Below are 57,671 nucleotides of genomic sequence, written 5' to 3'. Positions count from 1 at the left end.
TGACTTCGTCAAACTGTCCGAGGCATTCGGCTTTACCGGTCTGACCTGTAACAATCCGGCCGATCTTGATGACGCCATCAAGAAGATGCTCGAGATTGATGGTCCGGTGATTCTGGATGTTGCCGTGGATGACAAGGAAAACTGCTATCCGATGATTCCATCGGGCAAGCCGCATAATGAAATGCTGCTTGGGCAGGAAACCGATGGCAACGAAGCCATTGATTCCGACGAAGGGATGGTTCTGGTCTGATCCGCACCAACCAATGTGCGAGACGAACTCATCAAACCATAATTAAAAGGCCGGCGCGGGCGGCACAAAGATGCCTCAATGTGCCTCCTGGCCGAGTACCTACGGAGCGAAACCGTGAAAGAAACCGAAATCTCGAAACACACCATATCCGTTCTGGTGGACAACGAATCTGGCGTTCTGGCCCGTGTGATCGGCCTGTTTTCCGGCCGTGGCTATAACATTGAAAGCCTGACCGTTGCCGAAGTCGACGCCGATGCCCACCAGTCGCGCATCACTGTGGTTACCTCGGGCACGCCCATGGTAATCGAACAGATCAAGGCACAGCTTTCGCGTCTTGTCCCGGTTCACAAGGTCAGTGACCTGACACTTGCCGGGCCGAGTGTCGAACGTGAACTGGCACTGGTCAAAGTGATCGCCACGGGTGAACAGCGTGTTGAATCCCTGCGTATCGCCGACATCTTCAAGGCCCGCGCAGTCGATGCGACCAATAATTCCTTCGTTTATGAAATCATCGGTAGCCCCGAAAAGATTGATGCCTTCATCAAATTGATGGCGCCACTGGGGCTTTCGGAAATTTCGCGTACCGGTGTGGCTGCGATTTCGCGCGGCACACTAACGATGTGAGTTTGCCCTGCCTGGTGATCCGCATCGGGCAAGGCATCGGGATATGTTCCCGAAATCATTATTACCATCCACCACGCACAGACATAAGCGTGGTCCAACGTCCAGAGGTATCGAAAGATGCGTGTTTATTACGACCGCGATGCAGATGTTAATCTGATCAAAACCAAAAAAGTTGCCATCATCGGTTACGGTTCGCAGGGCCATGCCCATGCACTGAACCTGCATGACTCCGGCGTTAAAGAAGTTGTTGTTGGCCTTCGTGAAGGCTCGAGCTCGCGCAAGAAAGCCGAAGCTGCCGGTCTGAAAACCATGACCCCGGCCGAAGCAGCCGCATGGGCAGACGTCGTCATGATCCTGACCCCGGACGAACACCAGGCAGCGATCTATGCAAACGAACTGCGTGACAACCTGAAACAGGGTGCCGCACTTCTGTTCGCACACGGTCTGAACGTTCACTTCGGCCTGATCGAGCCGCGCGCTGACCTTGACGTCATGATGATCGCGCCGAAAGGCCCGGGTCACACCGTGCGTTCCGAATACAAGCGTGGCGGCGGTGTTCCGTGCCTGGTTGCTATCGAACAGAACGCTTCGGGCAACGCGCTTGAAGTTGCACTGTCCTATGCATCGGCAATCGGTGGCGGTCGTTCCGGCGTTATCGAAACCACCTTCCGTGAAGAATGCGAAACCGACCTGTTCGGCGAGCAGGCAGTTCTCTGCGGCGGCCTGACCCAGCTGATCAAATACGGTTTTGAGACCCTGACCGAAGCTGGTTATGCACCGGAAATGGCATATTTCGAGTGCCTGCACGAAGTTAAGCTGATCGTTGACCTGATGTATGAAGGCGGTATGGCCAACATGCGTTACTCGATCTCGAACACCGCAGAATACGGCGACTATGTCACCGGCCCGCGCGTGATCGACGCATCGGTCAAAGAACGCATGAAAGAAGTTCTTGCTGACATTCAGGAAGGCAAATTCGTTCGTGACTTCGTTCAGGAAATGCATTGCGGCCAGCCGATGTTCAAGGCAACCCGCCGTCTGAACGCCGAACATGAAATCGAAGAAGTTGGTACCAAACTGCGCGCGATGATGCCGTGGATTGCTGCAAACCAGCTCGTCGACAAAGAAAAGAACTAAGCATCGCTTAGATCGTTCTTGCGCAAACGGCCGTCCCGATGGGACGGCCGTTTTGCTTTGTGTGCCACAACGTTTTCTGTCCGGGCCCTGTCCGGGTTCAGGCGCCGTGTTTCATCTGTCGCAACGGCAGGCGCAATTCGGTCACGGCCCAGATCACCGCACACAGAACCGAAACAGTTGATCCAAGGGCCACCACAGCAGGCCATCCCCCCATGCCATAAGCCACAGCCGAGCTTGCCGATCCACAGGCACCGCCAAAGAAGTAGCTGGCCATATAGCCTGTTGTCAGGCGGCTGCGGGCCTCGGCACTCAGACGATAAACCTCGCTCTGGTTCGAGATATGCGTGCCCTGAATACCAAGATCGAGCAACACCACCCCGATGGCAAAGGCCACCAGCGACCATTGCCCCCAATAGAGCAACACCCAGCTTGATATGGTGGTCAAAAGGAACCCGCCGGTGCTAATCCGTGCCCAGCCCTTGTCAGCCAAACGACCAGAGATGCGAGCAGCCAGAATACCGATCGCCCCGATCAGGCCATAAAGCCCGATGACGGCTTCGGACATGTCATACTGGCGTACCAGCATGAAGGCCATCGACGTCCAGAAAATCGCAAAGACGGCATATTGCAACCCGCCAATCAGGCTGCGCCGCCGCAGAACCGCCTCATCCCTGAACAGATGCAGGATCGACAGATAAAGTGCGCGATAGCTGGTATGCGAGGTCGGCGGGATATTGGGAATGATGCGATAGCACGCAACCGCATAGAACGCCATCAGGACAGATGCGACAATAAAGACCGATCGCCATCCGGCGAGTTCGGCCATCACGCCGGAAAAAGTACGCGCCAGCAAGATCCCCAGCAAAAGCCCGCTCATCACTGCCCCCACCGCCGATCCACGCTTGTCATCGGCCGCAAGGTGGGCGGCGAGCGGCACCAGAATTTGTGCCGTCACACAGGTAATGCCGACCGAAATGCTGAATGCCACCAACATCAGAAACGATGGCGCCAACCCCATGGCGAGCAATCCGAGTGCCGTAAGAGCCGACGTCACCGTCAAAAGCTTGCGCCGTTCGTGATGATCACCCAGCGGGACAACCGCAATCAAGCCAGTCAGATAGCCAAGCTGCGCAACCGTCACCAGAAGTCCGGCGCTGGTTTCACTTAACCCGTATTCGCGGGCCAGCAATTCAAGAAGCGGCTGCACGTAATAAAGGCTGGCGACAGACAGGCCACTTCCGACTGCCATAAAGGTCAGAAGTCCGCGCGTCAGGGTGGGCTTGGCATGCATTTCAGATGGGCTTTCAAAACGTGGTATTGTTTCAGGATATCCATCAAATCAGTTGCTTACAATCTGATCGCTGGCACAAGTCCGTTGCAACAGGGGCAACGATATACCTGCCCGCGCAAGGCAGCCATTCCCAATGCTTGATCAGATGGCGTGGTTTGGGCTGGATTTATCAGGCCCACCTGTTTAATTCTGGCCTTTAAAACTTTAACTTCAAGACGAGCAGATTGAATGTCTGACTATATCGATATCGCCCCCGAGGTCGCAGAAGCCCTGGCAAGCGGCAAGCCGGTTGTGGCCCTTGAATCTACCATTATCTCGCACGGGATGCCTTATCCGCAGAACCTTGAAACAGCGCAGGCTGTGGAACAGGATGTGCGTGATAACGGTGCGATCCCTGCCACCATCGCCGTGATTGGCGGACGCTGCAAGATCGGCCTGTCGCCCGAAGAACTCGAATATTTTGCCAAGGGCACCGATATTCTGAAGCTGTCGCGTCGCGATATTCCATATTGCATTGCCAAGAAACGCGATGGTGCGACCACGGTTTCAGCAACCATGATCCTGGCAGAAAAAGCCGGCATTCGTGTCTTTGCGACTGGCGGCATCGGTGGTGTTCATCGTGATCTGGCCGGCAATTTCGATGTATCGGCCGATCTGACCGAACTTGGCAAAACCAGTGTTGCGGTTGTCTGTGCTGGGGCCAAGGCGATCCTTGATATCCCCAAAACGCTTGAGCATCTTGAAACGCTTGGCGTTCCGGTTATTGCCTATGGGACCGATGAATTCCCGGCATTCTATTCGGTCGAAAGCGGCCACAAGGCACCGCTTCGTCTTGATAGCCCGGAAGATTTGGCGGCATTCCTGAAATCGAAATGGGAATTCGGTCTTGAAGGCGGTGCTGTGATTGGCAATCCGCCAGAAGCCGACAAGGCACTGGCACGCGAAGCCATCGAAGGCGCGATTGATGATGCATTGGCCGAAGCGCAGGAAAAAGGCATTCACGGACGTGATGTCACCCCGTTCCTGTTGGCACGTGTCACGCAGCTGACCGAAGGCAAAAGCCTTGAAGCCAACATTGCCCTCGTGCGCAACAATGCACGTCTGGGCGCAAAGATCGCGGTTGCCATGGCAGGCTGATCAAACAGATCGCTATCCGAACAGACGAAGGGCTGGCAAATGATTGCCAGCCCTTTTTCATTTAATCACTAAGATGTCCGAAGATATCCCTGCCCCTCGAACCCGGGTTTGATACGGGTATCGTCAATCGGCGTGCCCCAGTGGGTCGTACTGGGCAGGACACCGGCCCATACCGGCCAGTCATAATCTTCGTCATCATCGACCGGATCGCCGGCGCGAACCTTTGCCGAAACCTGTTCAAGATCAAATCCAAGGAACATCGTGGCTTTGAGTTCCTGTTTGTTTGGCTGGCGGATTTTGTCCCAGCGCCCCGGTTCAAGCTTTTCGACAAACAGGCGGGAATGTTCCATCTTGTCGGCGTCATCGGTTACAACCGCGCCCTTGCCATAAATGATGACTGACCGGTAATTGGCGGAATGATGAAACGCAGAACGCGCCATCACCAGACCATCAAGATGGGTGATGCACAGGCAGGCTTCTGCGCCATCGGCAATTGCCGCCAGAATGCGGTTTTTTGACGCACCATGGATGTAAATCCGTTCACCGACACGCCAATGCGCGGTCGGGATCATGGCCGGACGACCATTGACAACCGTGCCGACATGACAAATCAGCGCGTCATCAATAATGCCATGCACAAGTTCACGGTCATAAGATGCGCGTTTGGGTCCGCGGACAACTTTGGTGTGGGGATGGACTTCATATTGTTCGGACAAGGTCGTATCAGCCATGGCGGTCTCGTTCTTTTATTCGGGTGGCAATCAATGGTGCCATCATCCTTAGAATTGGACTTTTAAAAAGGTCCATTATAGTAAAAATGATAGATCCAATTTAACCCGCAGGACCGCCGATGCCACGCAGTGATTACAGCTGGATTTACCCAAGCCAGATCGACGGGGACAAAGAGCCCGGCGCAACCACGGCCTATCGCAGGCTTTATCACGGCATCCGGTCGGCCATTCTGGACGGGCGGCTGCATCCCGGGGAACGGCTTCCGGCAAGTCGTGATCTGGCAAAGTCACTGGGGATATCGCGCAATACGGTCGTGACCAGTTTCGATTTGCTGACATCGGAAGGATATCTTGAAACCCGTATTGGCGCTGGAAGCTTTGTTGCCCGCTCACTCCCCGATCGTGACATGCAGACCGTGTCACAAACCGGAATGGCCCCGCCGCGGGGATCGGACGCGCGCCCATTGCATCTTAGTCAAAGCGCATCACGGATGCTGGCATATCAGCGACGGTTTCCGCGTTTTCGCGTTGCCCGCCCGTTCAACCCGGCAACGCCGGATCTGGACGGTTTCCCGTTTGATATGTGGGCGCGCCTTTTGCGCCGCGCCTGGCGTGCGCCGAATATCGACCTGACCATTCCCGATGATCCGATGGGATTGCCGCAATTGCGGGCGGAAATTGCCAAATGGCTGCGCCAGTCGCGCGGGGTCAATTGCCACGCCGATCAGGTCATGGTGGTTTCCGGTGCCCAGCAGGCACTTGATCTGATTGCCCGTGCCCTGGTTGATCCGGGCGATATCATCGCAACCGAGGACCCCGGTTACGAGGGCATTCGCGGGGTTCTGGCATCTAGTGGCGCCATTGTGCATCCGGTGGCGGTCGACGATGAAGGATTATGTGTTGCACGATTATCCCAGACACCGTCCCCGTCCCGGGTGATTGTAACCACACCGTCGCGCAATTATCCGCTGGGCACGACATTGTCGCTGTCGCGGCGGCTGGCACTTTTGCAATGGGCACAAGCCCATGATGCCTGGATTGTTGAAGACGATTACGACAGCGATTACCGCTATGACGGGCCGCCACTTTCATCGCTTCAGGGGCTCGATACCGATCATCGGGTGATTTATGTCGGGACGTTTTCACGGGTCCTGTTTCCGGGTATACGGCTTGGCTATCTTGTTCTGCCACCGGCATTGGTCCCGGCTTTTCGTGGCATGCGCGGTTTTGCCGACGGTGTTCCGGCACCAACCGCACAGGCGGCCCTTGGTACATTCTTTGCCGAAGGGCATTTTGGCAGTCATGTCCGCAAAATGCGGATGCGATACGGGGAAAGACGCGCCCATCTCAAGGATCTGATTGCAAACAGCGCATCAGGATTGCTTGCGGCAATGCCATCGGATGGCGGATTGCATCTGTGCGCCCGACTGACAGGCGGCCATGACGATATATTCATTCAGGAAAAAATGGTCGAGGCCGGTTTGGATTGCCGGGCTCTTTCATCCTATTACCATGACAAATCACCCGAAAATGCAGAAACCTTGCCCAAGGGGCTGGTTCTTGGATTTGCCGGCTGGGACAAAAACCAACTTTCTGACAGTTTCGGTGAACTGATCGAAATTCTGAAACGTAATGCTTGATGTACCCCGAGCCAGAGAGAGTGGCGTGACATCCCCTCAATACGCTGTCACAGTCACGACACTCTCTCCCCTCCGGCTTTGAAATCCCCGCAGGACAAGAAACTTCAGGATTACCAATGACCCAACGCCCGATCGCCATCATGTGGTTTCGCAACGATCTGCGTCTGGCGGACAATCCTGCCTTGCGTGCGGCTGTAAAGTGGGCGTCCGAGCATAATGGTGTGGTGCTGCCGGTCTTTATTCTTGATCCGGTCATTGACGGTCAGCTTGGCGGGGCAACGCGCTGGTGGCTTGAAAAAAGTCTGTCTGCCCTTGCGCAAGGCATTGATGGCCTGGCGGCAAAGTCATCGACCAAAACCCCATCCTTGCGCCTGTTTCACGGTGACGCGCATGGGGTTCTTGAAACCATTATCGGGTCTTGTGACGTCAAGGCGGTGTTTTGGAACCGTCTGTATGACAAAACATCAACAGAACGCGATACCGACATCAAATCCGCATTGTCTGATCGCGGCCTGACATGTGAAAGCTTCAAGGCCAATCTTCTGTTCGAACCGTGGGAAGTCAAAACCGGTAGCGGCACGGATTTCAAGGTCTATAGCCCGTTCTGGCGGGCCTGCCAGAAGTTTCCGCCGCCCCGTACGCCAATTGCCGCCCCGGACACGATTGCGCTGTTTGATGCTGAACTTGGTGACGAAGTAAGCCTTTCGGCCCTTGATCTTGACCCCAAACCGTTTGACTGGGCCGGTGGCCTTGCCGAACGGTTCACCCCGGGTGAACAAGGGGCAAAAGACCAGCTGTTTGATTTTATCGATGATCGTCTGGTTGATTACGCCGATCTGCGCGACCGGCCCGACCGCCGGGTAACGTCGGAGCTTTCCCCGCATTTGCGTTTTGGCGAAATCAGCCCCTATCAGGTGTGGCATAGTGCAAGCCATTATGCCGATGCCCATCCGGGACAAGGGAAAACCGCGTCAAAATTCATGTCCGAACTGGGATGGCGCGAATTTGCCCATCACATTCTGTTTCATGCCAAAGACCTGCGATCTGTGCCATTGCAGGGGCAGTTTGCGCATTTTCCATGGTCAGAAGATCAGGACGCCCTTGAACGCTGGCAAAAAGGCCAGACCGGTTTTCCCATTGTCGATGCCGGCATGCGCGAACTTTGGCACACCGGCTATATGCATAACCGGGTCCGGATGATTGTCGGTTCGGTTTTGGTCAAGCATCTGCTGATTCATTGGCGCGCGGGGCTGGCATGGTTTGACGATACGCTTGTTGATGCCTGCCCGGCCAATAATGCCTTTTCCTGGCAATGGATTGGTGGATGCGGGGCGGATGCGGCCCCGTATTTCCGCATTTTCAATCCGGTACTTCAGGGTGAAAAGTTTGATCCGGCCGGTGAATATGTCCGCCAATGGGTGCCGGAACTGCGTGACATGCCCGAACAATATATCCACAAACCGTGGGAAGCATCACCCTTGATCCTCAAGGCCGCTGGCGTCCGTTTGGGCACCGACTACCCCGAACCGGTTATCGGCGTCAAAGAAGGCCGCGAACGCGCCCTTAGCGCCTATCAGGACATGAAGCAGGCGGCATCTTAAGCACCCGGCTTCACCCGCCCCGCAGCAACCGGGTTACCTACTTCCAGAACAGCTTTTGTTCTGTGAAGTTCTTGCAGGCTTCTTCAAGGCCAGGAAGTTCATGTTCGACGCGTGCGCCAAACCAGCCCGACACCAGTCCGACCGCAACATGCCCGTCAGTTGACAGGTCGGGCGTCAGGGCCGAAAGCCTTGCCTCTGCAACGGCGGCGTCCTGAAGCTGTCCCAGAATTTGCTGCATCGATGTCAGTCTGGAGCGGAACTTTTTGACCTTTTTGGCAGGATAGACCGACCCGAAGAACTCGGTCCCGTAGCGCATCTGTTTGACATCAAGGCGCAAGGCATGAAGTTGCGGCGTAGTGAGTTCGGCGACATTTTCGCCCCGCTTGGTGACCCGCTTATAGGCCCGATCAAGAAGCGGTGTTGCCAAATCAGTGACCGGGGATGCCATTGCCTTCATCTGTTCGGCACTGGCCCCTGATGCCCAACGCGAATAACTTGCCCAGGCCCCCAGGATCAAAAGAAGCTGACCATATTCCGGCGCATCAAGCATCACCCGGGCCGCGTCCAATGCCTTGGCACGCTGTTTTTGGGCTGCGATGCGCAATTCGGCAACGCCTTGGTGATCGGGGAAACGTTCTTCGATCAGGGGCAGGGTCTCGCCCAGGAAAACATCCCAATCGCGCAAACCATCGAGCCCCTTGCTGCATGATTTAAGCAAACGGCGCAGCAAGACGGCCTCGCCAGCCGGAAGGTTTCTTTTGAAAAGGTTCAGTGCGACCCGCAATCGACGCATTCCGATGCGCATCTGATGGCAGCCTTCAACATCAAGATCCTGACGAACACAGACCTCGTTGCTGAGAATCATCCGAAGCCCCTGCCCCAGCATGGTGCGAAATGCCGTTTCAGCCGACATGTCATCGGTCAGTTCAACCGGGGCCGCGCGGTACGCGCCGGGGCCCCGATCAAGATAAAGGTCACGCCCGCGCGATGCCTTGGAGCGCATGCTTAACAACAACGGAACCGTGCGCTGCAGTTCAAGTGCGAGATCAAAAAGTGCCGCCGGATGGCCTTTTTTAAGTTCAAACTCGACCTCGGAAATCGGAACTTCCTTTTCACCTGATCGCACGACACCCTGATCGATCGCCAGTTCCATGACGGCATCGCGATAGGTCAAATCAACGGCACTTCGTTTCAGGTCGCTTTCGAAAATACGGTCGATCTTCTTTTTTCGGGCAAACTTGTTCAGAAGTTTTTTGACGTCCTTATCGGTAAACAGATCAAGATCAAGCACACCGTCTTCGAGTTCCACCGTCCATTCATGACGCGATGGCAGTGCTTCACGCAGGCCGTTGGATGTCTTGACCGTTTGCTCCCAGCCTTTGGTGCCTTTTTTGCGTACGCGGATCGCAAGCCCCTTGTTGGCAAGGGCAAGCTTGGGCGTGTCATGGTAAATAGAGACAAGATGCGTCGTCATCAGACGCCGACCTTCCTTGACCTCGCGCAGGACCGGCGCGTTCTTAAGGCGCGCAACGTGTTTCGGATCGATCCGAAGTTTCAGTTCGATCTCGATCTGCTTCTCAGTCATGTTTGTCCCCTGGGCATCCAGTTTTCGGTGACGCGGGAGCCACCGGTTGGTTACGCGAACTCCGATAACATTTTGCTGCCGTCTGATTTCAAAGCGTACCGGAATGTAAAATTTCCGCAACAAAAGGCGTAAAGCCGTTCTTAATCAAGCACTAAACGCAGATCTGGCGGCTCGCACAGTTTCGGCTTTTCATTTGAAATCCAGACTTGGGGATTCTGTTCATTTGAGCAGTTTTGTTCCCCTTCTTTGCTGGTTTGCATCAAGGACCATGCGACGTTCCCCCAAAAAATTTGACGTCACACCGGCCCGATTCCCGACATCCGGCATTTTTTCGCATTCTCAAGCATGGAAAACCAGCAACCATCTGAAAGTACAGGACTAAAATCGCATTCCCACCCCTTTGATCAGGTCCCAGAGATATCAAACATCCCTATGCTGTTTGCGGGACATTAAAAATTGAGGGCAAAAATGCAGACCAAAAAACTTATCGGCTTTGCCGTGATTGGCACCACCCTGTTGTTGGCGGGGTGCCAGACAACCCGGAATTATTCTTTTTCGGAATGGCAGGAACAGCCGATCGGCAAATCGCGGTTCAACGTTCCGACCATTTCAAACATTCCTGTCACAAAGCTTGAACAGAACGACCGCAACAACGGTCAGGTCCAGAACGAAAAGTGGGAATTGGGCTGTGGCAACGGGATTGTGACCAGCTCTTATACGTTTGATGTCTGGTTTACCCAGCAAACCGAACAGAAACTCAAAGACGAAGAAGAATTTCGGGCCGAATTTGCCAAGAACAATATCGAAATCCTGAAAACCTATCCGGTTACGTCAAACGATAACGGTCGTGCCGTCGGCTATTACGCGGATGCCAATATCGGCAACATTTCCGAGTGCAAGGTTGCCAAATTCGGCTTTCGTGCGACCCGCGGGCAGAAGATCTATGACAATGATCATGGCGGGATCGATGCCGTGGTCAGCGTCTATTATTGCGGCCAGCCCGATCTGAACATGACCAAGCTTATTCAGGGCATCAGCCTGGTCAAGGATCGCGACGCCTATGGCGCGCAGGTTGCCGCACTTCCGAAACAGCAATGCCCTGCCCGCAAATCAGCCGCATCGCAATCCTCATCCTTTGAAGACAGCGACTGGGCGACCGTGAAAAAAGGCGATTACAAACGCACTTTCGCGATGACCTGGGGCGATGGCTTTTCCGACGGTTATCTTGATACCCAGATCAGCCTCAAGGATTATGGAGGATCAATGGAGTTTGTCGGCCGCAACAACGCCAACTGCAAAATGCAGCTGAGTGTCAGCAAATATGACAGCCCGGCCGAAGGCAGCTGGTTTACCAATTGCGACAAGGGCGATTTTGCGTCGGGCACCTTCACACTGGATCGAAAGCGCAACCTGACGGGCGCAGGAACGGATCAGGACGACAAAGCCGTTGCTTTTACCTTGTGGCTTCCGAATACCGACAGCTGACAGGATGGAGAAACAAAAAACCCGGCCATAAGGCCGGGTTTTTTTGGCTACCGAAAGTGGTGCCCAGGGGCGGACTCGAACCACCGACACGCGGATTTTCAGTCCACTGCTCTACCAACTGAGCTACCTGGGCAAATCCGACTTTCGTCTCCGTCTCCGGAGTGTTCCCTGCGGAACGAGCGGGGTTATACAAACTCCTTTGGGGCTTGTCTAGCCTCAAATCGCATTTTTTTTGCGATTAAAATTCTTCTTCATCTTCAAGGTCTTCCAGATACTCCGGCGGCTCGGTCGCGGGAATTGCATAGCTTTCATTCAACCACTTCCCAAGGTCGCGATCCGCACAGCGTCTGGAACAGAACGGCTTGTATTTGTCGTCTGCCGGCTTGCCGCAAACCACGCACTCGGAGCTGACTGTTTTCGTTGTATTTTCTTGGGTCATCCTAATTCTTTTCCAACCGGTAACTATCGTTTTCAAGGGCCGGATCGGCCAGGATTTGCGGGACCGTTCCAAACGCCCTGATCAGTATCTGGCGCGCATCGTCACTTTCAGCAAGTCTTTGCGCAATGCCACTGGCAACATACAAACACACCGTTCCCGCCAGTCCCGCGCGACTTTCCCCGACCACATTTCGCAAGACATTGTTCAATGCAGAAACAGCATTAAGCTGTGCCTGATTCCGTGTGACCAGAATCCGTGCTGCCAGCGATTCGCCGGCGCGCTGACGGCTGAATTCATAAAGACCTAGCCTGGTAAATCCGCCAATTTGCACGGCACCATCAAGTTCCGGCCCAAACGCGGCCTTGATCGCGGCATCAAATTTGTCACGCCCGGCACGGCTTTTCATCCGCAACGGATCAATCACGACAAGACCGCCAATATTGCGCAGCCTGATCTGTTGGACAATTTCGTCCGCGGCCCGCAGATTGACGTCTATTGCACGGGATTCCGGATCACGTCCGCTATCTGCGCCGGCCCCATTGACATCAATCGCACATAACGCTGTTGCCTGATCAATTGCGATCCACCCGCCCCCTGCAAGGTCGACTTTTGAAATCAGGGCATTGGCAATATCGGCCTCGATGTCCTGATCATCAAACAGTAAACGTGACCCGCCATGGCGCAACAGATGATCTTCGGCTTTGCCGCGTGCCTTTAACATGCCGCGCAATCGAACAAATTCATCGACCCCGTCGACCAGGCATTCCTGCCCCGCCATCAGATGGCGTTCGATCATCTGATCAAGTTCCGACTGCGCCTTGCAGACCAGCAACGGTTTACGCGGGTTTGCCAGGGCGGCCTCGGCCTTTTGCCACTGGGCGCTTAGCAGCCGGTATTCACCGGCAATCGCGTCTTCGTCCCAATCTGTGGCCCCGGAACGCAACATGATGCCATCGTCGTGTGACTGGATGTTTTTCAGGATCGCAAGCAGGTTGGCGCGCTGTTGCGGATCTTTGAGTTTTCTGGGCAACTCAATCAGTCGACCACCAGGACGCAAGATCATCCCGACACCTTCGATCGCGATGCGTCCAGTCAGTTTCACGCCCTTGTCTTCAAAACCAAGGCGGGCGATCTGAACCACAACCCATTGGCCTTCGTGCAACGACCCGTCATGGCGGTCAAACGGTAACAAGCCGTCTTCCAAACCATCGAGGGCAACCATTGCGGCCGCCATTTCAGGAAGAATTTTGGAAACACGTCCAAGATGGATATCAAACCGTGCCGGGCCGCCGCGATCAATCCACAGACGGCTAAGGCGGTCATTCCTGATCAGCGCGACCCTGCGTTCAAGCGCAATCGCATCAATCAGCAGGCGGTCCCGGTTTTGTCCGCCAGCCGACATGATCAGACCTCTTTTGCTTGATAGCCAAGGCCGCGCAGCAGACCATCCACCTCGCACAGTGACAGTCCGACCACATTCGAATAGGACCCGGAAATCGCCTTTACAAAGGTTGCCGCATGTCCCTGGATGGCATAGGCGCCTGCCTTGCCTTTCCATTCATCATGCGACAAATAACGATCCAGATCTTCGTGCCCGAGATTTCTGAATTTGACTTGTGTTTCGATCACACGCGACCGTTCCGTGCCATCCGGTGCAATCAGGCACATGCCACCATAAACACGATGGCGACGCCCCGAAAGCAGTGTCAGGAACTTGCGGGCTTCGGCCTGATCCTCGGCCTTGCCCAAGGCCCGGTTGCCGCATGCGACCACTGTGTCCGCCGCAAGCACAAAAGCCCCGCCATTGCCTTTTGCAACAGCACGGGCTTTTTCCTCGGCAAGGCGAAGCGCCAGCCGGCGCGGACTTTCATCGGCCGTGGGTGTTTCGTCGATATCTGCCGGGACCACCTGATCTGGCACAATTCCGATCTGCGCAAGCAGCTCAAGACGGCGCGGCGATGCAGATGCCAGTATCAGTTTCGACAAGACGTGGCTCCCGGATATCGGATCTTAAACCGTGGGATTGACGTGCTCAAAGATGCACATCCCCGTAAACAGCAACAAGTTGCCTTGGGCGCAAAGGGTAAACTGCGCGCCAGACAAGGTCAATTTGCGCTGGAACTGGTTCCAGATTACTTGAAACGGAAGGTGATACGACCTTTGGTCAGGTCATAAGGGGTCATTTCGACGCTGACACGGTCCCCTGCGAGAACACGAATACGGTTCTTGCGCATTTTACCCGAGGTGTGGGCAAGGATTTCGTGGTCATTGTCCAGCTTCACGCGAAACATCGCATTGGGCAGAAGTTCAACGACGGTGCCCTGAAACTCGATAACGTCTTCTTTAGCCATGTGACTCCTAGCTTTCGTATTGCAATATCAAAATACCGGTGGGGCGCAAACTGCTCTGAACCGGGCAAAAGGTCAAGTTCTTTCGCATGTCATGGCGGGCGTCTCAGCACTGCATCTTTGGCATGGCAGCAATATTTGATCGGACCGGTGCGGGGTTGCGCCCCTTATCCGGAGTGCTAACATGCCCACATAAATGGTGATTGATCCTTTGCCCCGGCCTTGTGCCCGCGTATTGTTCCAACAACCAATCGCCCCGTTTCAAAGGAAAATACGGATGCCCCGCCACCCGGAAATTCGTTTGGCCCAAAAGCCCGACGCCCCCGCCATCCATGCCATGCTGCTTGAAATCGCCAAAACTACCGGCTGTGAGGACAAATTCAGAAGTACGCCCGATGATTTGGTCCGTGACGGCTTTGGCGACAGCCCGGCATTCGAAGCATTGATCGCAACCGATCACCAGACACCGGTCGCGGTTTGTGTGTTTTTTCCGAGCTATTCAACCTTTCGCGGCAAAGCCGGGCTTTATATCCAGGACCTTTATGTCGCGCCGTCTCATCGCGGGGGCGGTTTCGCCCGGCATCTTGTTGCCAATGTTGCCCGCCGGGCACGTGCATCCGGCAAAAGTTATATCCGGCTGTCGGTTGATGCCGAAAATATGGTGGGCCAACGATTTTACGAAAAGCTTGGGATGCGTCACGCAAGTGATGAACGGATTTTCGTTCTTGATGGACCGGCATTCGACCATCTGGCAACAGAGGCCAGCTGATATTTCTAGATTTTCGGTGCCGGGCCGACCGGGAAACGGTCAAGGATGCGCTTTTTGATCTGATCGCGGACCTGACGATAGGCATCAAGTCTGGTTTCGCGCGATCCTTCGATCATGGTGGCGTCAAAGGTATTCCAGAATTCGACATCACAGGCCATCGTGCGGGTCATCTCCACCGCACGGTGCTGGGCCTCGGGCGACATGGTGATAATCAGGTCAAAGAACCCGTCTTCGAGCTGATCAAATGTCTTGGATTTATAGGATGAAATATCGAGCCCGATTTCATCCATCACGGCGATGGCAAAACCGTCAACATCGCCCGCACGTACGCCGCAACTTTCAACATAAACGCGTGTTCCGTGATAATGACGCAACAGTGCTGCCGCCATCACGGAACGAACGGCATTGTAACTGCAGGCAAAAAGAACCGAGCCGGGAAGTTCTTCTGCCACGTCGCCTTAACCCCGGATGTGAAGAACACAAATCAGCGTAAACAGGCGACGGGCCGTATTTTCATCAATCGTCACCTTGTCGGTCAGAAGCTCGCGCAATTGCTCCGACCCTTCGTTATGCAGGCCGCGCCGCGCCATATCGATCGTCTCGATCTGGGCTGCACTCGCCTTCTTGATTGCGTCATAATAGCTTTCGCAAATCATGAAGTAATCTTTGACGATCCGGCGGAACGGCGACAAGGGCACTGGAATGGTGGTCAGGTTTTCACTGTCATCATCGCCACGCACATCCATATAGATGCGATTGTCTTCGATGCGCATATGAACCGAATACGGGCCTTCGAACCCGCCAGCAGGCTCGAAGTGATTTTCTTCCAGCAGGTCGTAAATTGCCACAGCCTGCTCGTGCTCGACCTCGGGACGGCGACGCACCTTGTATTTTTCATCAAGATAAATACCGGCGATACACTGATTTGAAGCCATGGCTTTCTCCCTGCGGTCCCCTTACGCGCTGCACTGCAACAGCTTACATCTGGTTTGACCGGATCGCTACTGAAAGTCCGTGTGCCTGCAAACCTTCACTTTCTGCCAGTGCAATTGCGGCCGGCCCGATTTTGGCAAGGCTTTCGGGTGTGCACTTGATCAGCGAAGAACGCTTGATGAAGTCCAGAACCCCAAGACCGGAAGAAAACCGTGCCGAACGGGCGGTTGGCAGAACGTGGTTCGGCCCGGCGACATAGTCACCAATGGCTTCCGGCGTGTAACGACCCAGGAAAATCGCGCCGGCATGATGAATGTCTTCTGCCAGGGCGTCCGGGTCATCGACCGCCAGTTCAAGATGTTCCGGTGCGATCCGATCCACAAGGGCCGGAGCCTGCGACAGATTTTCGACCAAGACAATTGCACCAAAGTCGCGCCAGCTTGCGCCCGCGATTTCTGCACGTGGCAACGTTTCAAGATGCGTATCAATGGCTTGTTGCACGCGATCGGCAAATCCGGCGTCATCGGTAATCAGAATCGACTGCGCAACCGGATCATGTTCAGCCTGCGACAACAGATCGGCTGCGACCCAGCTTGGATCGTTGCTGCCATCCGCAACCACAAGGATTTCCGACGGACCGGCAATCATATCAATGCCGACCTGACCGAAAACGCGACGCTTGGCCGCGGCAACAAAGGCATTGCCCGGACCAACGATCTTGTCGACCGGTTTGATGGTTTCAGTGCCATAGGCAAGGGCTGCGACCGCCTGTGCGCCGCCGATACGGTAAATTTCGTCGACACCGGCAATGCGGGCTGCGGCCAGAACCAGCGGGTTCATTTTGTTATCCGGGGTCGGCACAACCATGACAAGGCGTTCAACACCGGCCACCTTGGCCGGGATCGCATTCATCAGAACAGATGACGGATAGGATGCCAAACCGCCGGGCACATAAAGACCGGCTGCTGAAACGGCGCGCCAGCGCCAGCCAAGTTCAACCCCGGCTTCGTCGGTGTAACGTTCATCTGCCGGCATTTGCTTGGCGTGATAGGCACCAATACGTTCGGCGGCCAGTTCCAGCGATTTAAGCAAGTCCGCATCAATATCGGCAATCGCGGCATCAACTTCGGCAGCACTGACCGCCATGCCCTTGGCATCGATATTCAGACGGTCAAAGCGATTGGTATATTCACAAACGGCGTCGTCACCACGTGCGCGAACGTCGGCAATGATATTAGCCACAGCGGCATCAACATCGGCATCCGATTCGCGCTTCATGCCCAGAAGCTTGACAAAGTCTTCCTCGAAATTGGCGTCCGTAATGGAAAGCTTAAGCGGCATTGACTACCTCGGAGAAACGGTCGATCCAGGGCTGAATATCAGTCGGGCGTGTCTTAAGAGCAGCCCGGTTCACAATCAGACGCGATGTCACATCGGCGATATGTTCAATCTCGCGCAAGCCATTGGCCTTAAGCGTATTGCCGGTCGATACCAGATCAACAATACGACGACACAAACCAAGTGTCGGGGCCAGTTCCATCGCACCATTAAGCTTGATACATTCGGCCTGCACACCGCGGGCTGCAAAATGGGTCCGGGTTACGTGCGGATATTTGGTGGCGACACGAACATGCGACCAGCGTGACGGATCATCGCCATCAATCATGTCTTCGGGTTCGGCAACAGCCAGACGGCAATGCCCGATATTCAGATCCAGCGGCGCGTAAATATCGGGATAGTCAAATTCCATCAGGACATCATTGCCGCATACACCGATATGGGCAGCACCAAACGCAACAAAGGTTGCAACATCAAAACTGCGAACACGAATGATATCGATATGCGGATGATTGGTGGCAAACCGAAGTGCCCGGGATTTCGGATCATCAAATGCCGCTTCCGGTTCGATCCCGGCGGATCGGACCAGTGGCATCACCTCGTCAAGAATGCGCCCCTTAGGCAGGGCAAGCACCAACTTTTCGTCACTCATAAATCAGTCGCCTTACGCGTTTGTCTGTTGTCCCGATCGCTGTGCGATCACCACCGGCAAATCAGGCCGGAACGCGGACACGTTCGATTTGCGCCCCACAGGCCGCAAGTTTTTCTTCAAGCCGCTCATAGCCGCGATCAAGATGATAGACACGGTTAATAACCGTCTCGCCCTCGGCTGCCAAGCCCGCAAGCACCATGGATACCGATGCACGCAGATCGGTTGCCATCACTTCGGCACCTGAAAGCTTTGCACTACCGCGTACGATTGCGGATCGGCCATGCACATTCACATCCGCCCCCATGCGTCCCAGTTCGGGCACATGCATGAAGCGGTTTTCAAAAATGGTCTCGGTAATCATCGAAGCGCCATTGGCAACCGACATCAGCGCCATGAACTGGGCCTGCATATCGGTCGGGAACCCCGGATAGGGTTCGGTCATGACATCAACACCGCGAAGGGTCGCACGGTTACCCCGTACTTTCATGCCGTCAGCAGTTTCTTCGATCTCGACGCCGGCCTTGCGCATCGCATCAACCAGGCTTTCGATCAGATCCATACGGGTTCCGGTCAACTCGATCTCACCGCCGGTGATGGCCGCTGCAATCGCATAGGTCCCGGTTTCAATACGGTCCGGCACAACCGAATATTCCGCACCATGCAGGCGCGGTTTGCCGGTAACTTTCAGGGTGTCAGTGCCGATACCCTCAATCTCCGCCCCCATTGCAACAAGGCAATGGGCAAGATCCGCGACTTCGGGTTCGCGGGCAGCATTGGCAATCGTGACAACTCCATCGGCAAGCGATGCCGCCATCAGCGCATTTTCAGTCGCCCCGACGGAAACCTGCGGGAACAGGACATGTCCGCCTTTCAGGCCTTCGGGTGCGCGAGCTTCGATATAGCCCTCTGTAAGGTGGATTTCAGCCCCCATGGCTTCGAGTGCCTTGAGATGCAGGTCAACCGGACGGTTACCGATCGCACAGCCGCCCGGCAGCGACACACGGGCAATCCCGCAACGTGCAACGATCGGACCCAATACCAGAACCGATGCACGCATCTTGCGAACAAGGTCATAGGGTGCTGTTGTCGACGTGATTTCCTTGGCGGTCATTTCCAGAACGCGGCCAGTGTGCCCGCCATTGGGCGCATGCCCGTTCAGATGCAACGCTACACCATGCTGGGCGAGAAGATTCGCCATCGAGGTGATGTCCGCCAGATGCGGCAGGTTGGAAAGGGTCAGCGTTTCATCTGTCAGCAGGGCGGCTGCCATCAGGGGAAGTGCCGCGTTTTTGGCGCCGCCAATTGCAATTTTGCCCTGCAACCGGCGACCACCGGAAATCTTGATCTTGTCCATTCAATCCTCTTTGTGCTGCGCTTGCTCGCGCAGCGAACGCGCGTCTTGGCATCTTGATGCCAGATTGGTTGCCATGCCTTTATCACAGACGCGGCAATGTGACACCTTTTTGGCCCATATATTTCCCTGCGCGATCCGCATAGGAGGTATCGCATTCGCTTTCGGCTTTCAGGAAAATGAACTGACAGGCACCTTCATTGGCATAAATACGTGCCGGAAGTGGTGTCGTGTTTGAAAATTCCAGCGTCACATGCCCTTCCCATTCGGGTTCAAGCGGGGTGACATTGACGATAATGCCGCAACGGGCATAGGTCGATTTGCCAAGACAGATCACAAGTGTGTCGCGCGGGATGCGGAAATATTCCACGGTGCGCGCCAGTGCGAAACTGTTGGGCGGGATCACGCAGACATCGGTCTGGCGATTGACGAACCCGTCATCGGAAAATTCCTTGGGATCGACAATGGCCGAGTCGACATTGGTGAAAATCTTGAACTCGTCGGCAACACGGGCGTCATAGCCGTAAGAACTGACACCATAGGAGATCACACCATCGCGCTTGAAGCCGTCAACGAACGGCTCGATCATGCCTTTTTCCTGCGCCATCTGGCGTATCCAGTGATCCGGTCTTACCGACATAGTGCCACCCCTTTGTTGCGAAACAGTCCCTGTGCTTTTCTGCACCTTCGGTTTTACCCGTGCCTGACCTTCAAGATCAACCAAACGATACGCCGTTAAGCGCTTTATGGCTGCCTGGTGCGATCGCACCGCTTTGAGGCCGGCGACAACGGGTGGCAGCTTCGCAACCTAGTTACCGTGCTACTCGTTCGAACTGCCTTTGGTATCAGAGTCGCCAGCGCTCTCCTTGCGCGATCGCTGCTGTTGTTTGCGCTTGGCCAGATTGGCACGAAGAGCTTCGGCCTCACGCTTGAGGCGTTCTTCATTTACCGCCGGGCGGATATCGGATTTCTTTGCAGTCATGGTTCGATTTGGGTTCCGGTGTGCGTACGGGTTCAATCCTTGGACCTGTTATAAAACAGCAGGCGAAAAATTACAGCCGATCTTGACGAAAACAGGGCGAAAAGCAGCCTTGGACAATCATTCGGAAAACTTCGCATATTTCGGGCTTGACCAATTGCTGATCCGTGGCCTATAACCCGCCCGCACCGCATGGGGCATACGCTGCTGTAGCTCAGGGGTAGAGCACTCCCTTGGTAAGGGAGAGGCCGGGAGTTCAAATCTCCCCAGCAGCACCATCCCCCATCGTTTTGCCTGATGATATCGGGCTGCTGTAGCTCAGGGGTAGAGCACTCCCTTGGTAAGGGAGAGGCCGGGAGTTCAAATCTCCCCAGCAGCACCATTTCCCCCAAATAGATTGCCAATGATGGCAAATGCCTGATGCGCTGCAGTTCGCAGAAATCGCATCCTCCCTTCTTGCGCGCTCGACAACGCCAGCAGACTTTGCACTATGGCGAGAGCGTGCTGGCAGGTTACCTAGCGACCAAATAGCGCAATGACAGTACCGTCGGATCCACCCCAAGCGTCTTACGACACAGGATTGCAAGGATTAGTGGATAACCGGCAACAGACACGGCGGCAATGACAACGCCACCCAACATGCCGACCTGAAGCATGGCAACAGCCAAACCAATTACGGTCAATCCTGCCCATACAGAAACAATTTTTGTCATTGCCCTGTGGATGCCCGTCATATTGAGCAGCGCAACACTTGGTCCGCACGCGGCCTGAACCGCATAGGCAATCAGCATCATCCGTAAATAAGGGACAGCACCGGTATAATCGTTACCAAACAGCGACAGCAATTCCGGCGCGAAGATAAAGAAAGCACCGCAAACAGGCACTGCCACCAGCAAGGAAAAGCCCGTCGCGCGTGAAACCAGGGACTGCAATTCCCAGGTATCATCTTTGGCCATGGCCCTTGAAAGAAACGGTGCCACGACCGAATTCACGGCCGTCAAGGCAAAGGCAACAAGCATCGCCAAACGAATGACCGCGCCAATTTCGCCGGCATCAAATGCGGATAATAGCACACCTGCAAGCACGACAGGCGACTGGTTCAGCAGTGCGATGGAAAGTTGGGAAAACAGAACATTCAGACCAAGCTGAAGCCAAAGTCGGATGTCTGCCATCCTTGGATGAAAGGCGCTGCGCCATTTGATGTGCCCACCCCTGATTACAAGGTAAAGCGCCGATACCATCGCAACATTTAGTGCAATGGCATAAGAACTGACGACACTAAGCAGGGTCAGTTCCCCATGCAGCCAAAAATAGAGCGAAAGAAGACAAACGGCAAAGATCAGGGGCCTTACGACGGCCTCCCCCACTACCGCGCGTGAAACATTGGCATCAGCACGAATTGCACCCTGCAGTACCGAAAGAATGACAGCCAACGGCAAGCACACGCCAGCCGCAAACCCGATCTCAAGACTATAGTTTCTGAAATGGACCAGAATGGTCGCCAGGACAATACCGCCAAGGATCGACAACAGTGCTGCGAACGCCAGAACAAAGCGCTGCATGCCACTGACAAGCCGCCGTTTTCCTTCTTCGCGATATTTGGGCAAGAACCGGACAATCGCGGTATCCATGCCGAACGTTACGACAGGAGCAGCCGAGATAATCAACCCAAGTATGACCGAGAAGAAGCCGAAAAGATCCTTGCCGCCATAGCGCGAGATAAACACGCTGGCCAGAAACATCATGCCCGCCGAAAACGCATTGGCGAACAGCACGAAGATCGCGGCAAATTTCAAGTTATCTTACCCGTAAAAAGACCGGTACCATTCAACAAAGTTGCCGATCCCGGTTTCAATCGATGTTGCCGGTTTGAAGCCGACAGCATCGGTCAGTGCTTCGACATCGGCATAGGTCGCCGGCACATCGCCATCCTGCATCGGCAGCATATTCTTTTCGGCCGTAACGCCCAATGCCTTTTCGATGGTCTCGATCATATACATCAATTCGACCGGGCTGTTATTGCCGATATTGAACACGCGATACGGCGCGGAACTGGTCGCCGGATCGGGTTTGGCCGAATTCCAGTTCGGATTTGGTTGGGCAACCGTGGAAATACAACGGTAAACACCTTCGACAATGTCATCGATATAGGTAAAATCACGCCGCATTTTGCCTTCGTTGAAGACGTTGATCGGACGCCCTTCAAGAATCGCCTTGGTAAACAGGAACAGGGCCATATCCGGACGTCCCCACGGACCATACACCGTGAAGAAACGAAGACCTGTCGTCGGCAAGCGATAGAGATGGCTATAGGTATGCGCCATCAGCTCGTTTGCTTTTTTGGATGCTGCGTAAAGGCTTATCGGGTGATCGACATTGTGATGCACGGAGAAAGGCATTTCCGTGTTCATGCCATATACCGAGCTGCTTGAAGCATAGACCAGATGCTTCACATTGTTGTGGCGACACCCTTCAAGAATATTGGTGAAACCGACAAGGTTCGCATCGATATAGGCATGCGGATTTTCGATTGAATACCGCACCCCGGCCTGTGCAGCCAGATTCACAACATATGTCGGTTTTTCCGTTGCAAACAGATCCGCGATACCCTCGCGGTTTTCAAGGTCCATACGCACAAATTTGAAACCGGGCTTGCCTTCCAGACGGGCAAGTCGTGCTTCTTTCAGGTTAACATCATAATAGTCATTGACGTTATCCAGTCCGACGACAGTTGCCCCCTGTTCCAGCAATTTCAGGCAAAGGTGAGAACCAATAAAACCTGCTGCGCCCGTAACGAGTACTTTTTCGTTGGCGGGTATAACAAAGTCGGACATATGCGTATGAATTCCTGATTGAATTGATTGCAGCGACGATTACCGTACCGCCGAAATTTGGCTTTCCTGATATCAGCAAGCCACACGCTGCGCAAGACATGAGCGCCCCACACCGGCATTGGAATCCGGTGCAAGACTCCGTGCGCATTTTCTGATAACCTGCGATGTATAGTCTTTTGCGTTAAAACTTGGAAACCTCTTCGACATCAATGATTGCAGCGGGCCAAACCATAGCAAATCCGAATAGCGGCGGAATGGGCGTGATCCTGAATGTTCGGGAAATCGCGCAAACGTCTGACGGGCGCGTTCTGGCCGAATATGAAGCAGTCGAAGTCCAGAAAAATTCCCGATCAGGAACTGCTGCCTCCCCCTATTCCATCGGGGGAGAAGATAATAACAGCCTGAGGACGCGCATCGTTGATCCAAGAACATTGACTGAAGCACAGGCCGTCGCCGGTGGCGTAAGCCGGGCCGAGTATCGCGACGCTGTCAAAACCAATGAAGAAAATGGTGACACTTCTTCTGCAACTTCAAACAGCACAGATCTTGATCCCGCCGAAAAAGCCGTTGTGTCACAATTGCGGGCCCGGGATTCTGCCGTGCGTCAGGAAGAAGAGGCCCATGCGGCCGCAGCAGGCCCATATGGATCGGCCCCGCAATATACCTATCAGATAGGTCCGGATGGCAATGCCTATGCTATCGGGGGGCATGTCGATGTCAGCGTTTCGATGTCGGGCAGCAAGGCCGACCGTGATCGCGCACTGGCGACATTGCAGAACGCCGCCCTTGCGCCGAATGCGCCTTCTGGTGCTGACATGGCGGCCTTCCGACAGGCCAGCCTGCAGCGGGCCACCAGCAACGACGACAGCCCTGTATTCTCAGCGGAAGAATCCGCGACAAAAAATGCACGCGCCGATAGCATCGACCAGCCAAGCCTTTCGATTTCCGTCTGATTTCCAACCTCCGGAAATGGCCTTGCGCCTCCCGCATACTATGCAATATGGGATAAAACATTGACTCCCGCACAAGCTGACCTATCTGATCGAATAGCTGAGGCTTTCAGAAACTATCCTGCCGTTTGACACGACCCCGGTTTTGTTGAATGCTGCGCACGCGTCCGGGGGGGACGCTTGAATTATAATCTAACTATTGCGCGTAACCGTGTCGTCAGTACGGGGAGCGTTTCCGGGGCCAATCATCAGATGTCAGAGCTTCGGACAAGAACGGGTACTGCATAAAAATGAACATCCTGCTAGCAGACGACCACGATCTCGTCAGAGACGGGATTACTTCCTTCCTTAAAATCGCAGCGCCGGAAGTTGAAGTCGCGCAGGCGAAGGATTTCGCAGAAGCACTTGCTGTCGTTGATGGGGAAACAGACGTTGAGCTGACAATCCTTGATCTCAACATGCCGGGCATGAACGGTTTGTCGGGGTTGACGGTCATGCGCCAGAAACATCCGGAGATTCCTGTCGTGATCTTGTCAGGCTCGGTAAAGCGCAGCGACGTTCTGAATGCTCTTGAGCATGGTGCATCAGGGTATCTCCCCAAAACATTGTCAGGCAAATCGCTGATCAATGCCTTGCGCCTGATTCTGTCAGGGGAGAAATATATTCCTTCTGCATTGCTTGAAGATGACGGCTCTCAAATCCGTCCTGGCGAAATTGACCTTGAAGGCCTGGCACCCGACAACCCCCTGCGTCAGCTGACCAATCGTGAACGTGAAGTTCTTGGCCTGTTGACCAAAGGGCTTTCCAACAAGGAAATCGCCAAACAGCTCACGGTTCGTGAAATCACGGTCAAAGTCCATCTGACCGGCATTTTCAAGAAACTTGGCGCTGCCAACCGTACACAGGCTGTCAAAATTGCCATGCAGCTTGGTTGGGAAGCCTAAAGGCAACCAGCCTTCTGCCCGATATCAAATACAAAAAAGCCCGGCTACAACCGGGCTTTTTCTTTGATCGGATCCTGGACTACTTCAGCATCTACTCTGGCATCATTGAATACAGACTTCCGACAATTCATCCAGAATACCCAGAAGCTCCTTGAGGTGGAGTGGTTTGGACATCACCATCACCGGGGCATCGGCGCCGTCATCGTCTACCGGGCGCTCTGCATCGCCGGGATGCCCGGTCATCACGATAACCGGCAATGCCGGGTCGCGGCTGCGCAGTTCCTTGACCAGGGCATTGCCGTCCATTTGCGGCATCCTGATGTCTGTAATCAGAATATTGGGCTGCACCACCGCTGCAAGTGCCAGCGCATCTTCACCATCACTGGCCGCAGAAACGTTATAGCCCTGTGCTTCGAGATATCCCGATATGATTTCCATGGCGTCAACTTCGTCATCCACCACCAGAATTCTGATGTTCTGACGCGTTTCCGCATTCAATCCCGCGTCCCCGCCCGGATGTTCTTCCGGCTCATATTCCGTCTGGTCTGCATCGCTTGCGTCAAAGCTGACGATGGGAAGTGTCACTTCAAAACAGGCACCATCACCTTCATTCCTGACATCAATCTTGCCGCCCATTGCTTCCACAATGCCAAAACTGACCGACAGTCCAAGGCCCGTGCCCTTTCCAACATCCTTTGTTGTAAAGAACGGATGGAACAACAGATCAATGGCGGCTTCGGGAACACCACCGCCATTGTCATTCACCGCCAGCTTAAGCACCTGATTGGTCTTATCGACCATGGCGCTGACCCGGATAAGACCGCCGATATTTCCATCATCGCCATTTTCGTTAATCGCGTCGCGGGCATTGGTCAGCATGTTGACAAGAACCTGTTCAAGCTGAACCTGGCGACCATTGACCAGACAGGCCTGGGCAGGTGGCACCACTTCGATTTCAATGCCCGAAAGCCGGCAGTCATGTTCAATCATGTCCACCGAACTTGCCACAGCACGCATCGGATCGAACGGCACGAAGTCATCATCATCGGGCCGGCTGTAGATCTGCAGATGCTTGATGATTTCCGACATGCGTTCGGTCTGGCTGCTGATCAGCGCCAGTCTTTCATGCTGAAACGCTGGCTTGACCGCATCGAGATCATATTGAAGCGCACAGGTATCGGCCGCCATGCGAATAACATTCAGCGGCTGGTTCATTTCATGGGCAACAGAAGCCGCCATTTCACCAAGGGTCGCAAGCTTGGACGTCTGGACCAGTTGGCGTTCGATTTTGCGCTTCTCGGTAACGTCTTCGGCCAGCATCAGCATCGCCGGCGCCCCTTCATGAGTAAATGCAATGGCGGAAACTTCGAGTTCCACATTGTCCCCAGCCGGGCGCTGACACATGATGGTGAAATCTGCACGCCCGGTGTATCCATCCCTGTAACGGGCAATATATTCGCCCAGCGTTTCCTTGCTTGCCGGATGAACCATTTCCATAAAGGAACGACCGATAAGGGCTGCACTATCGTCTGCGCCAAGGATCGAAAGCCCCTGCTGGTTGATATAGGCGATTTCTTCCCCGCTCAGGATGGAAATCAATTCGGGGGCAAGTTCAACCAGTTTGCGGTAACGTTCTTCACTTTCCTTAAGGGCACGCTCGGCGCGTGATCGCTCAATCGCATAGCGGATGGAGCGGCGAATGGTGCGACCGTCCGGGAATTCCTTGGTCAGATAATCTTCGGCACCATGCTGAAGCGCCTCGAAAGCCAGTTCTTCATCCTTGTGCCCGGTCAACACAACAACCGGTGCTGTGTTGGCACAGTCCCTGATACGGCTGATGGTCGTCACCCCCGAAGAATCCGGTAATGTCAGATCCAGCAAAACCACATCAAAAACCGCATCAGGACCCTCTCCGTTCAGCACGGCCATGGCGGAAGTCAGGTCGCTGCGATGTTCAATATCAAACGGCTCCCCGGTCTCCTCAAGAAGTGTGCGGACAAGAAACGCATCACCGGGGTTATCTTCCACAAGAAGAATGCGAAACCGTTGTTCAAGCATCAGGTTGACTTCCAGCTAACAAATTGACGGGCCCCGTTTACCGGAAGTACCGATCGGGAAACTGCTGATTCTGCATGGTTTTGACCTTACTAGCAATCCTGCACGTCAATCAGAACTCGACCTTTGACCTGACCTTTCAGGATTTTCTCCCCCCAGGGAAGAATTTCGGACAAGGCAACTTTGGTCGTCGCGGCGGACAAATGATCGCTCGGCAATTGTCTGGCAAGGCGCTCCCAAGCCTTCACACGATAGTCATAGGGACACATCACCGAATCAATTCCGATCAGCCGAACCCCGCGCAGCAGGAACGGTATGACCGTAGCCGGAAGATCCGGACCACCGGCAAGACCGCATGCCGCCACCACACCGTGATACTTCATTTCTGACAATACATGCGCAAGTGTGCTGCTGCCGACACTGTCAATCGCACCAACCCATTTCTCGCTTAGAAGCGGCTTGCTGGTATCGGTCAATTCGTTGCGATCAACGATTGTCGTCGCACCCAGGTCACGAAGATACTGATGTGTTTCGGCACGCCCGGTCGATGCGGCAACCCGGTATCCCAGCGCCGCCAGTATCGAAACCGCAACTGACCCGACACCCCCGGCAGCACCGGTTACAAGAACCTCACCATCCTGATCAGGTGAAACACCCTGCTCCTCAAGGGCCATAACCGCCAGCATGGAAGTGAAGCCCGCCGTGCCGATGGCCATGGCCTGATCCGCCCCCAACCCGTTTGGCAGCGGAACCAGCCAATCCGCCTTGACCCGGGCATATTGAGCATAGCCACCCCAGTGGGCCTCACCCACGCGCCAGCCGGTCAGGATGACCTCATCGCCCGGCTTATATCGCCGGTCTGTTGATGAAACGACCTCACCGGAAAAATCGACACCAGGCACATGCGGATAGGATCGAACAAGGCGTCCCAGTCCGTTCAGGATCATGCCATCCTTGTAATTAAGGGTCGACCATTTCACCCGAACCAGAACATCACCTTCTGGCAAATCTTCTGTCGTCAGATTTTTGAAACTGGCCGAAACGGACTTGTCCTGCTGATCAAGAACCAATGCACGGAATGTATCACTCATGACTTTCTTCCCTGTCTGACGGTTTTTATGACCAAAGGTTAGTCTTCGATCCCTACCCCGTCAAACCTGCTGTCCGGATCATGACAATTGTGTCAGTCGACAGTGTCACTCGGCCAACCCCGGCTGGGTTGGCGAGACCGGGTATTGGGCATCCCCCCAAATGGCAATGACAACTATCGCCACGACAAGAAGCAAAAGGTAAAGCCAGACCCGACGCGTCGATTTCGCAGCACGCTGATCGAAAGAAGCAACATCGTCCTGTATCGCTGGTGGCAAACTTCGATAGGACAACCACCCCAGCAACGGCACAATGACAAGATCATCAAGCCAGCCAATACCAACAAGAATATCAGGTAAAAGATCGACCGGACTGATCAAATAGACCAGTCCGCCAAGCAGCAAAGCTTTCGACTTCCAGCTGACATCCCCCCGAAAAAGGGTCCGCAAAAGATTTGGGACGATCATCCAGACTGAAGATCTGATCTTGGGCATAGCCGCCTCCTGTCCTAAATCAGGGTTGGGTGCAGTCTCTAGGGTGCCAGTGTTTCAAACACATCTTTTTCCGGAGCATGGCCCAAAACATTGGCCTGATGCCACAGCGCATAGAAAAGAAGATGCCAGCAAGCCGCACCTTCGCGTTTTCCCGGTGTATTGAACAGTTTTTCGACCTTTGACGGGTCGGCGATTTCAAGTATGCCTGCCTGATTGGCAACCAAAGGTCCCAGTCGCTTACCCTGTCCTGAAATCCATTCTGCAACCGGCACAGTAAAGCCACGTTTTTTCGCAAATGGGTGGGCCATCGGCAAGCAGCGTTCCAGCCAGCTGCGCAGCAGGAACTTGCCAACTCCCGTGCGAACTTTAAGACGATCCGGCAACTGATAGGCAAATTCGGCAACCATCGGATCAAGGAACGGTGTTCGCCCTTCAAGCCCGTGTGCCATCAGCATACGATCAAGCTTGATCAGCAAGTCATTTGGCAACCAGTCGGAACAATCAACAGCCTGCGCCACCGCAAGTCTCGAACGCTTTCCGCGGTTTTCGCGACTTTCCGATGCAGCAATCCCGTCGCGCCATCCTTCAAGCACATCGGGACGCAATACATCAATCTTGTCGAACGTCCCCTTGGACCGCATTACGCGCCCGCCCAGAAGAAGCGGTCGCATCACGGAACGGTACCGCCCATACCCTCCAAACAGCTCATCCCCGCCTTCGCCGCACAGCACGACCTTGAAATCGCGTGCGGCTTCGCTGGCCAGTTTGTAAGTTGGAAGAATTGCGTAATCTGCAACGGGATCATCCATCCGCGCAGCGACTTCCGGCAAAAGCGTCCAGAAATCACGTTCCGAGAACATGACCTCGATATGATTGGCGTTGCAAGCCTTGGCAACATCGCGCGCAATTTCTCGTTCATCATGCACGCTTGATGCTTCAAACGCTGCTGTATAGGCCGTTACCGGACGCTCATTCAGCCGGTGCATCATGCCAAGCAACGATGCACTATCAACCCCGCCTGAAAGGAACATGGCGTAATCAACGTCTGATCGTTGATGCACCCTGACGGATTCTTCGAACACACGGTCCCAGTCGGTCAACGCTGCTTCAAGATGCGTACCGACCGATGCACTGTCCCCAAGAACCTGACGACGGCGACGATCAATGATCCGACCATTGCTCAGCACAATGGTCTCGCCCGGCAGAAGCCGCTTGATCCCGTCAAAAATCATATCGCTGCCGGTTGTGAATTGAACCTGCAATAATTCGGAACGGGCATCTGCACGCACATCCCGACCAACCAGACCAGCCGCGATCAATGCCTGTGCTTCGGATGCGAAGGCGAAATATTCCGGCGTTTCGACATAGTAAAGCTGTTTGATACCAAACGGATCCCGGCACAGAACAACCTGGTTCTCTACAGCATCATGAATGGCAAAGGCATACATACCGCGCAGGGCATCAAAGCCGTCAATATTGTCACGGACATAGACCCGAAGTGCTGTTTCACTGTCTGAACGCGTTTTGAAACTGGCTTCACACAGGCTTTTGCGCAGCTCGACATAGTTGTAAATCTCGCCATTGGCGACCAAGGCACTGCCATTTTCATGATAAATCGGCTGATCACCCGTATCGAGATCAATAATCGCGAGACGTGTTTGAATAAACCCGACGGGCCCCTTTACATATCGCCCTTCGCCATCAGGCCCGCGATGCCCCAACGCCGTGCAAAGACGGTCCATCTTGGAGATGGGCACGGCGGAACCGTCACGCACAATAATTCCTGCGATACCTGACATAGACTAGCCCTGACTTCGCATAATTGTCTGAGTTTTCAGCAAAGTTCGATACAAGTCGACGGTTTTTGTGATCATGTGATCAAAGGTGAACTCTTGCGATGCAGTCTCGAATGCGCTTTCGCATTTTGCTTTCCAAGCATCAATATCTGCGATCCATCGAACAATTTTCTCTCTCATGACATTGATATCATGTGATAAAATCAAATCAGGATCCAGCACCTCGTTTGCAACCGGCACGTCAGTCGACAGTACCGGACAGTTGCATAGAAGCGCCTCCGCGACCACGTAGGAAAAGCCTTCACGACGAGAAGAAACAATCACACCGTCAGCGGCCTTCAGATAGTTCGGGACATGTTCGCTCCTGCCAAGAAGCTTAACGCGATCTGCCAGTGCGTGCGTCCTTATCATATCTTCGAGTTCCCCTTTTAGTGGTCCCTCTCCAATAATGTATAAATTTGCATCAATTGAAGCCCATGCCTCAATCAGCCGATCAAATCCTTTAGCCTCAACCAGTCTTCCGATCGCCAGAAAATGCGGGCGTCCCTGACCTGTCAAATCTTCATGCGGGTTAACTTCACGAAAGCTCGGTAGACCGTGATAGATTGTCGTAACACGATCCGATCCGATATCTTTGCTAAGCGCCTTGCTTACTCCGATTGCCCAATCAAGCTTGCGAAATGCGCGCACATTTCTTTTTTGATTGTGAAGGGTTCCAACTGTGGCACACGCATCTGGTAAAAACGGCCGGATCAAAGCCAACATCTGAGCAGCTTTACTGCCTTGCGCATGAATAATATCGAACTTTCCCGCACGTAAAGTACGTATCAATTCAAGAAGAACCAATGGGTTCTTGCGATTTCCATCAAGTGAGAGTGTAACAGGGAGCACCCCTTTTGGAACCCTCGGCGCGACAGCGCTTGTTGTAAGGAAAGAAACCTGGTGGCCCTGCGCAACCAACCCTGAAGCCAAATCGCACGCATGCCGCTCCAGGCCACCGTTGCCCGTGCTCGCAACCACTTGCGCAATATTAAACGTTTTGTCTTCATTCATGGCGGGTACCACAACTTGCCAGTTACGAGCTTTGTAAACAGGGTATCTGCAGGTCGGTCGGGTTGAAGCCGGCCAAACAGCGATATGCAAAATTACTCGTCATAGCGGGCTTTGAGATAGGAAATCATCGGAAACAAGGCCGCCAGAAGCGCGATCAAAAAGCCCATCCCGCCTTCCTTGTATCCCTTACGCGATACGAAACAGCGCCAGAATCGCGAAAAAATCCGCCGGAAATTATGACGGAATGTTCCGATATTCCCGCTTGCCCGCAAATCTGCGGCACGCGCATTGGTGTAGCTATCAAGCCGACGGATCATGTCCGAGATATTGCGATCCACAAAATGCACCAAGGCACCATTCAGTTTCGGTCCCTGCCGCCCGGTCATTTTGATTGCCGGGTGAACCCGTTGGTCACCCCATACCTTGTGCCCCTTGCGGAAAAGGCGCCAAACGGCAGACGTCCCAAATGACGCCCCCCAGCCATATCGCACCAACCGTTTGCCAACATAATTGTCGACCGGGATCAGATAACGGTCATAAGCGCCGCTATTGACCGCCTTGCGGATTGCGATGGCCAGCTCCTCGTTGACATGTTCGTCCGCATCCAGCTCGAAAATCCAGTCGCCGCTTGCTTCTTCGATTGCCCTGTTACGACGATGCCCTTCGATATCCCAACTGCCAACAACAGTTTTGGCACCAAACTCCTTGGCAATTTCCTCGGTTCGGTCAGTACATTTGTCGCAGACCACAACAATTTCGTCGGCAAAGCTGACCTTTTCCAGACAGGCGGCAAGACGCTTTTCCTCGTTATGGGCGCACAGAACAACTGAAATACGCGGTGCTGCATCAGTCATTGTTTTTTCCTGCAAGACGATGTTCCGTAACCAGTTGGGTTGCGGCTTTGACAACCTTTTCGACCGGCAATGTTTCCATCAGGTTTTCTTGGGAAAACCGGCTGGTGCGGTTCTCGATAATCTTGTCGTACGACCAGTCTGTCCGAACAGCGCGGCCCCATTCGGCGAATGGACGATAATGTTCATCACGCGATGGACCAAACAATCCCAGTGTCGGACATCCGGACGCCGCAGCCATATGCATAAGGCCCGAATCATTCCCGAGATAAAGATCGGCACGTTCCAGACAGGCCATGACGGTCAACAGGCTTTCCGTTCCAAAGATTTCCGAACACCGCCCATCTGGAATGGAACTGATGACTTCCTCTGCCATTTCGCGTTCATTGGGTGCACCAACCACCATAACATGGGCGTCTTCAAGTACAGCCCCCTTGCCGGTCAGGGTCGCAACTGTTTCGATGAAACGTTCCTTGTGCCAGGTCTTGCCAACCCAGTTCGAGGTCGGCCCGACAATCAAAAGCGAACCTTTGACATTGCCAAGCAACGCGTCGGCACGGTCCCGGCTTTCCTGATCGATCCAGATTTTTGGCAAAGGCGGCGGAGTGACATCAATCAGCGCGCCAAGCTGCTCAAGCCGATGCAAATTGTCATCATTGCCTTTTTGCACCACCCGCTTCCACCCCGGCAACACATAGGCCGTGGCACTACCACGCAAATCGACAATCACATCCCACCAGTTCAGAACAACCGACTTCCAGAGCTTCCACCAGTGCCCGCCGCGTTTTTGCTTGGGCATTTCGATGATGCGTTCAAGGTTCGGAACGGCCTTGAAGATGGGTGCGGCGACCGGGCCACAGGCGACCGTTACGCGAATACCGGGAAAGGTTTCGACATAATGGCGCAGGACAGAAGTCGACAGCACCGCGTCACCAAGACGGTTGGACGTGATAAACAGAAGACGCACGGCTTAAAGTTTCTCCAGCTCGCCTGCAACATGGATCCATTCGCGGCGATCATTGCGCGCAGCTTCGGACTGGTTGGCAAAGAATGCGCGGTCGGTCAGAAGCTGGGCTGTGATATTTCCGTATGCGGCTTCGTCCGGAACGATATAGCCGGTCTTGCCGTCCTCGATCCGGTTTCGGGCAATCCCGCCATAGGAAACAACCGGCGTTGCCGCGCCAAGCGCATCAACGATCCATTGTCCGACATTGTCGCTGCCGTATTTGCCGTGATGCAGGAACGCACGCGCATTCGCAACCGTTTCGGCCATGTCGGCTTCGGGCTTGGGATGATAGACCCGCACACCCTTGTCAATGGCACCGCGCACCAGATCAAGGATGTCATCGGAAACATCATCATTCTCGCCTGCCATCGCCGTAAACAGGTCATAGGCATACACTTCAAGGATCGCATTCGGTGCCTTGGGCGCGACATAGGCATCCCAGATACGAATGATCTGGGCAATACCGGTTTTGGTATTGGCAACCGTCACCGCCAGTTCATCGCGCGATTCAAAAGCCCAATGCATGTTCGACGCCATGGTGAAGGCAGCTGTTGCGCCCGGTTTCACCACGATCGGCTTTTTGGCAAGGTCCGCATCAAATGATTTGGCCTGGGCATCATCGGTAAAGATGACCTGTACTTTCTTTTCCTGAAGCACCAATCGCACTTCATCCGCATTCAGTCGCGCCGGATCACCGTCAAACCACAGAACAACCGTGGCATTTCCCGGTACAGAAGGATGGCTGAGCAAAGCAGGATCGCGCCAAACAATAACAGTATTGGCCGCATCGCCACCAAAGGGCGGCAATTCGGCATCAAGTTGTCGCCATGCTACACCGCTTGCATCCTTGTCGATACCGCCATTGCGGCGCGCTTCGACCTTGTGACCACGGGCAACAAGGGCCTCGGCCAGCGCAATGAAAGCACGTTGGCAGGTTCCCAGCGGGCGGGCTTCGCGATCCTTGGGATCAAAGCCGATTGAATGATCAAGCATCAAGATTTTCATAAGTTTGGTTCTATCTGCTCACAGGCGTTTTATGAAGGGTTTTCTTGCAGATCGTGCGGGCTTTATCCCCGCAGTCTACCCTTGCGAAATTTAGCTGATTGCCCCACATTTCGCCCAAACAAATCCGACAGATCGGAGCCAATACGATTATGAGTGAGTCTTTTTACGCCGTTCTGAGTGATCGCGCCGTCATCCGCGTGAGCGGACCGAACCGCGTCAGCTTTCTGCAAGGGCTGGTGTCAAACAATGTCGAAACCGTTTCTGACACTAAATCGGGATATGGCGCGCTGCTGACACCGCAGGGGAAATTCCTGTTTGATTTCTTTGTCTATCAACAGGATGAGGAAAGCCTTCTTCTGGAATGCGAACGCGGTGAAAATGGCGAACGCGCCGCCGAACTGTTCAAGAAACTGCGCATGTACAAACTGCGTGCAAAGGTCGAACTGACCGATGTCACCGACAGTTACGACGTTATCGCCGTTTTCGGCAAAGATGCCCTTGCGAACCTGTTTACCGACACGACACCGGGTACGACCGGACGCATTGCCAATGGCATCAAGGCTGTTGACCCGCGCCTGAGCGCAATGGGGGCCCGCATCTTACTGCCCAAGAATGAGCTGGCTGAAATGGCGGCAATCGGCGCATCGGAAAGCGATGAAGAATCCTATCATCAGCTTCGCGTGTCTCTTGGCCTGCCCAATGGCAGCGAAGAACTTGAGATCGAAAAATCCATCCTGCTTGAAAACGGCTTTGAGGAGCTGGGCGGTGTCGATTTCAAAAAAGGCTGCTATATGGGCCAGGAACTGACAGCGCGCACCAAATATCGCGGCCTTGTGCGCAAGCGCCTGTTGCCGATCTCGGTTGAGGGACCGGCACCGGAAGCCGGAACCATCATCATGAACGGTGACAAGGAAGCTGGAACCATTCGGTCTGTGCACGGAAATGGCGGTCTTGCGCTGATCCGTCTGGAACGGGTTAGCGATGATGCCGACCTTGTTGCCGGCGATGCAAAAATCACGGTTCATGTTCCGGGCTGGGTCAAACTGCCGGAAACCGCGGCATAATCCACCCATCACGTGATCGCAAAATTTTGCAAACGGGCCCCGAATTCGGGGCCCGTTTTGTTTTCAAACCTGTTCGAAAGGGGTAATAACCCCTATGTTAAGGCCGGAACAAAACAGGTAACCGGAATGAAACTGCGTCACGCAGCCCCGCTTTTGATCGCATTGTTTTCTGCGCTTTGCGTCATGGCGACATCGCCAAACATTGCATTGGCACAGCAAACGCCGCCGGGCATCAGCGACAAGCCGGTTCCGGATATGTCAATCGACGAAACCACCGCGGAACTTGCCACCATCACTCAGATCTATAACCGTAAGGGCAATGAGATCAAACAGATGGCCCAAGGCGTTCTGTTGCGGTTCTATCCGCAAAAGATCGTGCCGTGTGGCGCAATCGTGACCACGGTTCGCGACTGCATTGATCATGAATGGCCGGATCTGAAAAATTATCCCGGTCACTTTCTCGGCCCGCATGAACAGCCACCACTGAAGCCAACCCTGGCACAGGCGCGGATGACAGAGGAAAACTATTTCGATGCGGTTGAGCGCCTGAACATGTTGCTGCGTGCCGTGCGCTATGAAAGCACGCTTAAACCCGAAACCCGGTACCGCACCCGTATGAACGAGGTCATCGAACGCATGACCTATTTGCAGGAAGAAGAATTCCACCGCGCGGCCCTGTACGAAAAAATGTTCAAGATCGGCGGAATTGTGCTGCTGCTTCTCGGGCTGTCGGTTGGCGGGATGTTGATCATGAAACACATCGCCCACCGCAACGACCCGGATTCAGAAACCGGTCATAAATAACGGCGGCAAGTCTCCCTGCCGCCGTCTGAACTCAGTCCCGATCGCGCCTATTTGCGACCAAGGGCCGCCTGTGCTGCTGCCAGACGTGCAATCGGCACGCGGTATGGCGAACAGGATACGTAATCAAGCCCCTGTGCCTCGCAGAACGCGATGGATGACGGATCACCACCATGCTCCCCGCAGATACCAAGCTTGATGTCACCCCGGGTCGCACGACCACGTTCTGCTGCAATCCCGACCAGTTCGCCAACACCTTCCTGATCAAGGGATACGAACGGGTCGCCAGCAAAGATATCCTTGGCGATATAAGTATCGAGGAAACGCGATGCGTCATCACGTGACAGACCAAAGGTTGTCTGGGTCAAATCGTTGGTGCCAAAGCTGAAGAATTCGGCCTCTTCGGCGATTTCACCGGCACGCAGGGCTGCGCGCGGCAGCTCAATCATGGTGCCCACAAGGAAGTTCAGCTTTGCCGATTTTTCGGTTTCGACATCGGCCGCAACCCTGATGATGGCAGCTTTGAGGATTTCCAATTCCTTTTTGCCGACAATCAGCGGGATCATGATTTCCGGGATCACCGGATCACCGCCATCCTTGGAAACTTCGATCGCGGCTTCAAAGATCGCGCGCGCCTGCATCTCATAGATTTCCGGATAACTGATGCCAAGACGGCAACCACGATGGCCCAGCATCGGGTTTGCTTCGGCAAGATCAAGTAAGCGACGCTTTACGATGGCCTCAGAGACACCGGCGGCATTTGCCACCTCGGCGATTTCGGCATCGCCATGAGGCAAGAATTCATGAAGCGGCGGATCAAGCAGACGGATCGTCACCGGAAGCCCCTTCATGATCCGGAACAGATCAATGAAGTCCTGTCGCTGATAGGGCAGAAGTTTATCAAGCGCGACACGGCGACCCTGTTCTGTTTCAGCCAGGATCATCTCACGCATGGAAATGATCCGGGCCGGGTCAAAGAACATATGTTCGGTACGGCAAAGACCAATGCCCTCAGCCCCGAACCCGCGTGCGGTTTCCGCATCATCGGGGGTTTCGGCATTGGTACGGACTTTCAGGCGGCGCACGGCGTCTGCCCATTCCATCAACTGGGAAAAATCGCCCGAAAGGTCGGGTTTCAGGGTTGCGACTTCGCCCAGCATGACTTCGCCGGTGCTGCCATCAAGGGTGATGACATCCCCTTCCTTAAGAGTCACACCACCGGAAATCATGGTTTTGTTGGCATAATCAATCTTGATCGCGCCAGCACCACAAACGCACGGCGTTCCCATCCCGCGTGCCACAACGGCGGCGTGACTGGTCATGCCACCGCGCGATGTCAGGATGCCTTCGGCGGCATGCATGCCCGCGATATCTTCGGGGCTGGTTTCAATACGCACCAGAATGACTTTGCGGCCTTTGTTCGAAACCCATTCTTCGGCTGCCTCGGCAGAAAACACGATCTGACCGGATGCGGCCCCCGGCGATGCCGGAAGTCCCATGCCGACAACCTTGCGTTCCGCATCCGGATCAAGGGTCGGATGCAGCAACTGATCAAGCTGTGCCGGATCGACACGGCGCAATGCGTCTTCCTTGGAAATCACGCCATCGCGGCACATTTCAACGGCAATGCGAAGGGCAGCCTTGGCGGTGCGCTTACCCGCACGGGTCTGAAGCATGTAAAGCTTACCCGATTCAACAGTGAATTCCATGTCCTGCATGTCGCGGTAATGGGATTCAAGCTTGTCACGGATATCACAAAGTTCGGCGAACACACCCGGCAGGGCTTCTTCCATCGATGTCAGATCAGAACCGGATTCTTCGCGTTCGATCTTGGTCAGCGGTGCCGGGGTACGGATGCCCGCAACCACGTCTTCACCTTGCGCATTGATTAGATATTCACCATAGAACCGGTTTTCGCCGGTCGATGGGTTGCGCGAGAAGCAAACACCGGTCGCGCAGTCATCGCCCATATTGCCAAATACCATGGCCTGGACGTTGACAGCGGTCCCCCAGCTTGCCGGGATGTTGTGCAAACGGCGATAGGTGTTGGCGCGTGCATTCATCCAGCTGCCAAATACGGCGCCGATTGCGCCCCAAAGCTGTTCGCGCGGGTCCTGCGGGAATGGGGCGTCGAGTTCGCTTTGGACTTTCTTTTTGAATTGTCCAACGACTTCGGCCCAGTCATCGGCGCCCATTTCGGTATCAAGGGAATAGCCCTTGTCTTCCTTGTGAATTTCAAGGATTTCTTCGAAATGGTAATGGTCGACGCCCAGAACGACGTCACCATACATCTGAATGAACCGGCGGTAGCTGTCATAGGCGAAACGACGGTCGCCGGAAACGGTTGCAAGGCCTTCAACGGTTTCGTCATTCAGACCAAGGTTAAGAACCGTGTCCATCATGCCCGGCATCGAAGCACGGGCACCGGAACGCACGGAAACAAGAAGCGGGTCCTTGGCATCGCCAAATTTGCGCCCGACCAGCTTTTCAACAGCGGCCAGCGCATTTTCCACTTCGGCATCAAGACCATCCGGGTAGGCACGGTCATTGTCATAAAACGCCGTGCAAACTTCGGTTGTAATGGTAAAGCCGGGCGGAACAGGAAGTCCGAGATTGCTCATCTCGGCAAGGTTCGCGCCCTTGCCGCCCAGAAGTTCACGCATATCCGAACGGCCTTCGGCGCTACCGCCACCGAAACCGTACACCCATTTGGTCATCTTGCCTTTTCCTCATCTGGTCAAGGCCCCTTTTGGGCCTCCCCGGATGGGGAAAGCCCCGCAACCTTGACCTATTTACGATTCGATCTTCGAGAAGTCGGCAATGTCATGCAACGCAGTGCGAATTTGCGCCAACAGCTTAAGCCGGTTGGCGCGCTCGTCTGCATTGTCACTATTTACCGTGACCTTTTCGAAGAATGCATCGACCGGTTCACGCAACCGCGCAAATTCGGCCATAGCCGCGGCATAATCCTCGTCACGCAGAAGTGGCAGGGCCTTATGCCGGACATCAATGAGCGCCTCATACAGCTTGCGTTCTTCTTCCTCGCGCAGAAGAGATGCAGAAACGTCCGCGTCATAGGACGTATTGTCCTTTTTCTCTTCGATGCGCAGGATGTTGGACGCGCGCTTGTAGCCGGCCATAAGGTTGACGCCGCTTTCACCAGAGACAAAATCGGAAAGCGCTTCAACACGGGCCAGCAGGCGGACAAGATCGTCCTCGCCATCCAGTGCAAACACGGCTGAGACCAGATCATGGCGCACACCCTGTTCACGCAGATGGACTTTCAGGCGGTCTGCAAAGAAGGCCAGAAGGTCTTCGACCGCCTCGTCACGACGAATGGCTGCCGGATACTGGGAGACGGCAAATGCAAATGCGCGACGCAGCGGCAAACGCAAACCGTTTTCCAGAACCAGACGGATGACACCCAATGCCGCACGACGAAGCGCAAACGGGTCTTTTGAACCGGTCGGCTTTTCATCGATGGTAAAGAACCCGGCAAGGGTATCGAGCTTCTCTGCCAGTGCCACCGCGACCGAAACCGGGGCCGTCGGGCAAGTATCCGACGGGCCGGCAGGTGCATAATGTTCGGCAATGGCATTGGCGACTTCCGGGGCTTCGCCGTCATTTTCGGCGTAGTATTTACCCATCAGTCCCTGAAGTTCGGTGAATTCGAACACCATCTGCGACACCAGATCGGCCTTGCCGATTTCTGCCGCACGGTCTGCCAGTTTGACATCGCAATTCGGAATGTCGGCAGACAGTTCACGCGCAAGGCCCCGCAAACGCAATACGCGTTCGGCAAGTGATCCAAGCTTGGCGTGGAAGACGATGTTATCAAGTTTCGGCAGACGCGATTGCAGCGTCACTTTCCGATCCTGATCCCAGAAGAATTTGGCATCATGCAGACGCGCACGCAGAACACGCTCGTTACCGGCGATGATTTTGGCGTTGTTGTCGGCAGTCACCATGTTGGAAATCGTGATGAAGCGCGCGGCAAGTTTGCCGTCCTTGTCTTCAACAACGAAATATTTCTGATGTTCACGCATCGAGGTTTCCAGAACCTCGCGCGGGATGTCCATGAACTGGTCGTCGACCTTGCCCATGACCGGAACCGGCCATTCAACCAGACCACAGACTTCTTCAAGAAGACCATTGTCTTCAAGAAGCTCATATCCTTCGGCAGCGGCCAGTTTTTTGGCACCTTCAAGGATGACCTGCTTGCGCTCTTCGCGGTCAATCATGACCTTGGCCGCGCGCAGTTTTTCCTTATATTCCGCAGCATTGGCAACGCTGAATTCCGCCGGCGCCAGGAAGCGATGACCACGTGTGCTGTCACCAGCGGTTACCGGACCATAGGTTACCGGGATCACCTTGCCGTCAAACAGGCACAGGATGCGGTCAAGCTGACGAACCCAGCGGACTTTCTGATCAGCCCAGCGCATGGATTTCGGCCATGGCAGTTTGTTCATCGCATCTTCGATGATGTCCTTGATCACCTCGGATGCTGGGCGGCCTTTCTGCTCGACAATTGCAAACAGGAAGACACCCTTGGGCGTTTCGCGCTTTTCGCACTGTTCAAGGGTCACGCCGTTGCCGGCAAGGAACCCGCTGATGGCCTTTTCCGGGGCATCGGCACGCGGACCGCGGCGTTCTTCGCGCAGGTCAGGCTGCTTTTCCGGCAAACCGTCAATGATCAGCGCCAGACGACGCGGGGTCACAAGTGCCTCGACATTATCGAATGCAAGGTCGGCGGCCTTCAGGCCATCCGTCACCAGCTTCGACAGGTCTTCGCTTGCACGGGCCTGCATACGGGCCGGGATTTCTTCGGAAAACAGTTCAAGCAGCAACTCGGCCATAACTTATGCCTCCTCTTTCAGATGGCCGCGCGACCGCAGCCACGCCTCGCAGCAGGATTTCGACATGTCACGAACACGACCGATATAGGCCGCACGTTCGGTAACCGAAATCACGCCGCGCGCATCAAGAAGGTTAAAGAGATGGCTTGCTTTCATGGCCTGTTCATAGGCCGGAAGCGCCAGACCGCGTTCGATATTCACCGCACACTCGGCCTGCGCATCCTTGAAGTGCTGGAACAACATATCGGTGTTCGCAACTTCAAAGTTATAGGTCGATTGTTCAACTTCGTTCTGAAGGAACACTTCGCCATAGGTCACGCCCTGACCGTTATAATCAAGGTCATAAACGTTTTCGACGCCCTGGATATACATCGCCAGACGTTCCAGTCCATAGGTCAACTCGACCGGAACCGGATTACATTCAAAACCGCCAACCTGCTGGAAATAGGTGAACTGGGTGACTTCCATACCGTCAAGCCAGACTTCCCAGCCAAGGCCCCATGCCCCAAGGGTCGGGCTTTCCCAGTCATCCTCGACAAAACGGATATCATGGGCCATCGGATCAATGCCCAGATGTTTCAGCGATCCGAGATACAGATCCTGCGAATTGCTGGGCGACGGTTTCAGCAGAACCTGGAACTGGTAGTAATGCTGCAAACGGTTGGGGTTCTCGCCATAACGACCATCGGTCGGGCGACGACATGGCTGCACATAAGCCACATTCCAGCTTTCCGGACCAAGCGCGCGCAGGGTTGTCGCGGTATGGAAGGTACCGGCACCGACTTCCAAGTCATATGGCTGAAGGATGACACATCCCTGATCAGCCCAATAGCTTTGCAGTCGAAGAATGATTTCCTGGAATGAAGGGGGACGTTGCGACCCGTCGAGCGCCATGGCGCGAACTCTCTATTACTGTTGCCTATAAATTAGAGCGGCAAGCTACCGCCCTGCCCCCTCGCGGTCAAGAACGCAAAAGCCCTGAGACACGCTGAATTTGCAACCCTTGCATCCGGGCTGGCCTTCTTATGCCGCATTGCAGCAACATAGATCAACGATCCGATCCGGATTTCCAAGCAAAATTCACGCAATTTCACCCAAAGTCGTAGCCCGGAATGCTTTTATTTACGGGCAAGAATATCAGACTCAGGCATCACAGCGATGGGCTGAACCCTCGGCATGGTAAACACCACAATCAGGGCATTTTTCCATTTCCTGCGCGGCGGGCGCGGACTGTTCGTTTTTCTGAGCGCGGGTTTGCTTGGGCTGATCCTTGGTCGGGACCTGCTTGGCACGGTTAAACAGCTTGAAACCTTGCCAGACGACAACAATGACCAAGGCAGTGAAGATTATTTTCGAAAAGCTCAGCATATCCGGTCCCAAAGCACCCAAATTTCCGTGACACAAGCCACAGCCATGTCGCACTTATAGGGAACTCTTCGCGATTTAGAAACCGGGCAATGGCAACGGATTGCGCAAAAGTATGTCAGTTTCGGGAAAATATGCCCCCGCGGCATCATGCAGAACAATCCCGCGCCGCATGCAAAGCGGGGATGCCACACCCTTTCTGGCCGATACAATCACCCGCAAAGGTGCATCTGAATCGGCCTTGGACCAGATCGGGTAAACTGTCATATCACCGGCCCGACCATGCAAAATCCCGATGATACGGTCCAGATGATCCGCACGATGCACAAGGGTAATGCGGCCCTTTTGCCGAACCATTTTCAGGCAAAAACCGATCCAGTCTTTCAGATCGGCACTGCCTTCCTGATGGGCGGTCGCGCGGCTTTCATTGGCCGGTCGCGTGCCCCCGGCATAATAGGGCGGATTTGAAATCACCTGATCGAAGCTTTCCGCGACAAGCGGCAAGCTGGCATCATTGATATCACCGTGCACCGGGTTGACCCGGCCCGCCAGTTCATTTTCCACGACGTTGCGGCAAAACAGGGCGTAAAGGTCATCCTGAAGTTCGACCCCGGTAACCTTTGCATCCTCAAGCCGCTTGGCAACACAAAGCCCGGCCGACCCGACAGCCGCCCCGACATCCAGAATTTTTTCATCCCGCCTGGAATTGATCGAAACAGAAGCCGCCAGCAATACCGCATCGACTGCCGCGCGATAGCCGTCAACCGGCTGTTTCAACGTCACCGCCCCACCCAGCAGATAATCATGACTGATGCGTGTTTCCGGAAAATCAGGGACGTCTATTGCTGCCACTGCGCTTGCCATCGGATCAAGGTCCTGCCTGCTGTGTTATTCCGATGCCAGGGCGTCGGAGGATGAATTGGTCGCAGCGTTATGCGCATCCAGATCGCGTCTGGCAATATCGAGAATGTATTTCGCCCGGCTTTCGGCTTTGCCATCCACCATCAGCCGGCGGGGAAGTGCACCAATCGATCCTTCGATGATGCTGGCATGATAGTCAAAGATATGGCTTGTGATTCCTTCGTCCGCCAAGACCGATTGCGCCCAGCTCAGTTCGATCGGATCATTGCTGCGAAAGAGTTCAATCATCTGGCATTTCCCCTGAAACTTTGGTGTTGCCTGCGTCCTGCACCTTAGGATCGGAACGACGGGAACAGACTATATGTAATATAATGTAGGGGCTTACAGACAGAGATTTCAAAATTCTGTCGGCAAAACCGCAATTTATCGGGAGAAATCCAGATCACCCGATACGATTTGTCCACTTGACCATGGTGCCTTGGCCTATCTATGTTGAGGCCGCCTGGTGTTATTTGCGATCTTCGCCCAAAGCAGGCAGCGAAGATGCCATTGAGATAGTCGGAATACAGCGTGACCAATACCGCACCGCAGCCTAAGACTCAGCCGAGCCTTGATTCACTGATCAACCTTGTCGACGCCGATATGAAGCGTGTCAATCAGGTGATCATCGACAACATGCACAGCGAAGTCGCCCTGATTCCGCAATTGGCAACCCATCTGGTTGCAGCCGGCGGCAAGCGTATGCGTCCGATGCTGACACTGGCCGCAGCCCGGTTGTGCGGATATGGCGACGGCCCGCATGCGGTTGATCTTGCCGCATGTGTCGAATTCATCCACACCGCAACGCTTCTGCATGATGATGTGGTCGATGAAAGCCAGCTGCGCCGGGGTCAGGCATCGGCAAATGCCCTGTTTGGCAACGAGGCAAGCGTTCTGGTCGGGGATTTCCTGTTTGCGCGCGCCTTTGTGGTCATGGTCAAAACCGGATCGCTGCGCGTTCTTGATATTCTGGCACAGGCATCGGCTGTCATTGCCGAGGGCGAAGTCCTTCAGCTGTCGACGGCAAACGACATGGGCACGACCGAAGAAGCCTATCTTGAAGTCATCACGGCCAAAACCGCGGCCCTGTTTGGCGCGGCGTCACAAATTGGCGCGGTGATTGCCAACCGGTCCGCCGAAGACGAAGAAGCCCTGCGCCTTTATGGCATTTATCTTGGCACGGCATTCCAGCTGATTGACGATGTTCTGGATTATTCGGCCCATCAGGCAACCCTTGGCAAAACCGTCGGTGATGATTTCCGCGATGGCAAGGTGACGCTGCCGGTCATTATTTCCTATGCCAAGGGCGATGATGAAGAAAAAGCATTCTGGCGCCGCTGCATGGAAGATCAGGATTTCAAAGACGGCGACCTTGACCGGGCGCAGACCCTTATTCGCAAATATGATGCCCTTGATGCGTCCATGGACCGGGCCCGCGAATACGGCCAGATGGCGATTGATACACTTGCCCGTTTTGAAGATGGCGCAATCAAGGATGCGATGATCGAAGCGGTAGAGTTCTGTATTTCCCGCCCTTATTAACGGCCATACCCCAAACGCATGCCGGGGTCGTTGAAGTTTGTCGTAAAAATATCTTGCGTCATGCTTCATAAACCAGTATCACCCGGCTTCGCAGAATGACGGAGCGTAGCTCAGCCTGGTAGAGCACTGTCTTCGGGAGGCAGGGGTCGGAGGTTCGAATCCTCTCGCTCCGACCATCATTCAAAGGCCCTGAAACGTTTCGGCGTTTCGGGGCCTTTTGCGTTTTACCCGCCGCGATCGGCAACTTTCCCCCCGGCCCCCCCCCCAGCCCAGAGGTGATCTTTGTCGCTTTCGGGCAACCGGGTGCTGAAACATCAGATTTCGACGAATTTTTTCACCCGAAACAGCCGGATTATGCTTGATCCGCGCCGAAAGACGGGCTAAACCTCCGCCCACTGACGGAGCGTAGCTCAGCCTGGTAGAGCACTGTCTTCGGGAGGCAGGGGTCGGAGGTTCGAATCCTCTCGCTCCGACCATCAGTCGGGCGGTCTTTCATTGAAAGATCGCCCGTTTTTATTTCCGATGTGTTCATCCCTGAAACTTCATGTTGATCGGTCCCTTCCCATCCGGCCTGATCGATGATGTGTGCCATCCCCCTTTGACGGTGTTGCAGATGCAATGGCCCGAGCGGTTTCATGATGCGGGCACCCCATGCCCACTATCCATTCCGGTAGCTGTGCCCACCCCGCGACAAGTTGCCCCCTACCTTTTGAAAATCGGCATCCACGATTCCATCTGGCAAAAAGCCGACTCCACCCTATTAAATTCGGCGGAATGGCAAAAACTATGTAGTTTATAAGGATTCTAACCGCACCCTCACCAAAAGCCGGATGAAATCGGCATTTCAGTGCGCAATTCCTACTTTTGAATAGTAATGCAAGTTCTTTTTTGCCCGAACGGAAAGATATTTTCTTGCGCAACGGGCTAAACAAACTTGCCCATACTTGCGAAATACGCTTATGCTTCGCCCTGCAACATAAAGATCGGGGAGAAAACCGCCCAATAATAAAAGCAAAAGGCGGTAGTCGACCTCACGTGGTATTACCAATTTCGGACTTCTTAGGGAGGAAGACGAATGACTTTTTCTAAATTGCTCAAGTCGGCAACCTGTGCCGCTGTTCTTGCTGCAGCTGCATTTTCTGTGGCGCCGTCTGATGCAAATGCTCAGGAGCGTGTTCGCTGGAAAATGGGTTCGACCTATCCGGGCAGCCTGACCCAGCTTGGTACGCTCGGTAAGCGCGTCGACGACAAGATCGACGAAGTTTCCGGTGGCAACATCAAAATCAAATTCTATGAGCCGGGCGCACTTGTGCCGGCACTTGAAGTTTTCGATGCCGTTTCGACCGGCTCGATTGATGCCGCATTCTCCACACCGGGCTACTGGGCAGGTAAAGTTCCGGCACTGCAGCTGTTTGGCTCGGTTCCGTTCGGTCCGCAGGCTGGTGAATACCTGGCCTGGGTCAAGTTTGGCGGCGGTCAGGAAATCTTTGACAAGCTGTATGCCGAACATGGCATCAAGTCGCTGTTCTGCGGCCTGATCGCACCGGAAGCATCCGGTTGGTTCTCCAAGGAAATCAACACGGTTGAAGACCTTAAAGGTCTGAAAATGCGCTTCTTCGGCCTTGGCGCAAAGGTCATGGAAAAGCTTGGCGTTTCCACCCAGCTTTTGTCAGCAGGTGACATTTACCCGGCCCTTGAACTTGGCACCATTGATGCCACCGAATTCTCGATGCCGGCAATTGACCTTAAACTCGGCTTCCACCAGGTCGCGAAATATTACTACTTCCCGGGCTGGCATCAGCAGTCGACCTTCTTTGATCTGATGATGAACAAGGAAAAGTGGGACGCACTGGACAAAACCCAGCAGGCACAGATCGAAGCCGTTTGTAACGACAACCTGGCTTACGGTTTTGCCGAAGGTGAAGCCATTCAGTTCGCGGCTCTGAAAGAGCTGCAGGAAAAAGGCGTCAACATCAAGAAATGGTCCCCTGAAATGCTGGGCGCGATGCGCGGGGCATGGGAAGAAGTTGCGGCCGAACTTTCGGCTGATGATGCTGACTTCAAAATGGCCTATGAGAGCCTCCAGGAGTTCCGTGCGAACTACAAAATCTGGAAAGACATCGGTTATCTCGACTAATCCGACAGGTCTGACTGACTGCTAATGCAGTCAATAAGAACAAGTCTCGGCAAGGCCGGGTGCCAGGTGCCCCCGGCCTTGACCGCGAATAAAAAAGACCCGGGAGACTTCTATGGAAGCGCTACTAAAAATCAGTGACAGCATGGACAATGTTGTTACCCGCGCGGGAAAGCTCGCTTCCCTGCTTGCCATTCCACTGATGTTCGTCATCATCTATGACGTGATCCAGCGCAAATTCGGCGGTCAGGGCTCCATCAAGCTGCAAGAACTTGAATGGCACCTGCATACCGGCCTGTTCATGCTGTGCTTTGGATATGGTTATGTTCGTGATTCCCACGTTCGCATCGAACTTATTCGTGACAATCTGCGCCCGCGCACACGCGCCATCATTGAAATGATCGGCGGCATTTTGTGTGTCTTGCCGTTTTGTGCACTGGTTATCTATTTCGGTTTTGATTTTGTTGCCCGGTCCTATGACAGCCACGAGGTTTCGGCTGCTGCGACCGGATTGACCCATCGCTGGATTATCAAGTCCACCATTCCGATCGGCTTTGGCCTTCTTGCCATGGCGGGCATTTCCATCTTCCTGAAATGCTTCGTTTTTGTCTTTGGTCCGACCGACCTGCACAAGCGTGCCGGCTATTATGTCGGTACTCATCACGCAGACCTTGGCGATATCGCCAAAGTCGAAGACTAAGCGGAACAGGGATACATCCAAAATGGGTAACTTCTATATCGAAGACTGGTTTCCGCTGTTCATGTTTGCCTCTTTGGGCATTCTTGTTTTCACGGGACTTCCGGTCGCATTTGTCATTTCGGGCATCGGGATTGCCTTTGGCTTCCTTGGCATGGCCTATGACATTTTCTCGTTTATTGAATTTTTCAATATCGTTTCACGCATCTGGGGCGGCATCTCCGAAAACATGGTGATGGTTGCGGTGCCGATGTTCATCTATATGGGCACGATGCTGGAAAAAAGTGGCGTTGCAGAAGACCTTCTGGAATGCCTCAACATGCTGCTGCGGAAAGTTCCGGGCGGGCTTGCACTGTCTGTCACCCTGATGGGCACCATCATGGCTGCCACCACCGGCATTATCGGTGCATCGGTTGTCATGATGACGCTTCTGGCCCTGCCGGTCATGATGCGACGCAATTATGACCCGTCGCTGGCCACCGGTACGATTGCCGCATCCGGCACACTGGGCATTCTGATCCCGCCATCAATCATGCTGGTTCTGATGTCCGATCTGTTGTCGGTATCGGTCGGCAACCTGTTCCTGGCCGCGATCATTCCGGGTCTGCTTCTGGCAAGTCTTTATACGCTGTATATCTTTGTTCGCTGCCAGATCAATCCGTCCCTTGCACCGCCCCTGCCCGAGGGCGAAGCGGTTCACGGCATGGATCTGGTCAAGATGATGCTGCGCAGCTTCCTGCCGCCGGTCTTCCTGATTGTTCTGGTTCTGGGATCGATCTTTGCCGGGTTTGCCACCCCGACCGAGGCCGCCGGTGTCGGCGCGGTTGGTGCGACTTTCCTCGCCCTGGTCAAGGGACGTCTGAAATGGCCGGTCCTTAAGGATGTCTGCGAACGCTCCGCCCTGACCGGTGCGATGCTGTTCTTCCTGTTTGCCGGTGCAACGGTCTTTTCCTATGTCTTCCGCTCGCTTGGCGGGGATGACCTGGTGATTGACCTTGTCGAAGGCGCTGGACTTGGACCGTGGGGCATTCTGCTTTTGCTGATGCTGATTGTCTTCATTCTTGGCTTCTTCTTTGACTGGGTCGAAATCACCCTGATCGTTCTGCCGATCTTTGCCCCGGTTATTGCCCAGCTTGATTTCGGTCATCATCTTGATATCGGTGGTGTTGATGCCACCCATGCGCAGGTGCTGACATGGTTCGCGGTTCTGGTCGCAGTCAACCTGCAAACAAGCTTCCTGACGCCACCCTTCGGGTTTGCCCTGTTCTATCTTAAAGGTGTGGCGCCGAAATCGATCTCAATCCAGCAGATCTACAAAGGCATCATTCCCTTTGTTCTGCTTCAGGTTCTTGGATTGCTTCTGGTTATGTATTTCCCGGAACTGGCATTGTGGATGCCAAACACGTTCCTTGAATAACCCGTAACATCCGATCACATCAAAAAGGCGCTGTGCATCACACAGCGCCTTTTTTGCTGCCTGCTCCCAACCGGGACCGCGCAAGACAAAACCGCCCGGATCATGGATCGGGCGGCTTTGTCAAATTCCGGCAATTTCAGCAGCAGAACAATCAGGTATGCATTGCCCGTTCACTTGGCAATTGCAACATCCGGCCCATCAGATAATCGACGTCATCTGAATCGAATTCGACACCAAGATCGCCATACTGGGTCAGAACCCGTTCGATCATCCGGCGCGAATAGCGTTCCTTGTCCTGTTCCCCGCCATCAAAGGTGGTTTCGCGCGCGACTTCAATCGCGGCCCGGACACCCGGGAAGAAATGTTCAGGCAGCTTGGCCTTGTTATAGATCGCCTCAAGACCAAACGGCCCGCTATCATGAATAAGAATGCGCGTATTGATCAGCGACACCCCGGCACGCTTGGCCAGCGCCGCCTCGAAGAAGGATACATCGCCCATGCAAAGAGCGCGCAGGATCAACCCGCTGGTCAAACGGTTGTTGGTATAAAGATGTTCGACAAGCAATTCGACGTCACGATCTTCGACACCATCGCCCAGAAGCCCGATTGTCGCGCTTTCCTGTGACTGGGTCATGACCGCATTAACGATCCCTTCGGGGATGTGCCCGCGCGAAATCAGTTGCGAACGCATCCGTTCGGACACCAGCGTCACCAGCCGTTCGGCAATGGTGATGGGCAAGTGATTGCGTTCGATCATCGGTTTCTGGATGCGTTCATTGTCGCCAAAATCATTGACGACTTTCTGCAGGGAAACTTCGCTGATTTCAGCACCCTGGTTTGACATCAGGTCGACCATTACGTCTTCATGACCGATATCGACAAGGGTCGCAGATACAATTTCCGAAACATAGGCACGCGACGCAATGGCGCGCTGCTTTTCGACACTGTCGGCATTGTCACCAATGATATCGACCAGGTCTTCGTCGTTCAGAACTTCGGAAAATTCAAGAACCGGAAGCGCAACCTCATCCACATCACGGGCAAGCGTTGCGGCCACATCATGGGGAACAAGCGGGGTCTGGGCCAAGTTCTTCGCAAGCGCCTTGCGCACGCGGATCTCGGCATCGCGGATCATCAGTCGAAAGATATCTTCAGCCAGAACACGTTCACTCTCCGAGAGTGTATCCGTGGAAAATTCACGGCTAATCTTATCGGCTGTCTCAGCGCGGTTATCCCCCGAAGGGTCCTGAACCAGCTTGTTCAGATCGTCTTTTGTGATACGTGGCAATAGATATCTCCTGGCACGCTTCTCAACTGGCTGCCAATTCGCACAAGCAGATTATACTTTTGGCACTAAATCGACAAACATATTTTCCCCGTGCGGACGACAAGTTGCTGATTTTCAAACATCCTGCAGTTTTCATTGTTCAACTGAAACCTTCACAACCGCGTTCTGCCGTACAATTTGGCCTGTGAAAAACAAACCATATGCGCCAACCCGACGTATCAGGAAATACCGTAAATTCATCCTGATTAATTGATGAAACTCAAATCCCTGACTTATCAGATATGGTAAGTCTCAGTGAGATTTTCCAATACCGGATGACATGGCAATTTTTTCCAGTGATGTTCTGCCGTGTTGACCTTGCGTTTACCCTGCGAAATGGTAGTCCGAAAACAGATTGTACCGATCGTCAAAAGAACCAAGAGAGAGATCCACAATGACCTATTTGCGCAAACTGTCTTTTGTCGCCAGTTCTCTGGTCATCCTCGCAACCGCGCCAGCAATGGCCGGGGATGCCGCAAATGGCGAGAAACTGTTCAAACGCTGCGCTGCCTGCCACAGCATTGAAGCCGGCGTGAACAAGGTTGGGCCAAGTCTTGCCGGGGCAGTCGGACGCGAATGCGGCACTGTTGAGGGCTACAAATACGGGCGCGGTTATCTGGCCGCCTGCGAGAAGGGCTTTGTTGCCGACGAAGCATTCCTGACCGACTACCTCAAAGACCCGTCTGCGAAACTCAGCGAGATCGCCGGTTCCAAGGAACGTTCGAAAATGGCGTTCAAACTCAAAAAAGATGAAGACGTTGCCGATATCATCGAATTCCTGAAAACCAAGTAATTCCGGTTCAGGACCATCCCGCGACTTCATATGAAAATGGCCGGCTGCATGTATTTGCGCCGGCCATTTTGTTTTCTCGATCCGAAATTGGAACGCAGCAATTATGCGGCCTTGCGCCGTCTTCCCAACTCATCACCAATCGCACGGATCTGATCAACAACGGTGACATTTTCGGTCGATGTGACTTCAAGTTCGCGGTCTTCGTAAACATCGCGATCAGGATGGGCTTCCTGCCAGCTGGCAACTGCAATGTCGCGTTTGCGGATCAATTCTTCGATTTGCGGACGGAACAGCACCATCATCCCCGATACCCACCGGTTCACCGGCCAGGACGGCTGGGCATGATCGATCAGAAATCCGTCAAGCATATTGATCACGTCGTCAGCATCATACCAGACTTCACCGGTTACCCAGCGATTGGTGGTAAACAGCCGCTGACAAAAGCCGAATTCATCCATCGAAAAAGCGATCAGATGAGACAATGCGTCATTCGGGCCTTCGGGATATTCAAACCCGTCAATCTGTTTTGGCTTGCAATGGTCGGGCATGCCGCGCGGACGCATGAATGTATGGAAATGACCATGTTCATCCCATTCACGACGTTCTTCCTTGGGATGGGCATGATAATAGAATTGCGCATGTGACTGGCGATCATAGACATCGCCTTCGGGGTAATGGGACCATTCATAAAAGGCCCCTGCCCCTTTGATCAGTTCACCAACAATGTTGTCGCCGGTTGCCGTCAAGACACGATGGCATTCCATAACATCGCGACCGGCAGCCAACATACGTTCCAGTTGGCCCGTCGGCAGTGAAGTCCAGTCAATTTCAATATCGGTCATACAAACACCAGCATCTTTGCGATCCGCTCAGAATTTCCGCAAAGGCAGAATTATCGGCATTCATGCCCGCGGGCGAATGAACACCGATCAAGAGTTAGTGATTTCACGCTGGTTTGCAACAATGTTCCATCAAAACGGCCTGATTTAACAATGGAAACATCGCATACGGGATACGGACCGGACAGTCCATCAGTCCAGATACATCACCCGGAACCCGATCAGGATATGTTTGAGATGTTCCGGACGCCCATGCCGCGCCGCCGGTCGACAGACACCGCATCCCCGATCATCCCATGACCCGCCCTTGACCAGCCGATAGCCAGCCTGGGCCGATGTTGATGTCCATTCAAACACCTGACCGGCACCGTCATACAACCCGTACGGACCGGGTTCGAACTGCCCGACCGGCATTGTGTCGAACGGTCCGCGATCACCGCTATTGAGCCGATCGGGATCAAAAATATTGCCCCACGGATAAAATGCGCCTTCCGGTCCCCGTACCGCCTTTTCCCAATGAAGCTCACTGGGCAAGGTCCACTTTTTGCCGGTCTTTTCGCCAAGCCACTGCACATAGGCTTCTGCATCCTGCCAGGATACAAGAACGACCGGATGGTTGCCGCGCCCTCTGGGTGGTTTGCCCTTTGACCACAGGAACGGCTGTATGGTGTCAAAGTTATAGATCAGCCCCTGCCGGTTCCATTCATCGCGCGTCATTTCCGGTGCCGGGTGCCCGGTATCTTCGATGAAAGCCGCGTACTGATCATTTGTCACCGGCGTTTTGGCAATATGATAACTCAGAAGATGCACATGCCATTTGTCAGCTTCGATATCGTACCAGCGATTGCGCCGGCTCAGATCATGACCATAGACCTGTTCGTCAATCTGATAGGCATACTGGCGTTCAACCGAATCCGATCCTTGCCAGAACCAGCCTGACGGGATTTCGACAACAGACGGTATATCACCGTCATCTGCCTGTGCCGGTGTGGCGGCAATCATCCCCAACAGAAATGCCGCTGCGCACATTTTATGAATAGATGCGATACTGTCCCCAACTCTCATATGCGAATTCCGTCCTGATCGAACTTGGTTCTCACGGTTTCTTTAGCCTGCCCGACGACTTTGATCTGTCGTCTTTACTATCATCAAGATGAGTAAAAGTGACCGTTCTTTCAATCAGTTTGAGGATTTAAATCCGGTTTTATCCGACCAAATCATTGTGAAGTCGTGATAACCGGGGCAATTGCCGGGCGCTGACCATACACAAAGCTCTCACACAACAGTGAAACCATGTGACGCCGCCCGCCTGCCATTTTGGCCCATAGTGCCTGCACCGATCGGCAGCATCGCCGTCGGGCTTTGATCGAACAGGACCTTTCAGAGAGGCAATAATGACCAAGAAATCACAGAGCTTCGCCAAAAAAGCATTGCTTCCGGCACTGGCCATGGGCACCGGCATTGCAATGGCAACCCCGATGGCAATGGCAGCGCCGCTTCCGTCGCCGACCGCCGAAGTGGCAAGTTGCACGGCCAATCCCTGTGCGGCGAACCCGTGCGCAGCAAATCCGTGTGCGGCCAATCCCTGTGCTGCGAAAAAAATCGTCAATCCTTGCAGCCCTTGCGCGGCTAATCCCTGTGCAGCAAATCCGTGCGCTGCGAAAAATCCGTGCGCTGCAAATCCCTGTGCCGCCAACCCGTGTGCGGCCAAATAAGACCTTTCGCGTCCCGGCGATCTTCCGAAGACAAAGGGGCGATGCATTGCATCGCCCCTTTGCACATACCGGCTTTGATCGGAAAAGCCGAAATCAGTCGCGTACCACCATCACCGAACAATCGGCATGCCGGACAACGCGGGCCGCGTTCGGCCCAAGCAGATAGTCTTTCAGTTCCGGACGATGGGCACCGATCACGATCAGATCGCAATTGGTTTTCTTGGCCATCTTCAGGATCACCTCGTACACGGTGCCCTGCCCCACGATATGCTGAACCTTGATATCGGAGGGGATATGTTCGGACACAAACTCATGCAGCCGCTGATTATAGGCTTCAAGAACCTTGCCTTCATATCCCTTGGGGAAGAACTGCCCGACCATTGACATGCCGACAGATGGCACCACAGTCAGAACATGCAAACGCGCGCCAAAGCTTTGCGCCTGCTTGATCGCGACCGGCACGGCCTTCTTCCAGGAAGACTCATGATCAAGGTCTACTGTAACCAGAATATCCTTATACATGTTCATTCTCCCTGTCAGGCTGTGCCAAGCGCTTCTTCACTGCGCTTGCGACGGCGTTGCAGAACAATGATCCCACCCAGCAACAAGAATGCCGGGATAAAGAACACTTCCTTGGGCATGCGATCAGCTTCGACCTTTACTGCGGTGATTTCGAAATCGAAATCCAGGCCGGCTTTTTCGGCCGGTCCGGCAAAGACCAGATCGTCAATGAAGATGCGACCATCTTCGTTGCGAACGGCAATACCCGCATTGTAAAGGCGATCCTCACCCGAACCTGCCGGACCAAGCGGCAGCATCACGGATTTGGAAACTTCTTCGCCTTCGATATTGATGCCTTCAACATCCAGAAGAATGCTGGAATTTTCCGGCATGCCTTCGGCATCTTCGATGATCGATGCTGCCGGAAGGTTGTCATAAGGCGGCTCGATCAGATCAAGCCAGAAACCCGGACGGAACAGGGTAAAGGCAATCAGCAGCAATGCCGCACTTTCCCACAGCTTGGACCGGGCAAAGAAGTAGCCCTGCGTTGCTGCGGCAAAGACCAGCATGGCTATTGTCGAAACAATGATCACCATCACCACATCCACCGGATGATCCAGACCGATCATCAGAAGCTGGGTGTTGAACAGGAACAGGAACGGCAGAACCGCGGTACGCATCGAATAGAAGAATGCCACCACACCTGTTTTCATCGGGTCAGATCCCGATACCGCAGCCGCGGCGAAGGACGCCAGACCAACCGGCGGGGTCACATCGGCCATGATCCCGAAATAGAACACAAACAGGTGAACTGCGATCAACGGCACGATCAGGCCGTTTTCCGCGCCAAGTTCGACAATCACCGGCGCCATCAGGCTGGAAACCACGATATAGTTTGCCGTGGTCGGAAGCCCCATGCCCAGGATCAGGCTGATCACCGCCGTAAAGATCAGGATCAGCATCAGATTGCCGCCCGAAATCAGTTCGACGAATTCAACCATCACCTGTCCGATACCGGTCAGCGATACGGTACCGACGATGATACCGGCCGCCGCCGTCGCGACACCGATGCCGATCATGTTACGTGCACCGGTCGCAAAACCGTCGATGACATCGGCAAAGCCCTGTTTGAACTCGGCTGCATAATCCGCGGTTTTGCGGAAATATGCCTTGGCCGCATGCTGGGTCAGCATGATGAAGATCATCAGAACCGTCGCCCAGAAGGCCGAAAGTCCCGGTGATTTCAGCTCGATCATCAGGAACCAGACCAGAACCACCACCGGCAGCAGATAATGCAGACCGGCCTTTGCCGTTTCGCCAAGTTGCGGCAATTCGACAACCGGCTGGTTCGGATCATCCATTTCCAGATCGGGATATTTCGCTGCGTAATACAGACCCGCCAGATAGATCACCGCACATTCAATGGCGACAACCCAGCCAACCGCGGCCCCAAACAGCTGTTTCTGGAAGACGATGGCATAATAAACCAGCCCCGCCAGAACAATCAGCGACAGCACAAACATCAGCGACCGGATCAGGGTTTGCGACAGCGTCGAGGTTACCCGTTTCGGCAGGCCCTTCATGTTCGCCTTGAGCGCTTCAAGGTGAACGATATAGATCAGCGCGATATAGGAAATCGTCGCCGGCAGGAAGGCATGCTTGATGACTTCCGGGTACGGAATGCCGACATATTCGACCATCAGGAAGGCAGCAGCCCCCATGACCGGCGGCATGATCTGACCATTGACCGAGGATGCAACTTCGACCGCACCGGCCTTCTCGCCCGAGAAACCGACACGTTTCATCAGCGGAATGGTGAATGTCCCGGTGGTCACAACGTTGGCAATCGACGACCCGGAAATAAGACCGGTCATTGCCGATGACAGAACAGCGGCCTTTGCAGGACCACCGCGCATGTGACCAAGGGCAGCAAACGCCACCTTGATGAAATAGTTGCCTGCACCGGCTTTATCGAGAAGCGATCCAAACAGCACGAACAGGAAGACGAAGCTTGTCGAAACGCCAAGCGCGATCCCGAATACGCCTTCGGTCGTGATCCACTGGTGCGACATCGCCTTGGAGAAGCTGGCCCCGGCCCATTGCAGCACATCCGGCACCCAGGCAGCATTCCCGAAGAAGACATACACTAGGAACAGGACAGCAACACACATCAAGGGCGGGCCAAGTGCACGGCGGGTTGCTTCAAGCAACAGCACCAGACCGGCACCGGCCACAACCAGGTCCTGGGTAATCGGAAGCCCTGGACGCCCGGCAAGGTCGCGGTAAAAGATGTAAATATAGGCAGCACAAAACGCCGCAGCCGCAGCCAGAACCCAGTCAAGGATCGGAATATAGCTGCGCGGCGATGTCTTGAAGGCCGGATAGGCCAGAAATGCAAGAAAGACGGCAAAAGCCAAATGGATCGACCGTGCCTCGGTCGAATTGAACACGCCAAAGCTGACAAGATAGGGCAATGGTGATGCCAGCCACAGCTGGAACAACGACCACGCCACGGCAACATACAGCAAGACCTTTGCTGTCATGCCGCTCGGCTGGCGCGCACCTGTATCATTTTCTGCAATAAGATCCTGCAGGTCCTGATCAGACGCACCCTGGTTCGCGTTTTTCACGTCGGTCATTACAAACTCCCGGTCTGAACAAAGATTTTTGTTCTGGTCTCCAGAATCAAAAAATCTCCGTCGACACACACCCGGTCGCCCACGGAGTACCCTGGTATCGATCAACGATACCGTTTAATTCAATTTTTTGGTCGTACCCAGCGGGCGAAAGAAAGAAAAACGGAGGGCAGAAACCTGCCCTCCGTTCCTGCCTGAATTACATCAGGCCTGCTTCTTTGTAGTATTTTACAGCGCCGTCATGCAGCGGTGCCGACAGGCCGTCTTTGACCATTTCTTCTTTGACGAGGTTCGCAAAAGCCGGATGCAGCTTTTTGAAATCGTCGAAGTTGTCAAAGACTGCTTTAACAACGTGGTAAACAACGTCCGCATCGGTTGCGGTCGAGGATACGAAGGTTGCGCCAACACCAAAGGTTTTGACGTCATCCGGGTTACCGCGATACATGCCGCCCGGGATGGTGGCAACACGGTAATACGGGTTTTCGGCAACCAGTTTGTCGATGGCATCGCCAGCAACTTCAACCAGAACCGAATCACAGGCAGTGGTTGCTTCCTGGATCGAACCGGACGGGTGACCAACGGTGTAGATCATCGCGTCGATCTTGTTATCGCAAAGCGCCTGGGACTGCTCAGCCGGCTTCAGCTCGGATGCCAGTGCGAAATCGTCAAGGGTCCAGCCTTTGGCTGCCATAACGATGTCCATGGTGTCGCGCTGAC

At 54.3% G+C, this 57,671-nt stretch carries 54 protein-coding genes and 5 tRNA genes (2 of these 59 only partly in view); 21 read left to right on the top strand and 38 right to left on the bottom strand.

The window, feature by feature from the left end; all coding sequences use genetic code 11:
- The 3 genes from M9H61_RS19705 to ilvC all read left to right on the top strand — a co-directional run.
- On the top strand, positions 1 to 250 hold the 3' portion of the coding sequence (locus M9H61_RS19705; RefSeq protein WP_068519611.1) for an acetolactate synthase 3 large subunit. 1,514 nt of this gene lie to the left of the window's left edge; the window shows 250 of its 1,764 coding nt (coding positions 1,515–1,764); the start codon falls outside the window, past its left edge; it ends in the stop codon at positions 248 to 250.
- A 114-nt stretch (positions 251 to 364) separates the two neighbouring features.
- The gene (gene ilvN, locus M9H61_RS19700) at positions 365 to 874 is read left to right on the top strand and encodes an acetolactate synthase small subunit (RefSeq protein WP_369813528.1); all 510 of its coding nucleotides are present in this window, start codon (positions 365 to 367) and stop codon (positions 872 to 874) included.
- 117 nt (positions 875 to 991) lie between these two features.
- Complete coding sequence (ilvC, locus tag M9H61_RS19695; RefSeq protein WP_068519609.1) at positions 992 to 2,011, top strand: ketol-acid reductoisomerase; 1,020 nt, start codon at positions 992 to 994, stop codon at positions 2,009 to 2,011.
- Between the two features lie 97 nt (positions 2,012 to 2,108).
- Here ilvC and M9H61_RS19690 read toward each other — a convergent pair whose 3' ends face one another.
- Complete coding sequence (locus M9H61_RS19690) at positions 2,109 to 3,302, bottom strand: MFS transporter (RefSeq protein ID WP_250282501.1); 1,194 nt, start codon at positions 3,300 to 3,302, stop codon at positions 2,109 to 2,111.
- A 228-nt stretch (positions 3,303 to 3,530) separates the two neighbouring features.
- Between M9H61_RS19690 and M9H61_RS19685 the strand changes: the two genes are divergently transcribed.
- The gene (locus M9H61_RS19685; RefSeq protein WP_250282499.1) at positions 3,531 to 4,439 is read left to right on the top strand and encodes a pseudouridine-5'-phosphate glycosidase; all 909 of its coding nucleotides are present in this window, start codon (positions 3,531 to 3,533) and stop codon (positions 4,437 to 4,439) included.
- Between the two features lie 68 nt (positions 4,440 to 4,507).
- Here M9H61_RS19685 and M9H61_RS19680 read toward each other — a convergent pair whose 3' ends face one another.
- Complete coding sequence (locus M9H61_RS19680) at positions 4,508 to 5,170, bottom strand: pyridoxamine 5'-phosphate oxidase family protein (RefSeq protein ID WP_250282497.1); 663 nt, start codon at positions 5,168 to 5,170, stop codon at positions 4,508 to 4,510.
- 119 nt (positions 5,171 to 5,289) lie between these two features.
- Here M9H61_RS19680 and M9H61_RS19675 point away from each other — a divergent pair, with 119 nt between their 5' ends.
- Positions 5,290 to 6,810 carry a PLP-dependent aminotransferase family protein gene (locus M9H61_RS19675; RefSeq protein WP_250282496.1) on the top strand — a complete coding sequence of 507 codons (1,521 nt, stop codon included), beginning with the start codon at positions 5,290 to 5,292 and terminating at the stop codon, positions 6,808 to 6,810.
- A gap of 116 nt (positions 6,811 to 6,926) precedes the next feature.
- A complete protein-coding gene (locus M9H61_RS19670) occupies positions 6,927 to 8,411 on the top strand; it encodes a deoxyribodipyrimidine photo-lyase (RefSeq protein ID WP_250282494.1) in 1,485 nt (494 codons plus the stop codon).
- A gap of 37 nt (positions 8,412 to 8,448) precedes the next feature.
- Here the strand turns inward: M9H61_RS19670 and M9H61_RS19665 are convergent, their stop codons facing one another.
- On the bottom strand, positions 8,449 to 9,996 hold the full coding sequence (locus M9H61_RS19665) for a CYTH and CHAD domain-containing protein (RefSeq protein WP_250282492.1): 1,548 nt from the start codon (positions 9,994 to 9,996) through the stop codon (positions 8,449 to 8,451).
- 468 nt (positions 9,997 to 10,464) lie between these two features.
- Here M9H61_RS19665 and M9H61_RS19660 point away from each other — a divergent pair, with 468 nt between their 5' ends.
- Entirely contained in the window at positions 10,465 to 11,481 is a 1,017-nt protein-coding gene (locus M9H61_RS19660) for a hypothetical protein (protein WP_250282490.1), read from the top strand.
- A gap of 57 nt (positions 11,482 to 11,538) precedes the next feature.
- Here M9H61_RS19660 and M9H61_RS19655 read toward each other — a convergent pair.
- The 5 genes from M9H61_RS19655 to infA form a co-directional block, all read right to left on the bottom strand.
- Positions 11,539 to 11,614: transfer RNA gene (locus M9H61_RS19655), tRNA-Phe, on the bottom strand.
- 105 nt (positions 11,615 to 11,719) lie between these two features.
- Positions 11,720 to 11,920, bottom strand: coding sequence for a DNA gyrase inhibitor YacG (locus M9H61_RS19650; RefSeq protein WP_101245772.1), 201 nt, complete (start codon positions 11,918 to 11,920; stop codon positions 11,720 to 11,722).
- 1 nt (position 11,921) lies between these two features.
- Entirely contained in the window at positions 11,922 to 13,322 is a 1,401-nt protein-coding gene (locus M9H61_RS19645) for a ribonuclease E/G (protein WP_250282488.1), read from the bottom strand.
- Between the two features lie 2 nt (positions 13,323 to 13,324).
- Positions 13,325 to 13,906, bottom strand: a complete 582-nt coding sequence (locus M9H61_RS19640; protein ID WP_250282486.1) for a nucleoside triphosphate pyrophosphatase — start codon at positions 13,904 to 13,906, stop codon at positions 13,325 to 13,327.
- Between the two features lie 146 nt (positions 13,907 to 14,052).
- A complete protein-coding gene (infA, locus tag M9H61_RS19635) occupies positions 14,053 to 14,271 on the bottom strand; it encodes a translation initiation factor IF-1 (protein WP_007092059.1) in 219 nt (72 codons plus the stop codon).
- Positions 14,272 to 14,545: 274 nt separating this feature from the next.
- Here infA and M9H61_RS19630 point away from each other — a divergent pair, with 274 nt between their 5' ends.
- Positions 14,546 to 15,037 carry a GNAT family N-acetyltransferase gene (locus tag M9H61_RS19630; protein ID WP_250282485.1) on the top strand — a complete coding sequence of 164 codons (492 nt, stop codon included), beginning with the start codon at positions 14,546 to 14,548 and terminating at the stop codon, positions 15,035 to 15,037.
- Between the two features lie 5 nt (positions 15,038 to 15,042).
- Here M9H61_RS19630 and M9H61_RS19625 read toward each other — a convergent pair whose 3' ends face one another.
- The 7 genes from M9H61_RS19625 to M9H61_RS19595 form a co-directional block, all read right to left on the bottom strand.
- Positions 15,043 to 15,489, bottom strand: a complete 447-nt coding sequence (locus tag M9H61_RS19625) for an arsenate reductase ArsC (protein ID WP_068519598.1) — start codon at positions 15,487 to 15,489, stop codon at positions 15,043 to 15,045.
- 6 nt (positions 15,490 to 15,495) lie between these two features.
- Positions 15,496 to 15,972 (bottom strand): UPF0262 family protein, encoded by a 477-nt coding sequence (locus tag M9H61_RS19620; RefSeq protein WP_068519597.1) that lies wholly within the window; start codon positions 15,970 to 15,972, stop codon positions 15,496 to 15,498.
- A 43-nt stretch (positions 15,973 to 16,015) separates the two neighbouring features.
- Positions 16,016 to 17,311 (bottom strand): histidinol dehydrogenase, encoded by a 1,296-nt coding sequence (gene hisD / locus M9H61_RS19615; RefSeq protein WP_250282481.1) that lies wholly within the window; start codon positions 17,309 to 17,311, stop codon positions 16,016 to 16,018.
- On the bottom strand, positions 17,301 to 17,960 hold the full coding sequence (gene hisG, locus M9H61_RS19610; RefSeq protein ID WP_068519595.1) for an ATP phosphoribosyltransferase: 660 nt from the start codon (positions 17,958 to 17,960) through the stop codon (positions 17,301 to 17,303). Before hisG ends, hisD begins: the two co-directional genes overlap by 11 nt.
- A 61-nt stretch (positions 17,961 to 18,021) precedes the next feature.
- Positions 18,022 to 19,314 carry a UDP-N-acetylglucosamine 1-carboxyvinyltransferase gene (gene murA, locus M9H61_RS19605; RefSeq protein ID WP_101245767.1) on the bottom strand — a complete coding sequence of 431 codons (1,293 nt, stop codon included), beginning with the start codon at positions 19,312 to 19,314 and terminating at the stop codon, positions 18,022 to 18,024.
- Between the two features lie 82 nt (positions 19,315 to 19,396).
- Entirely contained in the window at positions 19,397 to 19,951 is a 555-nt protein-coding gene (dcd, locus tag M9H61_RS19600; protein ID WP_062956196.1) for a dCTP deaminase, read from the bottom strand.
- Positions 19,952 to 20,131: 180 nt separating this feature from the next.
- Entirely contained in the window at positions 20,132 to 20,293 is a 162-nt protein-coding gene (locus tag M9H61_RS19595) for a hypothetical protein (RefSeq protein WP_170310115.1), read from the bottom strand.
- Between the two features lie 200 nt (positions 20,294 to 20,493).
- Here M9H61_RS19595 and M9H61_RS19590 point away from each other — a divergent pair.
- Both M9H61_RS19590 and M9H61_RS19585 read left to right on the top strand, forming a co-directional pair.
- Positions 20,494 to 20,568: transfer RNA gene (locus M9H61_RS19590), tRNA-Thr, on the top strand.
- Positions 20,569 to 20,597: 29 nt separating this feature from the next.
- Positions 20,598 to 20,672: transfer RNA gene (locus M9H61_RS19585), tRNA-Thr, on the top strand.
- A gap of 130 nt (positions 20,673 to 20,802) precedes the next feature.
- Here the strand turns inward: M9H61_RS19585 and M9H61_RS19580 are convergent.
- Positions 20,803 to 22,086 (bottom strand): oligosaccharide flippase family protein, encoded by a 1,284-nt coding sequence (locus M9H61_RS19580; RefSeq protein WP_250282479.1) that lies wholly within the window; start codon positions 22,084 to 22,086, stop codon positions 20,803 to 20,805.
- Positions 22,087 to 22,092: 6 nt separating this feature from the next.
- Complete coding sequence (locus tag M9H61_RS19575) at positions 22,093 to 23,124, bottom strand: NAD-dependent epimerase (RefSeq protein ID WP_250282478.1); 1,032 nt, start codon at positions 23,122 to 23,124, stop codon at positions 22,093 to 22,095.
- 254 nt (positions 23,125 to 23,378) lie between these two features.
- On the opposite strand from M9H61_RS19575, the gene M9H61_RS19570 reads away from it, so the two are divergent.
- Positions 23,379 to 24,077: a putative metalloprotease CJM1_0395 family protein gene (locus M9H61_RS19570; protein ID WP_250282476.1), complete on the top strand. Its 699-nt coding sequence runs from the start codon at positions 23,379 to 23,381 to the stop codon at positions 24,075 to 24,077.
- A gap of 287 nt (positions 24,078 to 24,364) precedes the next feature.
- Entirely contained in the window at positions 24,365 to 25,018 is a 654-nt protein-coding gene (locus tag M9H61_RS19565; protein ID WP_068519590.1) for a response regulator transcription factor, read from the top strand.
- Between the two features lie 102 nt (positions 25,019 to 25,120).
- On the opposite strand, the gene M9H61_RS19560 is transcribed toward M9H61_RS19565, so the two are convergent.
- The 8 genes from M9H61_RS19560 to M9H61_RS19525 form a co-directional block, all read right to left on the bottom strand.
- Positions 25,121 to 27,076, bottom strand: a complete 1,956-nt coding sequence (locus tag M9H61_RS19560) for a response regulator (RefSeq protein ID WP_250282474.1) — start codon at positions 27,074 to 27,076, stop codon at positions 25,121 to 25,123.
- 89 nt (positions 27,077 to 27,165) lie between these two features.
- Positions 27,166 to 28,164 (bottom strand): MDR family oxidoreductase, encoded by a 999-nt coding sequence (locus M9H61_RS19555; protein ID WP_206927021.1) that lies wholly within the window; start codon positions 28,162 to 28,164, stop codon positions 27,166 to 27,168.
- A 105-nt stretch (positions 28,165 to 28,269) separates the two neighbouring features.
- Entirely contained in the window at positions 28,270 to 28,656 is a 387-nt protein-coding gene (locus tag M9H61_RS19550; RefSeq protein ID WP_231856767.1) for a YkvA family protein, read from the bottom strand.
- A gap of 38 nt (positions 28,657 to 28,694) precedes the next feature.
- Positions 28,695 to 30,455 carry an asparagine synthase (glutamine-hydrolyzing) gene (gene asnB, locus M9H61_RS19545; RefSeq protein WP_250282471.1) on the bottom strand — a complete coding sequence of 587 codons (1,761 nt, stop codon included), beginning with the start codon at positions 30,453 to 30,455 and terminating at the stop codon, positions 28,695 to 28,697.
- 3 nt (positions 30,456 to 30,458) lie between these two features.
- The gene (locus M9H61_RS19540) at positions 30,459 to 31,505 is read right to left on the bottom strand and encodes a glycosyltransferase (RefSeq protein ID WP_250282468.1); all 1,047 of its coding nucleotides are present in this window, start codon (positions 31,503 to 31,505) and stop codon (positions 30,459 to 30,461) included.
- Between the two features lie 92 nt (positions 31,506 to 31,597).
- Positions 31,598 to 32,359, bottom strand: a complete 762-nt coding sequence (locus tag M9H61_RS19535) for a glycosyltransferase family 2 protein (protein WP_250282466.1) — start codon at positions 32,357 to 32,359, stop codon at positions 31,598 to 31,600.
- Positions 32,352 to 33,323 carry a glycosyltransferase family 9 protein gene (locus tag M9H61_RS19530; RefSeq protein WP_250282464.1) on the bottom strand — a complete coding sequence of 324 codons (972 nt, stop codon included), beginning with the start codon at positions 33,321 to 33,323 and terminating at the stop codon, positions 32,352 to 32,354. The genes M9H61_RS19535 and M9H61_RS19530 overlap by 8 nt, the downstream gene beginning before the upstream one ends.
- Before the next feature lie 3 nt (positions 33,324 to 33,326).
- Positions 33,327 to 34,355, bottom strand: coding sequence for a glycosyltransferase family 1 protein (locus M9H61_RS19525; RefSeq protein ID WP_250282461.1), 1,029 nt, complete (start codon positions 34,353 to 34,355; stop codon positions 33,327 to 33,329).
- Positions 34,356 to 34,516: 161 nt separating this feature from the next.
- Between M9H61_RS19525 and M9H61_RS19520 the strand changes: the two genes are divergently transcribed.
- Together M9H61_RS19520 and M9H61_RS19515 are read left to right on the top strand one after the other, a co-directional pair.
- Positions 34,517 to 35,431: a folate-binding protein YgfZ gene (locus tag M9H61_RS19520; RefSeq protein ID WP_250282460.1), complete on the top strand. Its 915-nt coding sequence runs from the start codon at positions 34,517 to 34,519 to the stop codon at positions 35,429 to 35,431.
- Positions 35,432 to 35,557: 126 nt separating this feature from the next.
- Positions 35,558 to 36,235, top strand: coding sequence for a hypothetical protein (locus M9H61_RS19515; RefSeq protein WP_250282458.1), 678 nt, complete (start codon positions 35,558 to 35,560; stop codon positions 36,233 to 36,235).
- Positions 36,236 to 36,282: 47 nt separating this feature from the next.
- Here M9H61_RS19515 and ppdK read toward each other — a convergent pair whose 3' ends face one another.
- The 6 genes from ppdK to M9H61_RS19485 form a co-directional block, all read right to left on the bottom strand.
- On the bottom strand, positions 36,283 to 38,949 hold the full coding sequence (ppdK, locus tag M9H61_RS19510) for a pyruvate, phosphate dikinase (RefSeq protein ID WP_250282456.1): 2,667 nt from the start codon (positions 38,947 to 38,949) through the stop codon (positions 36,283 to 36,285).
- 75 nt (positions 38,950 to 39,024) lie between these two features.
- On the bottom strand, positions 39,025 to 41,088 hold the full coding sequence (gene glyS, locus M9H61_RS19505; RefSeq protein WP_250282453.1) for a glycine--tRNA ligase subunit beta: 2,064 nt from the start codon (positions 41,086 to 41,088) through the stop codon (positions 39,025 to 39,027).
- A 3-nt stretch (positions 41,089 to 41,091) separates the two neighbouring features.
- Positions 41,092 to 41,982: a glycine--tRNA ligase subunit alpha gene (locus tag M9H61_RS19500; protein WP_068519578.1), complete on the bottom strand. Its 891-nt coding sequence runs from the start codon at positions 41,980 to 41,982 to the stop codon at positions 41,092 to 41,094.
- A gap of 249 nt (positions 41,983 to 42,231) precedes the next feature.
- Positions 42,232 to 42,456: a hypothetical protein gene (locus M9H61_RS19495; protein WP_250282451.1), complete on the bottom strand. Its 225-nt coding sequence runs from the start codon at positions 42,454 to 42,456 to the stop codon at positions 42,232 to 42,234.
- Positions 42,457 to 42,531: 75 nt separating this feature from the next.
- Positions 42,532 to 43,317: a tRNA1(Val) (adenine(37)-N6)-methyltransferase gene (locus M9H61_RS19490; RefSeq protein ID WP_250282449.1), complete on the bottom strand. Its 786-nt coding sequence runs from the start codon at positions 43,315 to 43,317 to the stop codon at positions 42,532 to 42,534.
- A 24-nt stretch (positions 43,318 to 43,341) separates the two neighbouring features.
- Entirely contained in the window at positions 43,342 to 43,602 is a 261-nt protein-coding gene (locus tag M9H61_RS19485) for a DUF2007 domain-containing protein (RefSeq protein ID WP_250282447.1), read from the bottom strand.
- 282 nt (positions 43,603 to 43,884) lie between these two features.
- Here M9H61_RS19485 and M9H61_RS19480 point away from each other — a divergent pair, with 282 nt between their 5' ends.
- From M9H61_RS19480 to M9H61_RS19455, 6 genes are all read left to right on the top strand, one after another.
- Positions 43,885 to 44,895, top strand: a complete 1,011-nt coding sequence (locus M9H61_RS19480; RefSeq protein WP_114113829.1) for a polyprenyl synthetase family protein — start codon at positions 43,885 to 43,887, stop codon at positions 44,893 to 44,895.
- A 99-nt stretch (positions 44,896 to 44,994) separates the two neighbouring features.
- Positions 44,995 to 45,071: transfer RNA gene (locus M9H61_RS19475), tRNA-Pro, on the top strand.
- A 223-nt stretch (positions 45,072 to 45,294) separates the two neighbouring features.
- Positions 45,295 to 45,371: transfer RNA gene (locus M9H61_RS19470), tRNA-Pro, on the top strand.
- Between the two features lie 599 nt (positions 45,372 to 45,970).
- Positions 45,971 to 47,032 carry a TRAP transporter substrate-binding protein gene (locus M9H61_RS19465; protein ID WP_068519573.1) on the top strand — a complete coding sequence of 354 codons (1,062 nt, stop codon included), beginning with the start codon at positions 45,971 to 45,973 and terminating at the stop codon, positions 47,030 to 47,032.
- A 112-nt stretch (positions 47,033 to 47,144) separates the two neighbouring features.
- Entirely contained in the window at positions 47,145 to 47,729 is a 585-nt protein-coding gene (locus M9H61_RS19460) for a TRAP transporter small permease subunit (RefSeq protein ID WP_068519572.1), read from the top strand.
- 22 nt (positions 47,730 to 47,751) lie between these two features.
- Positions 47,752 to 49,143, top strand: a complete 1,392-nt coding sequence (locus M9H61_RS19455; protein ID WP_068519571.1) for a TRAP transporter large permease subunit — start codon at positions 47,752 to 47,754, stop codon at positions 49,141 to 49,143.
- A 151-nt stretch (positions 49,144 to 49,294) separates the two neighbouring features.
- Here M9H61_RS19455 and M9H61_RS19450 read toward each other — a convergent pair whose 3' ends face one another.
- Positions 49,295 to 50,431 (bottom strand): DUF2336 domain-containing protein, encoded by a 1,137-nt coding sequence (locus tag M9H61_RS19450; RefSeq protein ID WP_068519570.1) that lies wholly within the window; start codon positions 50,429 to 50,431, stop codon positions 49,295 to 49,297.
- Between the two features lie 433 nt (positions 50,432 to 50,864).
- On the opposite strand from M9H61_RS19450, the gene M9H61_RS19445 reads away from it, so the two are divergent.
- On the top strand, positions 50,865 to 51,263 hold the full coding sequence (locus M9H61_RS19445) for a c-type cytochrome (RefSeq protein WP_082817864.1): 399 nt from the start codon (positions 50,865 to 50,867) through the stop codon (positions 51,261 to 51,263).
- 101 nt (positions 51,264 to 51,364) lie between these two features.
- On the opposite strand, the gene M9H61_RS19440 is transcribed toward M9H61_RS19445, so the two are convergent.
- The 6 genes from M9H61_RS19440 to M9H61_RS19415 form a co-directional block, all read right to left on the bottom strand.
- The gene (locus tag M9H61_RS19440) at positions 51,365 to 52,105 is read right to left on the bottom strand and encodes a hypothetical protein (protein WP_206927011.1); all 741 of its coding nucleotides are present in this window, start codon (positions 52,103 to 52,105) and stop codon (positions 51,365 to 51,367) included.
- A 189-nt stretch (positions 52,106 to 52,294) separates the two neighbouring features.
- Positions 52,295 to 53,167, bottom strand: coding sequence for an SUMF1/EgtB/PvdO family nonheme iron enzyme (locus M9H61_RS19435; protein ID WP_250282445.1), 873 nt, complete (start codon positions 53,165 to 53,167; stop codon positions 52,295 to 52,297).
- 139 nt (positions 53,168 to 53,306) lie between these two features.
- A complete protein-coding gene (locus tag M9H61_RS19430) occupies positions 53,307 to 53,864 on the bottom strand; it encodes a hypothetical protein (protein WP_250282443.1) in 558 nt (185 codons plus the stop codon).
- Positions 53,865 to 53,910: 46 nt separating this feature from the next.
- Complete coding sequence (locus M9H61_RS19425; RefSeq protein ID WP_068519566.1) at positions 53,911 to 54,339, bottom strand: universal stress protein; 429 nt, start codon at positions 54,337 to 54,339, stop codon at positions 53,911 to 53,913.
- A gap of 14 nt (positions 54,340 to 54,353) precedes the next feature.
- Positions 54,354 to 56,957: a TRAP transporter permease gene (locus tag M9H61_RS19420; protein ID WP_250282442.1), complete on the bottom strand. Its 2,604-nt coding sequence runs from the start codon at positions 56,955 to 56,957 to the stop codon at positions 54,354 to 54,356.
- A gap of 196 nt (positions 56,958 to 57,153) precedes the next feature.
- Positions 57,154 to 57,671 carry the 3' portion of a TAXI family TRAP transporter solute-binding subunit gene (locus tag M9H61_RS19415; RefSeq protein ID WP_068519564.1) on the bottom strand. 460 nt of this gene lie beyond the right edge of the window, so the window shows 518 of its 978 coding nt (coding positions 461–978); its start codon lies beyond the right edge, outside the window; it ends in the stop codon at positions 57,154 to 57,156.

The organism is Thalassospira sp. GO-4 (assembly GCF_023588965.1).
Lineage (GTDB): Bacteria > Pseudomonadota > Alphaproteobacteria > Rhodospirillales > Thalassospiraceae > Thalassospira > Thalassospira povalilytica.
This window is presented reverse-complemented; position numbering and strand designations above follow the sequence as displayed.

What these genes read in the sequence shown, in the direction of transcription:
- M9H61_RS19560 (WP_250282474.1), bottom strand. Translation starts at nt 27,076, where the DNA reads ATGCTTGAACAACGGTTTCGCATTCTTCTTGTGGAAGATAACCCCGGT.
- M9H61_RS19680 (WP_250282497.1), bottom strand. Translation starts at nt 5,170, where the DNA reads ATGGCTGATACGACCTTGTCCGAACAATATGAAGTCCATCCCCACACC.
- M9H61_RS19465 (WP_068519573.1), top strand. Translation starts at nt 45,971, where the DNA reads ATGACTTTTTCTAAATTGCTCAAGTCGGCAACCTGTGCCGCTGTTCTT.
- M9H61_RS19500 (WP_068519578.1), bottom strand. Translation starts at nt 41,982, where the DNA reads ATGGCGCTCGACGGGTCGCAACGTCCCCCTTCATTCCAGGAAATCATT.
- M9H61_RS19565 (WP_068519590.1), top strand. Translation starts at nt 24,365, where the DNA reads ATGAACATCCTGCTAGCAGACGACCACGATCTCGTCAGAGACGGGATT.
- infA (WP_007092059.1), bottom strand. Translation starts at nt 14,271, where the DNA reads ATGGCTAAAGAAGACGTTATCGAGTTTCAGGGCACCGTCGTTGAACTT.
- M9H61_RS19675 (WP_250282496.1), top strand. Translation starts at nt 5,290, where the DNA reads ATGCCACGCAGTGATTACAGCTGGATTTACCCAAGCCAGATCGACGGG.
- M9H61_RS19490 (WP_250282449.1), bottom strand. Translation starts at nt 43,317, where the DNA reads ATGGCAAGCGCAGTGGCAGCAATAGACGTCCCTGATTTTCCGGAAACA.
- M9H61_RS19485 (WP_250282447.1), bottom strand. Translation starts at nt 43,602, where the DNA reads ATGATTGAACTCTTTCGCAGCAATGATCCGATCGAACTGAGCTGGGCG.
- hisG (WP_068519595.1), bottom strand. Translation starts at nt 17,960, where the DNA reads ATGAGTGACGAAAAGTTGGTGCTTGCCCTGCCTAAGGGGCGCATTCTT.
- M9H61_RS19660 (WP_250282490.1), top strand. Translation starts at nt 10,465, where the DNA reads ATGCAGACCAAAAAACTTATCGGCTTTGCCGTGATTGGCACCACCCTG.
- M9H61_RS19570 (WP_250282476.1), top strand. Translation starts at nt 23,379, where the DNA reads ATGGGCGTGATCCTGAATGTTCGGGAAATCGCGCAAACGTCTGACGGG.
- glyS (WP_250282453.1), bottom strand. Translation starts at nt 41,088, where the DNA reads ATGGCCGAGTTGCTGCTTGAACTGTTTTCCGAAGAAATCCCGGCCCGT.
- M9H61_RS19685 (WP_250282499.1), top strand. Translation starts at nt 3,531, where the DNA reads ATGTCTGACTATATCGATATCGCCCCCGAGGTCGCAGAAGCCCTGGCA.
- M9H61_RS19620 (WP_068519597.1), bottom strand. Translation starts at nt 15,972, where the DNA reads ATGGCTTCAAATCAGTGTATCGCCGGTATTTATCTTGATGAAAAATAC.
- M9H61_RS19555 (WP_206927021.1), bottom strand. Translation starts at nt 28,164, where the DNA reads ATGAGTGATACATTCCGTGCATTGGTTCTTGATCAGCAGGACAAGTCC.
- M9H61_RS19665 (WP_250282492.1), bottom strand. Translation starts at nt 9,996, where the DNA reads ATGACTGAGAAGCAGATCGAGATCGAACTGAAACTTCGGATCGATCCG.
- M9H61_RS19535 (WP_250282466.1), bottom strand. Translation starts at nt 32,359, where the DNA reads ATGACTGATGCAGCACCGCGTATTTCAGTTGTTCTGTGCGCCCATAAC.
- M9H61_RS19525 (WP_250282461.1), bottom strand. Translation starts at nt 34,355, where the DNA reads ATGCTTGATCATTCAATCGGCTTTGATCCCAAGGATCGCGAAGCCCGC.
- M9H61_RS19575 (WP_250282478.1), bottom strand. Translation starts at nt 23,124, where the DNA reads ATGTCCGACTTTGTTATACCCGCCAACGAAAAAGTACTCGTTACGGGC.
- dcd (WP_062956196.1), bottom strand. Translation starts at nt 19,951, where the DNA reads ATGTCGGTAAGACCGGATCACTGGATACGCCAGATGGCGCAGGAAAAA.
- M9H61_RS19455 (WP_068519571.1), top strand. Translation starts at nt 47,752, where the DNA reads ATGGGTAACTTCTATATCGAAGACTGGTTTCCGCTGTTCATGTTTGCC.
- M9H61_RS19595 (WP_170310115.1), bottom strand. Translation starts at nt 20,293, where the DNA reads ATGACTGCAAAGAAATCCGATATCCGCCCGGCGGTAAATGAAGAACGC.
- M9H61_RS19460 (WP_068519572.1), top strand. Translation starts at nt 47,145, where the DNA reads ATGGAAGCGCTACTAAAAATCAGTGACAGCATGGACAATGTTGTTACC.
- ppdK (WP_250282456.1), bottom strand. Translation starts at nt 38,949, where the DNA reads ATGACCAAATGGGTGTACGGTTTCGGTGGCGGTAGCGCCGAAGGCCGT.
- hisD (WP_250282481.1), bottom strand. Translation starts at nt 17,311, where the DNA reads ATGCCGCTTAAGCTTTCCATTACGGACGCCAATTTCGAGGAAGACTTT.
- M9H61_RS19515 (WP_250282458.1), top strand. Translation starts at nt 35,558, where the DNA reads ATGAAACTGCGTCACGCAGCCCCGCTTTTGATCGCATTGTTTTCTGCG.
- murA (WP_101245767.1), bottom strand. Translation starts at nt 19,314, where the DNA reads ATGGACAAGATCAAGATTTCCGGTGGTCGCCGGTTGCAGGGCAAAATT.
- M9H61_RS19645 (WP_250282488.1), bottom strand. Translation starts at nt 13,322, where the DNA reads ATGTCGGCTGGCGGACAAAACCGGGACCGCCTGCTGATTGATGCGATT.
- M9H61_RS19425 (WP_068519566.1), bottom strand. Translation starts at nt 54,339, where the DNA reads ATGTATAAGGATATTCTGGTTACAGTAGACCTTGATCATGAGTCTTCC.
- M9H61_RS19630 (WP_250282485.1), top strand. Translation starts at nt 14,546, where the DNA reads ATGCCCCGCCACCCGGAAATTCGTTTGGCCCAAAAGCCCGACGCCCCC.
- M9H61_RS19670 (WP_250282494.1), top strand. Translation starts at nt 6,927, where the DNA reads ATGACCCAACGCCCGATCGCCATCATGTGGTTTCGCAACGATCTGCGT.
- M9H61_RS19540 (WP_250282468.1), bottom strand. Translation starts at nt 31,505, where the DNA reads ATGAATGAAGACAAAACGTTTAATATTGCGCAAGTGGTTGCGAGCACG.
- asnB (WP_250282471.1), bottom strand. Translation starts at nt 30,455, where the DNA reads ATGTCAGGTATCGCAGGAATTATTGTGCGTGACGGTTCCGCCGTGCCC.
- M9H61_RS19520 (WP_250282460.1), top strand. Translation starts at nt 34,517, where the DNA reads ATGAGTGAGTCTTTTTACGCCGTTCTGAGTGATCGCGCCGTCATCCGC.
- M9H61_RS19445 (WP_082817864.1), top strand. Translation starts at nt 50,865, where the DNA reads ATGACCTATTTGCGCAAACTGTCTTTTGTCGCCAGTTCTCTGGTCATC.
- M9H61_RS19430 (WP_250282443.1), bottom strand. Translation starts at nt 53,864, where the DNA reads ATGCATCGCCCCTTTGTCTTCGGAAGATCGCCGGGACGCGAAAGGTCT.
- M9H61_RS19650 (WP_101245772.1), bottom strand. Translation starts at nt 11,920, where the DNA reads ATGACCCAAGAAAATACAACGAAAACAGTCAGCTCCGAGTGCGTGGTT.
- M9H61_RS19690 (WP_250282501.1), bottom strand. Translation starts at nt 3,302, where the DNA reads ATGCATGCCAAGCCCACCCTGACGCGCGGACTTCTGACCTTTATGGCA.
- ilvC (WP_068519609.1), top strand. Translation starts at nt 992, where the DNA reads ATGCGTGTTTATTACGACCGCGATGCAGATGTTAATCTGATCAAAACC.
- M9H61_RS19550 (WP_231856767.1), bottom strand. Translation starts at nt 28,656, where the DNA reads ATGCCCAAGATCAGATCTTCAGTCTGGATGATCGTCCCAAATCTTTTG.
- M9H61_RS19435 (WP_250282445.1), bottom strand. Translation starts at nt 53,167, where the DNA reads ATGAGAGTTGGGGACAGTATCGCATCTATTCATAAAATGTGCGCAGCG.
- M9H61_RS19420 (WP_250282442.1), bottom strand. Translation starts at nt 56,957, where the DNA reads ATGACCGACGTGAAAAACGCGAACCAGGGTGCGTCTGATCAGGACCTG.
- M9H61_RS19495 (WP_250282451.1), bottom strand. Translation starts at nt 42,456, where the DNA reads ATGCTGAGCTTTTCGAAAATAATCTTCACTGCCTTGGTCATTGTTGTC.
- M9H61_RS19440 (WP_206927011.1), bottom strand. Translation starts at nt 52,105, where the DNA reads ATGACCGATATTGAAATTGACTGGACTTCACTGCCGACGGGCCAACTG.